53 protein-coding genes and 3 tRNA genes are annotated in these 56,853 nt (G+C 44.5%); 26 read left to right on the plus strand and 30 right to left on the minus strand.

What is annotated here, in order from left to right; genetic code table 11:
* The first annotated feature begins 6 nt into the window (after positions 1-6).
* From AAEU32_RS14920 to AAEU32_RS14930, 3 genes are read left to right on the plus strand one after another with little or no spacing between them, the layout of a single operon-like run.
* Positions 7-177 (plus strand): hypothetical protein, encoded by a 171-nt coding sequence (locus AAEU32_RS14920; protein ID WP_421971381.1) that lies wholly within the window; start codon positions 7-9, stop codon positions 175-177.
* Between the two features lie 21 nt (positions 178-198).
* A complete protein-coding gene (locus AAEU32_RS14925; RefSeq protein WP_421971331.1) occupies positions 199-585 on the plus strand; it encodes a VOC family protein in 387 nt (128 codons plus the stop codon).
* A gap of 1 nt (position 586) precedes the next feature.
* A complete protein-coding gene (locus AAEU32_RS14930) occupies positions 587-1,111 on the plus strand; it encodes a GNAT family N-acetyltransferase (protein WP_421971332.1) in 525 nt (174 codons plus the stop codon).
* Between the two features lie 149 nt (positions 1,112-1,260).
* Here the strand turns inward: AAEU32_RS14930 and AAEU32_RS14935 are convergent, their stop codons facing one another.
* A complete protein-coding gene (locus AAEU32_RS14935; protein WP_421971333.1) occupies positions 1,261-2,100 on the minus strand; it encodes an EamA family transporter in 840 nt (279 codons plus the stop codon).
* A 274-nt stretch (positions 2,101-2,374) separates the two neighbouring features.
* Between AAEU32_RS14935 and AAEU32_RS14940 the strand changes: the two genes are divergently transcribed.
* Positions 2,375-3,751, plus strand: coding sequence for an SLC13 family permease (locus AAEU32_RS14940; RefSeq protein ID WP_421971334.1), 1,377 nt, complete (start codon positions 2,375-2,377; stop codon positions 3,749-3,751).
* Here the strand turns inward: AAEU32_RS14940 and AAEU32_RS14945 are convergent.
* The 7 genes from AAEU32_RS14945 to AAEU32_RS14975 all read right to left on the minus strand — a co-directional run bounded on the left by AAEU32_RS14945 (position 3,748) and on the right by AAEU32_RS14975 (position 9,834).
* A complete protein-coding gene (locus AAEU32_RS14945; protein ID WP_421971335.1) occupies positions 3,748-4,314 on the minus strand; it encodes a DUF2799 domain-containing protein in 567 nt (188 codons plus the stop codon). The genes AAEU32_RS14940 and AAEU32_RS14945 overlap by 4 nt on opposite strands.
* A 108-nt stretch (positions 4,315-4,422) precedes the next feature.
* Positions 4,423-5,907: an FG-GAP repeat domain-containing protein gene (locus AAEU32_RS14950; RefSeq protein ID WP_421971336.1), complete on the minus strand. Its 1,485-nt coding sequence runs from the start codon at positions 5,905-5,907 to the stop codon at positions 4,423-4,425.
* A gap of 158 nt (positions 5,908-6,065) precedes the next feature.
* A complete protein-coding gene (locus tag AAEU32_RS14955) occupies positions 6,066-6,866 on the minus strand; it encodes a class I SAM-dependent methyltransferase (protein WP_421971337.1) in 801 nt (266 codons plus the stop codon).
* A 17-nt stretch (positions 6,867-6,883) separates the two neighbouring features.
* Positions 6,884-7,258, minus strand: coding sequence for an ABC transporter permease (locus AAEU32_RS14960; RefSeq protein WP_421971338.1), 375 nt, complete (start codon positions 7,256-7,258; stop codon positions 6,884-6,886).
* A 65-nt stretch (positions 7,259-7,323) separates the two neighbouring features.
* Positions 7,324-7,743: a DUF3429 domain-containing protein gene (locus AAEU32_RS14965; RefSeq protein WP_421971382.1), complete on the minus strand. Its 420-nt coding sequence runs from the start codon at positions 7,741-7,743 to the stop codon at positions 7,324-7,326.
* A 367-nt stretch (positions 7,744-8,110) separates the two neighbouring features.
* Positions 8,111-8,515, minus strand: coding sequence for a response regulator (locus AAEU32_RS14970; protein ID WP_421971339.1), 405 nt, complete (start codon positions 8,513-8,515; stop codon positions 8,111-8,113).
* Entirely contained in the window at positions 8,512-9,834 is a 1,323-nt protein-coding gene (locus tag AAEU32_RS14975) for a GAF domain-containing sensor histidine kinase (RefSeq protein WP_421971340.1), read from the minus strand. Before AAEU32_RS14975 ends, AAEU32_RS14970 begins: the two co-directional genes overlap by 4 nt.
* A gap of 395 nt (positions 9,835-10,229) precedes the next feature.
* On the opposite strand from AAEU32_RS14975, the gene ahpC reads away from it, so the two are divergent.
* The 3 genes from ahpC (at position 10,230) to AAEU32_RS14990 (ending at position 14,258) form a co-directional block, all read left to right on the plus strand.
* Positions 10,230-10,799, plus strand: a complete 570-nt coding sequence (gene ahpC, locus AAEU32_RS14980) for an alkyl hydroperoxide reductase subunit C (RefSeq protein ID WP_421971341.1) — start codon at positions 10,230-10,232, stop codon at positions 10,797-10,799.
* Between the two features lie 75 nt (positions 10,800-10,874).
* The gene (gene ahpF, locus AAEU32_RS14985; RefSeq protein WP_421971342.1) at positions 10,875-12,425 is read left to right on the plus strand and encodes an alkyl hydroperoxide reductase subunit F; all 1,551 of its coding nucleotides are present in this window, start codon (positions 10,875-10,877) and stop codon (positions 12,423-12,425) included.
* Positions 12,426-12,659: 234 nt separating this feature from the next.
* On the plus strand, positions 12,660-14,258 hold the full coding sequence (locus AAEU32_RS14990; protein ID WP_421971343.1) for a GAF domain-containing hybrid sensor histidine kinase/response regulator: 1,599 nt from the start codon (positions 12,660-12,662) through the stop codon (positions 14,256-14,258).
* Between the two features lie 33 nt (positions 14,259-14,291).
* Here AAEU32_RS14990 and AAEU32_RS14995 read toward each other — a convergent pair whose 3' ends face one another.
* Positions 14,292-15,137 carry a patatin-like phospholipase family protein gene (locus AAEU32_RS14995; RefSeq protein ID WP_421971344.1) on the minus strand — a complete coding sequence of 282 codons (846 nt, stop codon included), beginning with the start codon at positions 15,135-15,137 and terminating at the stop codon, positions 14,292-14,294.
* Between the two features lie 357 nt (positions 15,138-15,494).
* Here AAEU32_RS14995 and AAEU32_RS15000 point away from each other — a divergent pair, with 357 nt between their 5' ends.
* On the plus strand, positions 15,495-16,409 hold the full coding sequence (locus AAEU32_RS15000; RefSeq protein ID WP_421971345.1) for a cation diffusion facilitator family transporter: 915 nt from the start codon (positions 15,495-15,497) through the stop codon (positions 16,407-16,409).
* Positions 16,410-16,424: 15 nt separating this feature from the next.
* Here the strand turns inward: AAEU32_RS15000 and AAEU32_RS15005 are convergent, their stop codons facing one another.
* Complete coding sequence (locus AAEU32_RS15005; protein WP_421971346.1) at positions 16,425-20,978, minus strand: EAL domain-containing protein; 4,554 nt, start codon at positions 20,976-20,978, stop codon at positions 16,425-16,427.
* A 208-nt stretch (positions 20,979-21,186) separates the two neighbouring features.
* Between AAEU32_RS15005 and AAEU32_RS15010 the strand changes: the two genes are divergently transcribed.
* Complete coding sequence (locus AAEU32_RS15010; RefSeq protein ID WP_421971347.1) at positions 21,187-21,717, plus strand: isochorismatase family protein; 531 nt, start codon at positions 21,187-21,189, stop codon at positions 21,715-21,717.
* An 18-nt stretch (positions 21,718-21,735) separates the two neighbouring features.
* On the opposite strand, the gene AAEU32_RS15015 is transcribed toward AAEU32_RS15010, so the two are convergent.
* A complete protein-coding gene (locus AAEU32_RS15015) occupies positions 21,736-22,437 on the minus strand; it encodes a TorF family putative porin (protein WP_421971348.1) in 702 nt (233 codons plus the stop codon).
* Between the two features lie 525 nt (positions 22,438-22,962).
* On the opposite strand from AAEU32_RS15015, the gene AAEU32_RS15020 reads away from it, so the two are divergent.
* Positions 22,963-23,157 carry a (2Fe-2S)-binding protein gene (locus AAEU32_RS15020; RefSeq protein ID WP_421971349.1) on the plus strand — a complete coding sequence of 65 codons (195 nt, stop codon included), beginning with the start codon at positions 22,963-22,965 and terminating at the stop codon, positions 23,155-23,157.
* A gap of 201 nt (positions 23,158-23,358) precedes the next feature.
* Positions 23,359-24,807 carry a phospholipase D family protein gene (locus AAEU32_RS15025; RefSeq protein ID WP_421971350.1) on the plus strand — a complete coding sequence of 483 codons (1,449 nt, stop codon included), beginning with the start codon at positions 23,359-23,361 and terminating at the stop codon, positions 24,805-24,807.
* Between the two features lie 43 nt (positions 24,808-24,850).
* Here the strand turns inward: AAEU32_RS15025 and bfr (AAEU32_RS15030) are convergent, their stop codons facing one another.
* The 6 genes from bfr (AAEU32_RS15030) to AAEU32_RS15055 all read right to left on the minus strand — a co-directional run bounded on the left by bfr (AAEU32_RS15030) (position 24,851) and on the right by AAEU32_RS15055 (position 28,693).
* Positions 24,851-25,315 (minus strand): bacterioferritin, encoded by a 465-nt coding sequence (bfr, locus tag AAEU32_RS15030; protein WP_421971351.1) that lies wholly within the window; start codon positions 25,313-25,315, stop codon positions 24,851-24,853.
* Positions 25,315-25,800: a bacterioferritin gene (gene bfr / locus AAEU32_RS15035; RefSeq protein ID WP_421971383.1), complete on the minus strand. Its 486-nt coding sequence runs from the start codon at positions 25,798-25,800 to the stop codon at positions 25,315-25,317. Before bfr (AAEU32_RS15035) ends, bfr (AAEU32_RS15030) begins: the two co-directional genes overlap by 1 nt.
* 307 nt (positions 25,801-26,107) lie before the next feature.
* On the minus strand, positions 26,108-28,069 hold the full coding sequence (locus tag AAEU32_RS15040; protein ID WP_421971352.1) for an EAL domain-containing protein: 1,962 nt from the start codon (positions 28,067-28,069) through the stop codon (positions 26,108-26,110).
* Positions 28,070-28,417: 348 nt separating this feature from the next.
* Positions 28,418-28,494: transfer RNA gene (locus AAEU32_RS15045), tRNA-Asn, on the minus strand.
* A gap of 20 nt (positions 28,495-28,514) precedes the next feature.
* A tRNA-Asn gene (locus AAEU32_RS15050) sits at positions 28,515-28,591 on the minus strand.
* Positions 28,592-28,616: 25 nt separating this feature from the next.
* Positions 28,617-28,693 (minus strand) — tRNA-Asn (locus AAEU32_RS15055).
* A 705-nt stretch (positions 28,694-29,398) separates the two neighbouring features.
* Between AAEU32_RS15055 and AAEU32_RS15060 the strand changes: the two genes are divergently transcribed.
* Together AAEU32_RS15060 and uvrB are read left to right on the plus strand one after the other, a co-directional pair.
* Positions 29,399-30,763, plus strand: coding sequence for an MATE family efflux transporter (locus AAEU32_RS15060; protein ID WP_421971353.1), 1,365 nt, complete (start codon positions 29,399-29,401; stop codon positions 30,761-30,763).
* The gene (gene uvrB, locus AAEU32_RS15065) at positions 30,760-32,769 is read left to right on the plus strand and encodes an excinuclease ABC subunit UvrB (RefSeq protein WP_421971354.1); all 2,010 of its coding nucleotides are present in this window, start codon (positions 30,760-30,762) and stop codon (positions 32,767-32,769) included. Before AAEU32_RS15060 ends, uvrB begins: the two co-directional genes overlap by 4 nt.
* Positions 32,770-32,789: 20 nt before the next feature.
* On the opposite strand, the gene AAEU32_RS15070 is transcribed toward uvrB, so the two are convergent.
* Positions 32,790-34,157, minus strand: coding sequence for a diguanylate cyclase domain-containing protein (locus tag AAEU32_RS15070; RefSeq protein ID WP_421971355.1), 1,368 nt, complete (start codon positions 34,155-34,157; stop codon positions 32,790-32,792).
* Between the two features lie 225 nt (positions 34,158-34,382).
* Entirely contained in the window at positions 34,383-35,054 is a 672-nt protein-coding gene (gene queC / locus AAEU32_RS15075) for a 7-cyano-7-deazaguanine synthase QueC (protein WP_421971356.1), read from the minus strand.
* 161 nt (positions 35,055-35,215) lie between these two features.
* Here queC and queE point away from each other — a divergent pair, with 161 nt between their 5' ends.
* Positions 35,216-35,881 (plus strand): 7-carboxy-7-deazaguanine synthase QueE, encoded by a 666-nt coding sequence (queE, locus tag AAEU32_RS15080; protein WP_421971357.1) that lies wholly within the window; start codon positions 35,216-35,218, stop codon positions 35,879-35,881.
* A gap of 26 nt (positions 35,882-35,907) precedes the next feature.
* Here queE and bcp read toward each other — a convergent pair whose 3' ends face one another.
* Both bcp and AAEU32_RS15090 read right to left on the minus strand, forming a co-directional pair.
* On the minus strand, positions 35,908-36,381 hold the full coding sequence (gene bcp / locus AAEU32_RS15085) for a thioredoxin-dependent thiol peroxidase (protein WP_421971358.1): 474 nt from the start codon (positions 36,379-36,381) through the stop codon (positions 35,908-35,910).
* A 9-nt stretch (positions 36,382-36,390) separates the two neighbouring features.
* Positions 36,391-36,924, minus strand: coding sequence for a glycine cleavage system transcriptional repressor (locus AAEU32_RS15090; protein ID WP_421971359.1), 534 nt, complete (start codon positions 36,922-36,924; stop codon positions 36,391-36,393).
* 333 nt (positions 36,925-37,257) lie between these two features.
* Between AAEU32_RS15090 and bamC the strand changes: the two genes are divergently transcribed.
* Positions 37,258-38,316: an NlpB/DapX family lipoprotein gene (gene bamC / locus AAEU32_RS15095; protein WP_421971360.1), complete on the plus strand. Its 1,059-nt coding sequence runs from the start codon at positions 37,258-37,260 to the stop codon at positions 38,314-38,316.
* Between the two features lie 124 nt (positions 38,317-38,440).
* Positions 38,441-39,805 carry a YjiH family protein gene (locus AAEU32_RS15100; RefSeq protein WP_421971361.1) on the plus strand — a complete coding sequence of 455 codons (1,365 nt, stop codon included), beginning with the start codon at positions 38,441-38,443 and terminating at the stop codon, positions 39,803-39,805.
* Here the strand turns inward: AAEU32_RS15100 and AAEU32_RS15105 are convergent.
* A complete protein-coding gene (locus AAEU32_RS15105) occupies positions 39,802-39,990 on the minus strand; it encodes a DUF2897 family protein (protein WP_421971362.1) in 189 nt (62 codons plus the stop codon). The genes AAEU32_RS15100 and AAEU32_RS15105 overlap by 4 nt on opposite strands.
* A 105-nt stretch (positions 39,991-40,095) precedes the next feature.
* Between AAEU32_RS15105 and AAEU32_RS15110 the strand changes: the two genes are divergently transcribed.
* The gene (locus tag AAEU32_RS15110) at positions 40,096-41,433 is read left to right on the plus strand and encodes an ankyrin repeat domain-containing protein (RefSeq protein ID WP_421971363.1); all 1,338 of its coding nucleotides are present in this window, start codon (positions 40,096-40,098) and stop codon (positions 41,431-41,433) included.
* Positions 41,434-41,518: 85 nt separating this feature from the next.
* Here the strand turns inward: AAEU32_RS15110 and AAEU32_RS15115 are convergent, their stop codons facing one another.
* The 6 genes from AAEU32_RS15115 to AAEU32_RS15140 all read right to left on the minus strand — a co-directional run bounded on the left by AAEU32_RS15115 (position 41,519) and on the right by AAEU32_RS15140 (position 45,607).
* Positions 41,519-41,743 (minus strand): hypothetical protein, encoded by a 225-nt coding sequence (locus AAEU32_RS15115; RefSeq protein ID WP_421971364.1) that lies wholly within the window; start codon positions 41,741-41,743, stop codon positions 41,519-41,521.
* Between the two features lie 275 nt (positions 41,744-42,018).
* Positions 42,019-42,468 (minus strand): DUF2069 domain-containing protein, encoded by a 450-nt coding sequence (locus AAEU32_RS15120; RefSeq protein ID WP_421971365.1) that lies wholly within the window; start codon positions 42,466-42,468, stop codon positions 42,019-42,021.
* Complete coding sequence (gene wrbA, locus AAEU32_RS15125) at positions 42,461-43,012, minus strand: NAD(P)H:quinone oxidoreductase (RefSeq protein ID WP_421971366.1); 552 nt, start codon at positions 43,010-43,012, stop codon at positions 42,461-42,463. The genes AAEU32_RS15120 and wrbA overlap by 8 nt, the downstream gene beginning before the upstream one ends.
* Positions 43,012-43,359, minus strand: a complete 348-nt coding sequence (gene arsC / locus AAEU32_RS15130; protein ID WP_421971367.1) for an arsenate reductase (glutaredoxin) — start codon at positions 43,357-43,359, stop codon at positions 43,012-43,014. Before arsC ends, wrbA begins: the two co-directional genes overlap by 1 nt.
* Before the next feature lie 132 nt (positions 43,360-43,491).
* The gene (bepA, locus tag AAEU32_RS15135; protein ID WP_421971368.1) at positions 43,492-44,937 is read right to left on the minus strand and encodes a beta-barrel assembly-enhancing protease; all 1,446 of its coding nucleotides are present in this window, start codon (positions 44,935-44,937) and stop codon (positions 43,492-43,494) included.
* A 1-nt stretch (position 44,938) separates the two neighbouring features.
* Entirely contained in the window at positions 44,939-45,607 is a 669-nt protein-coding gene (locus AAEU32_RS15140; protein WP_421971369.1) for a hypothetical protein, read from the minus strand.
* Positions 45,608-45,774: 167 nt separating this feature from the next.
* On the opposite strand from AAEU32_RS15140, the gene AAEU32_RS15145 reads away from it, so the two are divergent.
* From AAEU32_RS15145 to AAEU32_RS15180, 8 genes are all read left to right on the plus strand, one after another.
* Positions 45,775-46,008: a hypothetical protein gene (locus tag AAEU32_RS15145; RefSeq protein ID WP_421971370.1), complete on the plus strand. Its 234-nt coding sequence runs from the start codon at positions 45,775-45,777 to the stop codon at positions 46,006-46,008.
* Complete coding sequence (locus tag AAEU32_RS15150) at positions 46,001-47,083, plus strand: AI-2E family transporter (RefSeq protein WP_421971371.1); 1,083 nt, start codon at positions 46,001-46,003, stop codon at positions 47,081-47,083. The genes AAEU32_RS15145 and AAEU32_RS15150 overlap by 8 nt, the downstream gene beginning before the upstream one ends.
* Positions 47,084-47,199: 116 nt before the next feature.
* Positions 47,200-49,440, plus strand: a complete 2,241-nt coding sequence (locus tag AAEU32_RS15155) for an aminotransferase class V-fold PLP-dependent enzyme (protein WP_421971372.1) — start codon at positions 47,200-47,202, stop codon at positions 49,438-49,440.
* Positions 49,441-49,471: 31 nt separating this feature from the next.
* Positions 49,472-49,969 (plus strand): GNAT family N-acetyltransferase, encoded by a 498-nt coding sequence (locus AAEU32_RS15160; protein ID WP_421971373.1) that lies wholly within the window; start codon positions 49,472-49,474, stop codon positions 49,967-49,969.
* A 123-nt stretch (positions 49,970-50,092) separates the two neighbouring features.
* The gene (locus tag AAEU32_RS15165; protein WP_421971374.1) at positions 50,093-51,442 is read left to right on the plus strand and encodes a DNA-3-methyladenine glycosylase 2 family protein; all 1,350 of its coding nucleotides are present in this window, start codon (positions 50,093-50,095) and stop codon (positions 51,440-51,442) included.
* Entirely contained in the window at positions 51,439-51,900 is a 462-nt protein-coding gene (locus AAEU32_RS15170) for a methylated-DNA--[protein]-cysteine S-methyltransferase (protein WP_421971375.1), read from the plus strand. Before AAEU32_RS15165 ends, AAEU32_RS15170 begins: the two co-directional genes overlap by 4 nt.
* Before the next feature lie 43 nt (positions 51,901-51,943).
* On the plus strand, positions 51,944-52,747 hold the full coding sequence (locus tag AAEU32_RS15175; protein ID WP_421971376.1) for a transporter substrate-binding domain-containing protein: 804 nt from the start codon (positions 51,944-51,946) through the stop codon (positions 52,745-52,747).
* A 165-nt stretch (positions 52,748-52,912) separates the two neighbouring features.
* Positions 52,913-53,503, plus strand: coding sequence for a thymidine kinase (locus AAEU32_RS15180; protein WP_421971377.1), 591 nt, complete (start codon positions 52,913-52,915; stop codon positions 53,501-53,503).
* Here the strand turns inward: AAEU32_RS15180 and rlmF are convergent.
* Positions 53,492-54,397: a 23S rRNA (adenine(1618)-N(6))-methyltransferase RlmF gene (gene rlmF, locus AAEU32_RS15185; protein ID WP_421971378.1), complete on the minus strand. Its 906-nt coding sequence runs from the start codon at positions 54,395-54,397 to the stop codon at positions 53,492-53,494. The genes AAEU32_RS15180 and rlmF overlap by 12 nt on opposite strands.
* 588 nt (positions 54,398-54,985) lie before the next feature.
* Positions 54,986-55,324: a hypothetical protein gene (locus tag AAEU32_RS15190; RefSeq protein ID WP_421971379.1), complete on the minus strand. Its 339-nt coding sequence runs from the start codon at positions 55,322-55,324 to the stop codon at positions 54,986-54,988.
* Positions 55,325-55,710: 386 nt separating this feature from the next.
* On the opposite strand from AAEU32_RS15190, the gene AAEU32_RS15195 reads away from it, so the two are divergent.
* Positions 55,711-56,658, plus strand: a complete 948-nt coding sequence (locus AAEU32_RS15195; protein ID WP_421971380.1) for a GGDEF domain-containing response regulator — start codon at positions 55,711-55,713, stop codon at positions 56,656-56,658.
* Positions 56,659-56,853 lie beyond the last annotated feature (195 nt).

A 56,853-nucleotide genomic window follows, 5' to 3' on the forward strand; every position in this document is an offset into this window, starting at 1 on the left:
CTGGCAATCGGATGGCTGTTGCATCCAGTGTGGGACGTCGGTCTGCACCTGATTGTTCAAGACGGTCAATTCGCACCGCTTTGGTATGTATACCTGTGTATCTCATTTGATGTTGTGGTGGCATTGGGGATTGTTAACAACCAGAAAAACCTGATAAGTTGGTTGAAGGGAGCATAAAAAATCAAATAGAGACACCACATGAACCTAAATCAAGTCACCTTACCCGTTAATAACATGGCGCAAGCGGTGGAGTTTTATCTCACGCTTGGCTTTATACAAATTGTTGATACCCCTCATTACGCACGTTTTGCCTGTCCTGACGGTGATGCCACTTTTTCGTTGTCACTTACGGAAAATGCAGATTCAGGTGGTGCGGTCATCTATTTTGAGCATGAGCACCTCGATGAGTTAGTCGCTGAGCTCATCGACCGTGGTATTGAGTTTGCACAAATGCCTACCGAGCAGCGTTATTTGTGGAAGGAGGCAATTGTGTATGACCCCTCGGGGAATAAAATTAAGCTCTTCTGGGCGGGGGAAAATCGCCATAACCCACCTTGGAAAGTGCACACAACAAGGGCACAATGACATGGAGCTGGCTTTTAGTACCGAGCGTTTACAGGTTTTTGAGCTGCTGCCGGTCGCTAACAATAAGCAAATGAGCCGCCTTATTAGCGTATTACCCTCTATGTTATGTGCCGATGTCGTAGCTCATTTACCTGCCTCCTTTTCGGGCGTGACCAACCCAGAGCAGGCAGCCCAGTGGCTTGATGATATGTGTGCATGTAGCCGTGTTTATGTACTGAAGCCAACAGAAAACGGGCAACCTGTCGGATTACTCATTGTAGGCAACAATCAAGCGGATGATGTTCACATTGGTTACTTGTTAGCTAAAGCGCACTGGGGCAAAGGGCTCGCGTTTGAGTTACTTAGCGCATTTATATCTGATTATGCCCCTACGCAAGACTGGCACACATTGGTCGCGGGTGTTGAGCGCAGTAATGTGAGTTCTATAAGACTGCTAGAAAAGTTAGGATTCGCACAAGTTACAGGGGCGAGCCAGGAACAATTACAGTATGTGTTACCTTTAACTCCGAACACTAAAGCGCAATAAAAAAGCCAACGTCGCGTTGGCTTTTTGAACCCATTATATACTCACAATACTGTTAACCTCAGCGTTATCCGCTCATACTCCTGCCCGTCTCATGCTGAATAAAACTGAGATTAATAGTCAATACGAAGGCTTATGCTAAGCAGATCAATTTATTTATCAGCTGAATCAAGGTCGCTATTTGGCTGCATGGAGCTGCCCACAGAGGCGATGATCACAAGCGCAATAGCTAACCACTGCAAAGGGGTGAGTAATTCGTGCAAAATAAGGAATCCAGCCAATGCCGCTACGGCAGGCTCTAAACTCATCATCACGCTAAAACCTTGTGCAGGCATATTACGCAGTGCAACCATCTCTAAGGTGTAAGGTAATGCACTAGACATGATGCCAACCAAAAAGCCCAGCGGGATGACTTCCCAACTCAGTAATGCGCTGCCTTGTGATACAGCCCCAAAGGGCACCAGGAAAAATGCCGCCACGGCCATACCAAGCGCAACGGTGCGCCCCCCTGAACTTTGAGTGCCAGTGCGTTTACCAAAAAGAATATAGCCAGCCCAAAATGCGCCAGCGATTAACGCTAAGACGACACCAACAGGGTCTAGTCCTGTTTCCATATCAATTTCAGGTAACAGTAAAATGATCCCCGCTAGTGCGAATGCGACCCATACTAGGTCTCTTTTGCGTTTTGAGCTTAACAGAGCAACAGCGAGTGGCCCGGTAAATTCTAGGGCAACACCAATACCTAAAGGAATGCGCTCAATTGCATAATAAAAGGTGATGTTCATGCCGCCCAGACACAAGCCATAAACAATGATGCTGCGCCATTGCGAGCCTTGAGGAAGGGCCTTCCAAGGACGAAATATTAAACATAAAACCACAGCCGAGAAGCCAAGGCGCAATGTTGTTGTGCCTTCTGGGCCAACCAAAGGAAACAGTTGTTTTGCGATGGAGGCACCCGATTGAATGGTGACCATGGCTAACAGTAAACACATTACTGCTGTAAATAACGTACGTTGGTGTGTCGAAAACATCGGCTTAAAAGGCCCAAGAAAAACAAGGCGCTAGTTTAACTGCGCAAATGAACAGGGTAAATATTTACGCGACCAGAAACTCACTTTTTACGGGCAGTGTCGTGCTAATTGGCGAGGTTAGTTGCTCCTAGTGTGCCGTTAAAGGTATAAATGCATTGAGATATAAAGCAAAAAGGGCAGGCATGCTCGTTTTGCAATCGTCTGTGCTAACCAAAATAAGAATAAGAGTATTTGCATGACCCTTAACCGTGAACAGTTCATTTGGCTTGGCCCACTATTGAGTGTGGCATTTTATTGGCTTCTCCTCGCCCTTGGTATACACCAGCAAGGTGCTATAGCGGGAGCGATTACGTGTTTAACGGTGATTTGGTGGGTGACAGAGGCGTTGCCCATTCCCGCGACCTCCTTAGTCCCCTTTGCGTTACTCCCTCTGTTTGGGGTGCTTGATCACAAAGAAGCGGCATCGTCGTTGGGTAGCCATGTTATTTTGCTGCTCATGGGCGCGTTTATGTTGTCTAAATCATTAGAGAAAAGTGGTGCCCATGAACGTCTCGCTATGTATATGGTGCGCATGGTGGGTGTGTCGAGTGCCCGTAAACTGGTATTTGGCTTTATGTTGGCCGCGGGTTTTTTAAGCATGTGGATCTCCAATACGGCCACTACGCTCATAATGTTACCGATGGCGCTGGCAATTTTAAGTCATGTTGATAATCAAAAGCTCAAAGTTGCACTTATTCTTGGTATTGCTTATGCAGCCAGTGTGGGTGGCTTAGGCACGTTAATTGGCACACCGCCTAACGTTATATTTGCAGGTATTTACGAGGAGCATACTGGCAAGGAGTTTGGTTTTTTAGCATGGATGAAAATCGGCGTGCCAGTGGTCATTTTGGCTTTGCCAGTTATCGCGTTGTGGTTAACCCGCAATGTGACCCTTGAGCATGACATTGAACTGCCAGAGCTTGGGCCTTGGCGCAGTGAAGAGAAACGTACCTTGATCGTATTTGGCTTAACGGCGTTGGCCTGGATCACGCGCAGTGAACCTTTTGGTGGTTGGAGCGCACTGTTAGGGCTCAGCGGTATAGGCGATAGCACGGTAGCCTTGTTTGCGGTGGTGGTGATGTTTGTGGTGCCCAACGGCAAAGGAGGGCGATTGCTTGATTGGGATACTGCCAAATCAATCCCTTGGGGTATGCTATTACTGTTTGCTGGTGGTATTGCCATCGCCAAAGGCTTTAGTGCATCGGGGTTAAGTGCGATGCTGGGGCAGTGGCTGTCCTCGCTTTCTTATTTGCCGCCTTTATTGATGATTTTGGTGCTGTGTTTGGTGGTTACTTACCTTACGGAAATTACCAGTAATACTGCAACGGCGACTTTGTTAATGCCTATCTTGGCGGTGGCGGCACTCTCTGCTGGGATTGATCCCACCGCCTTTATGATCCCAGCCGCAATGGCTGCGAGTTGTGCTTTTATGTTACCTGTGGCCACCGCACCTAACGCGATTGTTTATGGTACGGGTGAGATTGAAATACAAGATATGGTTAAACAAGGTGCCATTCTTAGTTTTCTCATTTCCAGTATTGTGGCCATGGTATGTTATGTGGCGCTTGTTTAAGCGCCTTTGGGTAATACGGGGTCTGGCAGTATTGGCAAAAGAGCACGTTCTCGTCGCAAGTCGTCTTGTTCGTGCTCTAGGCGGTGACGCATGTGTTTTAACTCTCGACGTTGTTCTTGGGTTAATTCGGTATTTTGTAATTGGCGGTATATGTCGCGTATTTGTGCTTCAATTTGCGATAAGCGCGCAGACAGCTCATACCTTTGCTTATTTACAACATAGCGGTCATGCCCTTGTTGCCAGGCTATGCGGAAGTCTTCTGAATAACAAATGGGATTATAATTGGCGCCATTAAGTCCCTGTTTGAATGCGTTTTCAGGCTGGCAATAATCTTTTAATCCCTCTGCATGCCCGCGCTGATAGTCCTGTAATGTGGGGCGTACGCCATAATCTAAGCATTCGTAAAGTATGCTTTTACCTTGCTGTATGCTCTTGCCTTCAAGGCCATGATCAAAGCCAATATCAAACCAATCACCACGACGACACTGTTGCTCGGACAATTGCGCACAGCCACTTAAAAGTGCCATGAAACCCAGTGTGAATACGTATTTTGATGCTGTCATGCTTGTTACCAAGTGATTGTATCTGATTATTATTAAACGCTTTTTAATATGAACCAAGCCTGTCTTACATACAACAGGCTTGATAAGGGAGGTAATCAGTTCAAAAACTTAGGGAGCGATCATCACACTGAGGCGTTTTTGTTGTGCTAGTGAATCAAGTTTTGAGTAGTAGATGATTAAGTCATCTTTTTTGTCTTCATTGATATCTGCGCTACTCACTTGCACACCTGATTGTGGCAAGGGAGCTTTGTGTCTTTTACTTCGTGCGAACGATTGTGCACCTTCATTCAAGCGATAAATTAATTCATCACTGTCTTTGGAGAACAACAGGTCTTTGCGTCCATCGCCATTGATATCGCTTAGCAATACCAAAGGCTCACTGGCCCTGCCTTTGCTGATGCTAAAGCTCATTTGTGTTTCATAATCGAGCGTAGGTTCTTTGGGGAACTTGCCTTGTTTGTCTTGCCAGTACAGCAAGATATCTTGATCAATACTGCTGGCCAGTAGCGCAGAGACTATTTGCCCAACACCCAACTCAAAACTAGCAACCATAACTTCTTTGATGCCGTCACCATCTATGTCTTGGAGTTGTAAATCGGTTAATGTGCCCTCGGCGCTGATCACCGTGTTTGCGTCCTTGGCATAACTGAGTTGGCCATCACTTGATTGTTGCGCATAGTAGATTTCGTAGTCGTTTACGCGGTCAAACACGCCTGAACTTTTGGTAAAACGTACGACTAAGTCAGGGAGTTTGTCGCCATTTACATCTTCAAAACGCTCCAACTTGCGGTATTGCAAGTCACTTTGATCGAGTGGTTGACCATCTTCACCAAGTTGATCCCACCAATCTATGGCATAAATATCATCGCGCACCGCGAGGGTGACTTCCTCAAAATGACGTTTGTGGGCTAGGTGCACATGTAATTTGCCGTCTTTGAGGTAACTGACATCGATAAGCTGGTCGTTATTTACATCCTCAGCAAATACTTGCGCAGGTGACGCGCTGAACTCATCTCTATCAAGAACAGTATGGCTTTGAATGGGCAGGGATACTTTTTTATGTTCTTTATCTGGCACCGATAACCACACATGGGTTTCGTTAAAGTCGGTGAGCATGACGTCGCTTTGTCCATCGTTATTAAAGTCATAAATAAAGTCCATGCGACGCATGTAATTGCTGCTGGCAATGCGATAAATTGAGTGCACATCGACAAATGAAATCAATCGCGCATCGCCCTTATTTTGTGGGTATTGATATTGGGCAATGTGATCTTGGGCTAAAAAATACAAGGTATCGGTTTGCTCTGAGGATTCACTCACATCATAACCAAAATATTGCTCACCAATAGCAAAACGATCTACTTGCTCAAGTTTCCCGTCAATAAGCGCAACCACAGCAATTTGTTGAGCCTGTGATGTGTTTCGCCCAAAAACGACTATTTCTTTGCCGGGGTGGGGTGTGAGATCAACGGCTAGCGGTGGACGGCTAATGGTAAAGTCAAAGTCTAATGATGCTGTGTTAAATGGTGCACTGTGTGCAAAATTACTGATGAGCAAACCGCCCATTAATGCTAAACAATGAAGTCCTTTCACATCCGCCCCCAAGTATTTTTATTGTCTTAATGATGATTATACTCATGCATGATTGATAGTGATCAACTGTATGAGCCTTACGCTTGGGTTAGCTTGCCATATTGCCACATGGCTGCAAGCAAGATTCTGTAAGTAATTGTGAGTATGGGCGTTGTGCGTTAGATGCCGTGGTATTGAGTGAGCCAGCGCTGCCACAATTGCGCATAGTGTTGCATGTGTTTGTGGGTTTTACTTTCTAGGTGATTAGTTTTGTCGCGCTCACTTTTAAATGGGCCCGCACGGCATAGTTCACAGCAATTCGGGTGATCAAGGTAGTATGGACGTGTGCAATGCTCACTTAACGCGTTTGCTGATAGCGCATAGCTATAGGTAATCCCCAAGGTGTCTTTAACGTGTTTGTCTCTGTCAACATTACGCACTTTGTATCGGGAAAATGATTTTAAATCAAATGGTTGTTCGCCAACGTAGTGCATTGGCGTGTGGTGCGTTAATGCGTGGTCTAGCCCCCAGTGACTGTAGGGTTTTACGTCTTTTGATGTGATGTAGCACAGGCCCGCGCCTTTGGGGTCGAGCGCATAACGAGCACTATTGCGTAAAAACTGGTGCAACAAAGCGCGGTTAAGGATGTTTAAGCCACCTGCTGCTTTGGCGCTCTCAAATGCATCGCGTGAACCGAGTTGACTTAGCAGTGGAAACTGAAATATCACCACATCAAAACGCTGATCGCCCAATCTCTGCCAACACGCTTCATCGGTTACATCAAATGAAAAGAGCAGGGTAATATGCTGTTTCCTAAGATCATCAATGCCGTTGTGGCGGTATTTGTCTCGCAGCACATTTTCGCTGTCGTACACAGTGCCTGTAAGATTTGACGAATTTACGCGAGTCGTAAGGGCTCTGGTGAAACTAAAGTCACCGTCACCAACCGTTAAAATACGCCAATCTGGATCAAGGTACATAGCAGTGAGGCCCTTATTTACTCAGGGCTGCTATCAGATGGCGTTTTAGGGCTAAGTGCTCCAGCGTGATACAAGCGCGCTTTGAGTGACTCGATGGCTATTTGACGAATTAATACGTGCATGGCGATTAGTGCCGCAATGGCAAAGTGCACTGGTCCATGAGTTAAACCAAGTTCTGGGTTGTAGATACCTGCGCCAAAGAGAATGAATAGAAGAACTAAGGCAATTTCCATGAGCTGGTTGGTGTAAAAGCGTAACTTACCTTCATTTTTATGATCTTTTTTGATGCTCACCGAGCAAAAAAATGGGATCACTTTGACTTTGAATACCGCATTTTTTTCTACATAAATTTCGCCAATATCGTCTAATGCTTGGCGTAGTGCGTCGATCATCTTCAGCTCGCTTCAATCAATCTCAGGGGTCGGCGCGAAAGTGTAAAGCATTGCGCTAAGGCTGTCTAAGAGTTATCGAGTAAAAAGGCAATCATGAGTAGGTGGGTAACAAACACCACTGAGCTCAAGATGAAACGCATTTTTCGATAGTCCTTATGGTGTTCTTGCCAAGCAGGAGATTTGACTTCGAATAACAACACTAACCAGTAACTTGCACCGAGCCAAGCGAGTGTGAATATGGGTGTTGATAACGCTAACAATGGGATGGGGAGTGTGGGCACAATAGCTGCAATAGCGCGGCCTTGAGTTTGGTTTCCAGGGAGCCACAGTTGACCGCACAAGAAGCTTAATATGGCAATGCTGTAATAGATAAACATTGGCGCGACGCTCTCGCCTTGCCCGGTTAATAATGCCCAGCCTTGCAGTGCTAAGAAGGGAAGTAGGCCAAGGTAACCCAGCTGCATGTGGTTGACGTAGCGTTCGATAGACACAATGTGCTCCTTTGAGTGAAATCTTTTCTATTGTACGTGGGCTGATGAGTTAAGTTCAATCAAACAACGTATTTGTTGTTGAAATCATTGTTATATGTTTCGCGCCTGTGTGTTTGGCATCTATGGCTAGGTTGCTTTGTGAGCATAGCAAAGGCGGATCGGGAAACCGTATATGGAGACATTTTTTTTTAGCGAATGACGAGTATAACGAAGGCGTCGTTGCTGCTATGTTGCAACTAAGACCACATTACACACCGCAACTATTGCAGCAACAACAAACAGCAAAATTCAACATGCACCAATATAGCGAGTCACCATTTTAGTATGGCGACTCTTTGATAATGATGAGTGTGCGCGACGTTTAGCTTTGTTCTTTGATGGCCTGATTTACTAGCTTTTCTAAATCAATACGGGTGAAATCAAGCTTGTTTATGTAGCCATTAATGCCTTTGGCAAGATGCAGGTATTGCTCTGGTATGGTGCCCGTTTTACCTGAGCGAATAACGATGTGAACGCTTGTGTCTAGTAATTTATTGCGAATAAAATCAACAACTTTGAATCCGGCATCGTCGCTTTCCATAACAATATCTAAAATTACCAAGCCTATCTCTTGATGCTCAGACAAAAAATTACAGGCATCTTTAGCGCAATTAACATAATGTAATTTGAGATCTTCAACATCAACATTAATCGTGCTTGCAATGAGTTTTGTGACTAAGAAAACGTCTTGCTCATCATCAACAACTAAGATAGAGAACTCTTTCATTCACGCGTTTCCAAAGGCAAAGAGATAATAAAGTATGCGCCGCGAGGATTGGGTACGCAGCGAATATCGCCCTGCAGTGAGTTTTCGACAATATCCCGAGCTATACCAAGCCCCATTCCACTGTTGTCTGGGTTGTCACTGAGCGTAAAAAAGGGGTCAAAAATTGAATCAACATGTTCATCGTCTATGCCAACACCAGAGTCTCGGTATTCGATGATAGCCACTTGCTCCTCTGGAAATGTGTTGTCTACACGCGCAACTAACGTGATTTTACCGCCTTGGTGAGGTTTGAATGCATGTTGAAGCGTGTTGTTGAATAATAAGATTAACAATTGCGACAACAACCCACTGTAGGAGGTTAATTCTAAGTCGCTGGGGCATACAATTTCACAGGAAGTATGATGTTGCTCAAAATCGCTGTCCATGATGGTGCTCAAACTGTGAAGGTGTTCGAGTAAATTAAAGCGCGCTTTTTGACCTTTTCCTTGTTCTGCAGCCACTTGTTTATAGGACTCAATCAACCCTTTGGCTTTGCCTAAGCTGTTATTCAAAAGCGCGTTAAACTCTTTAAACTCGGCTTTGACGTTACTTGCGCCAAGTGAGCCTTCATTATTATCCGGTAAACGTTCGATAAGGTGGTCAAGTGCAGATGCAGTTGTTAATGCGATACCCAAGGGGGTATTAATTTCATGAGTGATATTAGAGACCAATGACGACGTAAGTTTACTGCGCTCCATATCAATGACTCTTTGCTGAGTGCGTTGTAGTAACTCTAAGGAGTCTCTGAGCTCGTTGTTACGCACTATCATTTCCAAGTCTTTTTCTAAGGTATTGCGACACTCTTCGAGTAATTGCTTGTTGAGCTCATGGAATTTACGTGTTTTAGAGTCAAGGACACAAATAGTGCCAAAAACTTCACCACTAGGCCATTTTAACGGCACGCCTAGATAACTGATCATATTTAATGGCACATCAGGGTTATCTTTCCACATGTCATCTTCTAAGGCGTTTTCGACCTCTAAAGAGGAATCTGAGCCTATAACGGTTTCGCAATATAACCCGGCACCTAGTGCTGCCGTCTCATTTTGTTCGTAGGGGTTACCTTCAGAATTGCTTTTGGCGAACACTTCGATGTCATTTTCATGCAAACGCATAACCAGTGCTGCGGGAATGTCGTAGATTTTGGCTATCAGGTCTAACACACGTTGCCATTGCTCAAACACCTTGTTTTGGAATTCGTCGTCATCGAAATCCATGATTGACACTTGGACAGGGTTTTCCTTTCCCCTTACGGTGACGTTTGCGAATTTTTCTTTCATTTTTGGCCTATATCAAAAGCAATATATGTGTACCTGTAATCAGTGCGCTATGTTGCTGAAAAATGTACGTTCTTTAATAGATTAGCTGTCAACCTAACTTTGTACAAACGCAAAAATCCTGTTGCTTTGGCCCTTTTCGCGTGCCAAGGGATCTTCAATATTGTTGCGCCATGAAATTCAATTCTTTGGATGTCTTTTGGGTCCGCATGTTTACTGGGCTAATGCCATTTTTTGTCTGAAAAACATATTCTTACGAGTGTTCGTTAAAACTGATTGAAACAATCTAAACAATCAATTTTATTTATCGATGTGGCGTCATTATTCTAAATATCAAGCCAGCGAGCAAACGACTCGCGCTAGTTTAATCACTCACAACAGACAAAAGAGAGGTCACAATGAGTAACTCTTTAATTAACACCAAAATCAAACCGTTTAGCGCGACAGCGTTTCACAACGGCGAATTCACAGCAGTTTCAGAGCAAGATTTACTAGGCAAATGGTCCATCGTCTTTTTCTACCCAGCGGATTTCACTTTTGTATGTCCAACTGAGCTGGGCGATTTAGCGGATCACTATGCGAAGTTGCAAGAAATGGGTGTAGAAGTGTTCTCTGTATCAACGGACACACACTTTACTCACAAAGCTTGGCACGATGCGTCAGAGACCATCAAGAAGATTCAGTTCCCGATGATAGGCGACCCTACCGGTCAAATCACTCGTAACTTCGGTGTGATGATTGAAGAAGAGGGTTTGGCTTTGCGTGGCACCTTCGTCATTAACCCTGAAGGTGAAATCAAAGTTGTTGAAACCCATGACTTAGGCATCGGTCGCAGTGCGTCTGAGCTATTGCGTAAAGTACAGGCAGCACAGTACATCGCGACCCATGACGGCGAGGTTTGCCCAGCGTCTTGGCAGCCAGGTGAAGAAACACTCGCACCTTCACTTGACCTTGTAGGCAAAATTTAATTTTCGCTACTGGTTAATTACCTATTTGGCGGTGGCAACACCGCCTTTTTCCAACCAATTTTATTGAGGCGAACCATGTTAGACAACAACATTAAGAATCAATTATCCAGCCACTTTAGTGCATTGACCGGCGACGTAGAACTGGTTCTCGCCGTCAATGAAACAGGTAAAAGTAAAGAATTAGAAGCGCTTGCGAACGATTTAAGTGCTTTGAGTGAGCGCATTAAGATACGTTACTCTGATGACGCGACATTACGCCGTCCATCACTGATGTTAAACGGTGCACAAGGGTCATCAATTAGCTTTGCTGGTGTGCCGATGGGGCACGAGTTCACATCGCTTGTTTTGGCTATTTTGCACAGTGGAGGTGTTGCGACTAAAGCAGATGAAGAGCAAGTTGCGCAAATAAAGACTCTTGATAAGGCGCTCAATTTTGAGATTTATATTTCTTTGAGCTGCCAAACATGTCCGGGTGTGGTGCAAGCACTCAACACCATGGCGGCGCTAAACCCACTCATCAAGACCACGATGATTGATGGGGCATTGTTTCAAGATGAAGTGCAGCAGCGCAATATTATGGCTGTCCCAACAGTGTACCTTAATGGTGAGCAATTTAGCCAAGGTGCTATCAGCCTCAATGACATCCTCAATAAAGTGGATGAAGGAGCGAGTGAGCGCCAAGCCAAGCAGATTGACAGCAAAGACCCATTTGATGTGTTGGTTGTAGGTGGTGGGCCTGCGGGAGCCTCAGCCGCTATATACGCAGCGCGTAAGGGGTTACGCACAGGTGTGGTCGCTGAGCGCTTTGGGGGTCAGGTTGCAGATACCTTGGGTATTGAAAACTTTATTTCTGTGAAAGCGACAGAAGGCCCCAAGCTGGTGGCACAGCTCGAAGAGCATGTAAAAGAATACGACGTTGATGTGATTGATAATCAACGTGCTGAGCGACTCTATGCAGACAATGGTAATCACGTAGCGCTTGAAAGTGGAGCAACCTTGAGCGCTAAGGCCGTTATTCTCGCAACAGGTGCACGCTGGCGTGAAATGAATGTGCCAGGAGAACGTGAATATCGAGGCCGCGGTGTAGCGTATTGCCCACATTGTGACGGGCCGCTGTTCAAAGGCAAAGAGGTGGCCGTTATTGGTGGTGGTAACTCGGGTATTGAGGCTGCAATCGATTTGGCTAATATCGTCTCACATGTGACTGTGCTGGAATTTGCCGACACCTTACGAGCAGATGAGGTGCTGGTGCGCAAGGCAAAAAGCCTCAACAACGTCACTATTATCACCAACGCACAAACCACCGAGGTGTTAGGCGATGAACATCGTGTTACGGGCATTACTTATACCGACAGACAGAGCAACGAGCAACGAAACATCAGTTTATCTGGCGTGTTTGTGCAAATTGGTCTGGTCCCTAATACCGAATGGTTGAAAGACAGTGGTGTCGCATTGTCGCAATTCGGTGAAATTGAAGTGGATAACCGTGGTGCCACAAACATCGATGGTATTTACGCAGCGGGCGACGCAACTAACAGTGCGTATAAGCAAATCATCATTGCGATGGGCGCTGGTGCAACAGCGAGTTTAGGGGCATTTGACTACCTCATCCGTCACGGCCAGTGATATACACACTTGGAAAAACTGCACACACACCCTGAAATCTCCAGTGGTGCAGTGTTCTTAGCCGCTCACCCGAGCGGCTTTTTTTTATCTACAGTTTAATTTTTTAAAGCCAGTGAGTGAGATACATCAAAAGACATACAAAAAATTGGTTCACATGGCATTTGCCCTTAGCTCTTTACATCAACTTATTCTATTCTTTAGACATATTTCCTTAGATTTTAACCAGCGCAGACTGTGATAAAGCCACCAAAGCCCCAAAATGAACAAGCAAGGATTGACGCACTTAACAGTTATGAAGTGCTAGATACGGAAAGTGAAAGGTTATTCGATGATTTTACTCAACTTGCGTCAGAGGTATGTGAAACTCCCATTTCGTTGATCAGTTTGATTGACCCTAACCGGCAATGGTTCAAGTCGAAAGTGGGTTTAGATGTCAATGAAACCGCACGTGACATAGCGCTGTGTTCCTATGCGATTTTGCAAGACGATATTCTAGAAGTGCCTGATGCACTCAAAGATGAACGGTTTGTCGATAACCCATTAGTGACAGGCGCTCCGTTTTTACGCTTTTACGCAGGCATGCCACTCAAAACCCCAGATGGTTACAATATTGGCACCTTGTGTGTGATAGACCAAAAGCCAAAGACACTCAATAAACACCAGAGGAATGCACTCAAAATTCTGGCTCGTGAAGTTATCGCACAGTTTGAATTAAGACAAAAAAACAAAAAATTGGAGTTAGCAAATAAATATAAAACCGAGTTTTTATCGACCGTTTCTCACGAAATCAGAACCCCACTTAATGCCATTGTTGGTTTATCTGAACTCGCCTTGGAGCACACGAAAATCGACTCCGTCGATGCGCAAATACTTGAGTTTATTAAGCAAATAAACGGCAGTGGCGCACAGCTATTACGTATCGTTAACTCAGTGTTGGATTTTGGCAAAATAGAAGCTGGAAAAATGGAGCTCGATGAGAGCGTTGTCGATTTGCGCGCTGTCATTTTAAAAACGTTAGACATCGCCAAGTACACTGCAAAAGAAAAGCTTGTAGATATGATTGTTGATGTAACTATTGGGCCACAAACATATTGCCGAATAGATGATATCAAGTTGTCACAAGTGCTCACTAATATCATCAATAACGCCATCAAGTTTACACCCAGTGGCAAGCGTATTAGGGTTCATGCCTCTGTAGAGCAACAGAATATTCAGTTAGAAATACAAGACCAAGGTGTGGGTATCAGCGAGCAAGACTTGAGAAAGCTGTTTGATAAATACGCGCAGTTTGGAAGTAAGCGCAATGCTCAAGAAGGCACGGGGTTAGGGTTATCTATTACCCGAGGTCTAGTGGCGCTGATGCAAGGCAGCATTGAGGTTGATAGCGCTCTAAATTCAGGCACATGTGTACATATTACCTTGCCTTTTAACCCGGCTTCCAAACCCAGTAAAGCGCCCAATCCACACCTTGGGGTCCCAGAGGGTAAAAGGGCGATTGTTGTCGAAGATAATCCGGTCAACCAAGTGGTTATCGGTGCCATGCTTAATAAACTGGGAGTCGAATATTTTGTTCTCGCAAGCGGTGAAGCTGCCCTTGCGAAGGTGGCACAAAACAACTGTGACTTTATTTTGATGGATATCAACTTACCCGGTATTGATGGCATACAGACAACCAAGGAAATCAAAGAGCTAGGGATCACTACACCCGTGATTGCACTAACCGCTGATGTGTATGTGTCGTCCATTGAAAAAGCACTATTCGATAGCTTTTTAACGAAACCGATTCAAACCAATGAGCTGCAACAGGCAATATTGGCCGTGCTGCAGCACTAACCACCGTGACAATTTAACCACCTTTATGTGGATTTACCGCGTGCTATTGCAAACGAGCCGGCCTGCATCAATGCCCATTTTGTAGCCAGCATCAAGCTTTGCCAAGTCGCGTGTTGTACGAGAAATGGCAAAATCACTGCCAGGCGCAATGACATCAATCTGACAGTCTTTGGGTGGACTCATAATAAAGTCTAAACTGGCGTTATAGTCAGCCCAACGTTTGGTCATGGTGGTAGCGAGTGCGCCATGTTGTTTTAGCGCAAACTTTAATAGCCAACCAAGTCTACTTGGCTTTTTTCGATATCCTAGAGGTTGTGATAACACTACAGTGATGCGCTTGGCTCCCATTTGGTATGCTTTTCGTACTGGGATTGAGTCCGCAATACCGCCATCGGTGTAATATGCACCATCAAAAGGCACAAAATCGCGATAGGCGATGGGCAGTGCACAGGATGCTTTAAGAATATCTTCAAGATTATCAGCAGTGGCTTGCAGGTATTCTGCCTGACCCGTGTGTGCATTTGTAGCGGTGACAAAAAAGGGGGCACTGTTTTTGGCAAAGGTCGCCAAGTCCAGACGAATTTCACTGATGGTTTTGCGCCATAACCAATCTAGATCAAAGAGGTGCCCGCCGCGCGCAAAGCGACCATAGCTAATAAAATCTGCTCGGCACGAATAATCAGTGATCACGGTATAGTTACGCTTGTGCTGATGACATAAAAAAGCGGCGATATTTGTCGCTCCTGCTGAAACACCAAAATGCATATCAAAAGGGTTATAATTGTGTTCCAGCCATGCATCGAGAACACCGGTGGCGAATATGCCTCGCATTGCGCCGCCTTCAACAACCAGGGCGTGGTGGGGAAAAGTAGATTGCACCTAATGTGTCCTTTTATTCTTTAATCTGGCGAAGCTTTTTCTAAAGTGCAAAAGTAAATCCAGAGCACACATCGCCTCACTGACCTGTAATGATGTTATGCAGCTGCACTTTATAGACGTGTACCAATCAACTTAAATAGCGACTCTTTCTAGCAGGCAAAAAATCGTCCTCACGGCGTTAAGTTGTTCAATGTACAATACCCTACATAAGAAAAATTGTTAGGTGTTAGCACATCATTTATCCAGCGTTGTATCTGCTCACAGATTTATGCTGATTGGTATAAAACCAGTGTAATATTGTTACAAAAATAGTAGAATTGCTACTATATATCATTTCTATTTCCGTAATCTGCTTCTATGACCGATATCACCACGCACCAAGCATCACGTAAACGCCTACTTATTGCGTTGGCGATCACGTGTAGTTTTATGGTGATTCAATTGGTTGGAGCATATTTTGCAAATTCGTTGGCTGTATTTGCAGACGCTGGGCATTTGTTCGTGCACAACAGCTCCCTGTTTATCGCTATTTTGGCGTCATCTATTGCCATTCATTTAGCGCAAAACTTCAATGAAGGATACAACAAGGCAGAATTGCTAGGCGGTCTTATTAATGGTGCCTTGTATATTGCCATTAGCTTGACCATTTTGTCTGTCGGTTCCGACAGGTATATGCAAATTCATCATGGTCATGAACAATCTAATGTGAACACACATATCATGGCCGCAGTGTCTGTATTGGGTTTTGCGTTTCATGGTGCTGCTGCTTGGGTGTTATACAAAGGACGCAAAGACAGCATTAATGTGTACGCGGTGTTCCTACACACCTTTTTTGACCTGCTGTCTACTGTATCGACGTTGGTCGCCAGTGTTGTGATTGCGATGACTGGATGGCAACAAGTGGATGTTGTTTTTAGTATGCTCATCTCTGTGTTTGTATTATTCACTGGATTTCAGCTTATCTTTCAATGTGTCCAAAGGCTTAGGTTGGGCCAAGGAGCATTGCCAAAAGCACAAAAAGTGGAAGCGGCATTGGCAAAATTGGATCATGTTGCCAGTGTGCATAATGTGACCGTGTCGGTGCTTGATAACAACATTGCGGTAGGGGCGCACCTCGTGCTTAAACACCACTGCACCATCGCAGCACATGATGCTGAGTGTCGTGAGAGTGCTGAAAAGATGCTCAAACAGAGGTTTAATATTTCCCACAGTGTATTGCAGATTGAAGCTAATGAGCATCTTGAAGCGCATGAACACTGCAGTTCTATTTAAACGCCACAAAGCATATTAAATATTCTTCATTCTATCCAATACTTGTTCAATATACGCTTTCGAAGCCAATGTCTGCGCATCCGTTGGCTTGGCAAAGTAGTAGCCTTGCAGGTGATGACAACCGAGCTTATTTAAGAAAAATATTTGCTCTCTGGTCTCTACACCCTCGGCAATGCAATACAGACCCAAGCTCCGTGACAGGTTATGTATGGTACGAATTATCGCTTCATTGGTTTTATTGATGCCTATTTGGCGCACAAAGCTTTGATCTATCTTGATGACATCAATCGGGAATTGATTGAGGTAGGTTAGTGACGAATAGCCGGTACCGAAATCGTCTAAAAATAGCTTTAACCCCGCAGCGCGCAATTTATTAAGCTGATCAGCAGCTTTGGTTTTATCGTCCAGCAAGGTGCTTTCGGTGATCTCTAAACGTAATTGGTGTGGTTGCACATTGTGCATTGCTAAGATATCAACAAAGCGTTCTGTAAGGTTTGCTTTGAGAATATGCAAAGGTGACAAATTCACCGATAGGTAAAAGTCATCATACTTCTCAAACCAAGGTTGGAGCTCGCGCAGGGCACGATGAAGTGCTTGCTCAGTGATCGCATCTATCAAGCCAATCTCTTCAGCTACAGGGATAAACTCTGCGGGTGAAATAAACTTACCATCGCTTTCCCAGCGCAGTAATAGCTCTACACCTACTATGCGCTTTTCATATGCTTGCACGATTGGTTGATAATGATTCATCAACACCTCGTCTCGGTAGGCATCCTGCAACGCGTTCTCGAGCATGAGTTTATGTGTGATGCGGTTATTCATTTGCTCAGTGAAGAATTTGTAGCCATTGCGCCCAGCGTTTTTGGCATAAATCATCGCCATATCAGCGTTGCGAATAAGGTCTTCGGCGTTGTCAGCGTCAAAAGGAGACAGCGCGATACCAATACTCACGGAGATATTAATGGTGATATTGCCAATGTTAATGGGTTTTTCAAGGGTGCGCGCGAGATGCTCTGATAGTTCACTTAATGCACTTGGCGAATCTACATGCTCGATTAATAATAAAAACTCGTCGCCGCTTTGACGCGCTAATAAAGAGTGCTCATCGAGTTCTTGCGAGATACGCTCGCAGATACAACACAGTACTTGGTCACCTACAGCATGACCAAAGGAGTCATTGACGGGCTTAAATTTGTCTAAATCGATAAATAACAACGCTAGTAGTGAAGCATTTTCTTTCGCATAATCAATTGCTTGAGCAATCTTAGCGCGCATCATTGAGCGATTAGGCAAACCTGTTAACGGGTCATAGTTTGCAAGGTATCTCAGCTCATCTTCAGCGCGTTTTTGTTCAGTTAGATCCGTAATAACAATAACGTAATAGCTAATTTCATCCCTGTTATCTAACTGATCGCGACTTACAGCCGTGACGCTGATTTGTACGGGGTGTTGCAGGTGATGCTTGGTTTTTATGCGCTCTTCAATACGCCAGTTTTCACCCGCACTCAGGCGGCTCATGCGTTTCATATACTGGGTAAATTTACGTTTGCCTAGTGCTCTGACAAAAGGCTGTAACTGTAAGACTTCTTTGCCTTGTTGTGAGAACGCATGTTTAAAACTTTCATTAGCGGAGAAGGGTTTTAAGTTGTCATCCAGTATCAACAACCAATCACTGATTTGGCCGATTGCCTCACCCAACACCGCTGCTTGTTGAGCGGATGCTTTCGACTCGGTGATGTTGGTGTATATACCTGACACTTCTTGCGCATGCCCAAGATTATCAATTTGTGTAATTTGGCCCACTTCGTGATACCAGTGCCAAGTACCCAAGTTGTGGCGTAAGCGGTAACTAAAATCCCACGCCGCATTTTGCCCTTGATTGATAAAACGTTTCCAGCTGATGCGGTAGCGGTCAATATCATGGGGGTGAATGAGTTCAATGAATTGTTCAAACGAACAAACGTTATAGTCTTTGGCGTAGCCAAGCTCAGCCGCCAGCCTGCGCTGACTGAACTTGCGGTCGTTAACATTATAATGCCACACACCACTGTTGCTGCTTTGCAATGCCAATTCAGTTTGTTGTTGTGATGCTAAAAGCTTGTCATGAGCGACACCTAGGCGGCTCTGTTGACGGCGGATATAGAAAATCCAACCACCGATGAGCAGTATAATCGCAATAATGTAGGCGCTTAGCGCTTGCGGGGAGCGCCATAAGGCATATTTTACTTCAATCCCTAAATGCAAGGTGCGCGACCAGCTTCCCGAGACTGGGTCATAGGCACTGATACTCAACTGATGGTTACCTGGGCTTAACTTTGCGAACTGCAGTGAGTTATCTGCATATTCATCATATTTGAGTTGACTGGCACCGCTGAGTGCAATTTTGTAACGCACCTGGTCTTTGTGAATGAAGTCAAAGCTTGAAAACGAAATAGTCAAACCAACATCATCATGCTCCAAAACGAGTGGTTTATTAGCATAAAGTGCAGGGGTGTAATTGAGCTTGCGAGATAACAGCGCAATATTCGTAATTTGCGGTGGCGGTGTAATGTATGGGTTTGACGATGTAATAAAATCAGCGGGGTCGATAACAATTAACCCTTTCACTGAGCCAAATGCAAGTTCGCCTGTAGAGAGGTTAGCAACAGAGAAACTATTGAACTCAGCGGCGGCGAGCCCATCTTTTACAGTGAAGTGGCGAAGGTGTGAGGTGTTGACGTTGTAGCGATATAGTCCATTGTTCGAGCCAAACCATAAAAAACCATAGTTATCGACGATAGGTGCATAGACACTGGTGCTTTTTAGCCCGTCTGTCATATCAATGCGGTCGCGTACTTCAAGTGTCTCTAAATCGAGCGCCACGAGACCTTCGCCATCAACACTCAGCCAAAGACTGTTGTTTTGATCAATGATCCAGGAATCTACGAGGTAGAATGACTGGGGACTGGCGCTATTGAACTCGTAGATTAGATGGAGCATGTCGTTGCGAGCATCATATCTGTACAACGCACCACTGTAACTTATGAGTGGGTCATCTTTATGATTCGGCAGCGCCGGTAAGAAATGAGAGGCATACTCAGGGGGCAAGGTTTGTGCAATGCTCTTAAGTTCTTCAACGGTGTTTTGCCGAGGGTCGTATCTGAAAAAGCCCTTGTTAGACACATAATAAGTAAGCCCATTATCTACTTGTTGTAGCCCCCATGCCATCACAGGTGGGCTAATGTGAGGAGGTAAGGCTGCTTGGTCAAGAGGGTTAATGTACTCGTCTGTTTCGGTGTTTAATAACAGTACCCCCATGGCCGTTTGAACCCATAATAAATTGTCGGCATGGGTGGCGGGTTGAATTTGGTACACCGCATTTTGATCGAAGGCGATTTTATTGTCATTGACAGTAAAGTAGGTCGCAGTGCTGCCATCTGGGGAAATTTTATTTAAACCGTTGTTGCTCCCTACCCACAAAGTACCGTCTTGTTGCTCATGAATTTCCCATGTTGACTCGCCATATTGATATTGCGCGGTAGGTAATTCTTTTTGTTTGAATCGCATCGCCAATGGAGACCAAGAATACACGCCTTGGGAGCGGGAACCGAGCCACAGCATCCCGCTTTTATCTCGGTACATACTCGCCACTGTGTTATCGTTTATTGGGTAGCGAGAGTCGCTGAATCGTAACAATTTCTTAGTGGTTTTTGTGCGCCTGTCAAATAGTAACAAGCCCACTTCCGTAGCAACAAAATCGGTTAAACCGTAGCGCTGCACAGACCATATATTATGCTGGGCAACAAGCGTTTCAACTTTGGGTTCTTGATTATTGAGATTGTGACTGTATAAACCTGCAACAGTGCCTATGAGTAGGCCGTATTCGCTATCGAGTTGTAGAAATTTTACATTGTTTTGATCCGCGTCAGTGACTTCACCGGGTAAGTGTTGGATGAGGTTTGATTCTTTATTCTCGTAGTAATACAAACCATTAGAGGTACCAATGTATAGGCCATCTTCATACGGCAACAGGGCACGGATCATCACCGAGGAGTTACCAACGGAGGTGACCTGTTCTATGGCCCCGCTGCTGAGGCTGTAGCGGTAAACAAAGTTATTAATTGCCAGCCAAATGATATCGGCATTACGAGGGTCTTGGACTAAATCCCATACAGCTGCGTATGTTAGGTTGATTTCTGCATCAGTGCTTTTTAACAGCAATTGCGATGTGAGCGTTGCAGGGTCAACAAGGAACAAGCCTGCGAGCTCAGTTGAGACCACTAATTGACCGTTTTTTAAACGTAAAATTTGGACAATGTTGTTGGTACTTAAAGCATCTTCAGGGTTTTCGAACACACTCACGCTGTAACCGTCATAGCGGTTCAATCCACGTGCTGTTCCAAACCACATGTATCCAAACTCATCTTGGACTATGGTGTTAATCGTACCCTGACTTAAACCTTCCTCAGTTGAAAGGCGTTGCAATTGATAGCCGTAATTAGTTGCGCTAGTTGCAGCTTCAAGCGTATATGTAGGTAGAAGTAATAAGAACAGCAATGCGTTGAGCAACATACTTTTGAATCGACGCAATTCTTGACTCCATGAGAACGCTGTAACCCTTTCAGCGTGCACTATTTTGTTTCCAATTTGAGCTAACAACATTGGGTTAAATCATAAACTATAAATCTAGCATATAAGACTCGATATTCACCATATCTTTATAATTTCTCTTCAAAAAAATAAGAAAATACAACTAAATTTAACAGTTCAAGAAGGTGAATTAAGGTAATGAATGAAAATGACAGCGCGAAACGAAACATTGGTTGTGATAGATATGCAGTCGCGATTAGCTGCTGCTATGCAAGAATATGAATGTGTATTGAGCCATGTACAGAAGTTGATGAGCGTAGCCAACTTGTTGGGGATTAACGTGATAATTACCGAGCAAAATCTACATGGACTAGGCTGCACGGACCCACGTTTGGACACAACGCACGCCACGGTATTGGAAAAACATACCTTTAGTGCAACTGGCAACGCTCAGCTTTTAGAGAATATTGGACCAGCAGACAAAGGTATGGTCTATGTGTGTGGCATGGAAAGTCATGTTTGCGTATTTCACACAGTGAATGCGCTAGTTAGTAAAGGGTACAATGTGACAGTTTTAGGGGATGCTGTGTGCTCTCGTAATGCACAGAATAAAGCATTGGCGTTAGCGCAGATGCGCCACAATTCAGTGCAAGTTTGGCCCAGTGAAAGCGCCATATTTTTCTGGTTAAACAGCTGTGAACACCCCATGTTCAAAGAGGTGTTGGCATTTATAAAATAAATGCCAACATTTTGCTGATTACAAAGAGAAGGTGCGACTAATTGCCAGAACGAGACGCTCGTCTGCGTATTCACTGTCTATGTCTGTATCCTCAGCGGCTAACTCAAAATCGAAACCGGCAAAAGAGGTTTGATATGCAAGGCGGTAATGAAGGTAGGATTTACCATTGTCTTGCCAAGCAAACTTGTCTCCATCAAGAGAATTTGACGTATCTATACTTGCTCGCAAAGTATGCCCCGGTGACACCTCAACACTGTGGGCCAGCATTGAAATAACATGGCCCGCATCGGTACCAAAATAATCCCACGCATACCAAAAATTCAGTTCGCTGGTTCCCAGCTCAGATTGATACGCAAAGTTAGCATACGCTTCAAAATAATTCCCTTCACTAGAGTAGGATGCGCCGTGATAGGAGTAATAAGCCAAGCCATAATCAATAGATAAGCTATCGGTAAGTTCCACGTAGTGGCCGATGTAGGCGTCCCACTCTAGGTTTGTATCATCGCCAAAGTCAACGTTAGACGCCCATGTGCCAACATAAAACCCATTGTCAGCAGCGTAATCGATACTTCCTTGAAGTGCAGGGTCGTTAAGCGTTTGGCTGACACCATTAAAGGTGTAGTCACTCACGCCCGTTATGGTTGTTGACCATTCGGCATGTGCCGCAGGGGCCAAAAACAAAAAGGACAGAGCTGCGAAAGTATGAGGGATTGTTTTCATTAGTTCTCCTAGTGCGCAGGCGTGTTGTTAACACCCACAGTATCTGCATTTACACTGCCAGTATTGTGATGTGTTGTGGTGTTGGCTCGTTAATTGTAGATTAAATAATAGACTAAATATCAACAGTGTAAGACGTAATCGCACAATAAAAGTCTACTTAGAAGGGGGGGGATTACGCTTCAAATTGAAGCTCAAGATGAAAAAACAGCGAATGTGTATTCTGACACTGAAAAATCGCTAACTTTCAGGGGCTAAAATTATACCAATCAACTTAAATAGCTAATCATTCTAGCGGGCTAAATATCATGCTCACGTTATTAAAATTTTTCTATGTAAAATAACTACATATAAAAAATTTTGCCTAGTTAGCACATCATTTATCCAGCGCTATATATGATCACATATTTTTGTTGATTGGTATTAGAGAAAAGATTAATCAAATAACGTAGATAAAATTCTTATTGATAATCGTTATTGTTTAGATTAAACTTCATCTTATCTTCTAACTGAGAGTGGTTCTTATTCGTGTATATCTGTCTTTGTCATGGCGTTTCTGATAAAAAGATTGAACAAGCGATCGATCAAGGTGCGCGTTCGATGCGTGATCTTAGCCAAGAACTTAAAGTTGGCTCTCAGTGTGGCAAGTGTTGTAATTGTGCCAAAAAAATCCTCAACCAAAAGCTTATTGAGATTGTTGACGTAACTGACGACGTTGCATAACTGTCTTGTTGTTCCCGTAAAAATACTAATTTCTATCATCTTTATGTGTGTTTGTTATAGTTAATTACATCGCTTACAGCATGTGAATAACACACCATGGACAGACTTTTCTCTGCGCGCCTGCTTTTTATTACTCTGCTAGTAGGGTATCTTCTTGGTTGTAGCTCCGTACCTAATTTTGATGCTTATGGTCAGCGAACAATGAGCTATACACTGCCAGTGGAGGGACAGCAATTGGTCGATAACTTGTTTGATAATCATGAAGATAATAGTTTATCTGGCTTTTACCCTCTTGCTGATGGCTTGGATGCCTTCGCCGCACGTATAGCGCTTGTTGAAACGGCGCAGTCATCCATCGATATTCAGTATTATCTTTTTCATCGTCAGCAAAGCACACTGTTGCTCAGCGCTTACTTGTTAAAGGCCGCGGATCGGGGTGTGCGTGTGCGTATACTGCTTGATGATATGTCTCAAGCTGAGTCAGAAAAAGACTTAAGTGCCTTGGCACTACATGACAATATTGACGTTCGTTTATTTAATCCTTTGAATCATAGAAATCTGCGGTTTTTGAGTTTTATTACCGATTACTCTCGCGTGTCCAGACGGATGCACAACAAGAGTTTTATTGTTGATAGTAAGGTTTTTATCACAGGCGGGCGCAATATCGGCAATGCGTACTTCTCCGGAGAAGATCACGCACAGTTTGTGGACCTTGATATATTGAGTGTCGGTCCAATAGTAGAAAAAGCCTCTCACGCCTTTGACTTATATTGGAATCACCCGCTCGCAGTGAACGTAAAGGAATTATACGTCCGAGCAGATCCTCAACATTTTGCAACTATCAGAGAATCTTTTGCCAAGGTTGTGAGCGAGCAATATGGTAGCGACAGCCCATATGTGCAACGACTCAAAAGCTCAAATATCGTCAAAAACCTGCAAAAAGGGCGGTTAAATTTAGATTGGGCAAAAGGCTATTTGTATGTTGATGATCCAAATAAATTGCTTACCTCAAGCGAAGATACATCAACCCATATGGCTCCTAAGATGCTTGCCGCTATGGGCGCGCCAAAGCAGCGAGCAGTCATTGTGTCACCTTATTTTATCCCCAGAGAGCCCGGTGTAGCGCTGATCCGAAGCTGGATAAACAGTGGTGTTGACGTAACCGTACTCACCAATTCACTTGCGGCTACGGACGTGCCGGTGGTGCATGCCGGTTATGCCAACTATCGACAAGAATTAGTGGCAATGGGGGTGAAACTTTGGGAATTGAAACCTGACTTTGCCCAACAAGGCAACAAATCTAAAATTACCGATCTTACCGGTTCATCTAACGCTAGTTTGCACGCTAAGACGATGGCTTTTGATGATGATCGTATTTTTATTGGCTCGCTAAATTTAGACCCACGTTCGTTCAATCTCAATACTGAGTTAGGGGTTGTGCTCATGTCTTGTGACATAAATGCTATGCTCAGAAGCTGGGTCGATTCCGATATGCCCCATTTTGCGTGGCGTGTAACGTTAAGCGAGCAGGGCGAGCTTATGTGGACTGACAGTGATGGCAGCATATACAATCACGAACCACAAACAAGTACGTTGGCACGATTTAGTACATGGTTAATGTCTTGGTTGCCGATTGAGTCTGTTTTATAACGTAAAAAAGCCGCAAATAGCGGCTTTTATCTAACTGTCGGCTTTACATCTGTGATTGCAGATAGTTCTCAATGCCCGTTACTTTAATGAGATGCTGCTGAGTTTCGAGCCAATCAATCTGCTCCTCTTGCTCATTTTGGATTGCATCAAGGGCCTCACGACTAATATAGTCCATACGCTCTTCAGCGAGTTTGATGGCATTTTGAAGGTCTTTTAGAGATTCAATCTCAAAGTCCATATTGGCGCCAATCATCTCTTGTGGGTCTTCGCCGATACGTAAACGACCTAAATGTTGCAGGTTCGGTAGTCCCTCTAGAAACAAAATACGCTCAATAAGGCGATCCGCATTTTTCATTTTCACAATAGAAACCTTGTAGTCTGCTTTGTCTAGTTTACTAAAGCCAAAATCCTTGAACATGCGCGCATGAAGGAAATATTGGTTAATGCCTACAAGTTCATTGGCAAGCACTGTGTTCAGTGCAGCAATTACGTCTTTATCACCTTTCATTATGCTACCTCTGAGTCACCCATTTGTGATTGTTGGTAGTTTTGAATACCGATTTTATCAATAAGGCCAAGCTGCTGCTCTAGCCAATACACATGATCTTCTTCGGTATCAAATAACAGCTTCTCGAGCACTTCACGAGATTGATAATCTTGCTCTTCTTCGCAGATTTTAATGGTCTCTTTTACGCATTGAACAACTTCGAGCTCGAGTTTGAGGTCGTTGGCCATCATTTCCTTTACATCACTTCCTACTAGGAGGTCGCGACGCTTGGTCATGTTTGGCACGCCTTCAAGAAATAAGATACGTTTAATTAACCAATCGGCATGTTGTGTTTCTTCTTCACGTTCATGCTCTAAACGTTCATACAATTTATTCAAACCCCAATCTTCGTACATACGAGAATGGATAAAATATTGGTCGATTGCAGCTAGCTCGTTGGCGAGTAATTTATTAAAGCTGTCTATAACTCGTTGTTTACCTTGCATTTGCTTCGGCCTCGTCATTATTTAGTGCATTAAGTTTAGTTTATCCATTAATTAAATCAATATTTTTCTTATAAATCAGTTATTTACAATTGCTATTCATTCGCATTCGAATTTAGGTTTAGGCTCGTATTTAGCTTTTTAAGTCGGGCTTTGAAATTGATAATAAAAAGAGTAGCTTGGCAAAATGCAGTGAGATAAACCAATCTTATCGAACTATCGGGAGGGCATAAGTGTCAGGATTCAACACACTATTTTTGGGGTGTAGATAATTGGCGGGCATAAAAAAGAGGGGAAACCCCTCTTTATATTATTTTGTGATGGCCAGCTCTCGTGGTTTTTCTATGTAGTAGCCCTGAGCGCCATCGAGGCACAGTACCTCAATAACATGTTTCTCTTCTTGGCTTTCTACACCTTCAGCGAATACCCTCACGCCGATACGATGCGCTAAATCAACCATGAGACGCATAAAGTATTGGTTGTTCTTGTCGTCTTCCAGGCCGCGCGTATAGCTTGCATCCATCTTGATAAAGTCAGGTTTTAGCTCACGGAAGAACTTGAATGAAGTGAGTCCCACACCAAAACGCTCAACGGTAATACGTGCGCCAGAGCGGTGAAGCATTGAAATAAAGCGCTTACTGGCGTTGATATTTTGTTGTAAGCCCAATTCAGAAATCTCAAACACTAAGCGTGAAGATAATTCACCTTCTTTAAGCAGACGGCGCTCCAGCCAAATGAGGAATTTATCGTCATGTGCACTGGCTGCTGACACATTTACACCAAAGTACTGAGCGTTAAGGTTTTGTGTCTTAATCGCTTTGAGGGTGTGCTCAATGATCATTTGATCCAGCTCTATCGACTTGCCTAGCTGATCTGCCATTGCCATGAATGACGACGTTGGCAAAATGTGGTCTTCGGCATCGCGAAAACGAGCCTGAATTTCCGAATAGGCAGCGTTGCTTTTACCAAGCGGCATAATAGCTTGAATCACCAGTTCGACCGACTGCTTTTCAATCAAGTCACTGATCATCTTACGCCAATTTTGTGCACCCTTTACAGAGCTCTCACTGATATCTTCAGGGCGTTGAATATGCCATGCATTAACTTGTTTACTTTGGGCTATGTTCATTGCCACGTCCACATTGGCGAGCAATTCGCCCAGCGGTTTATTTTGGTCGTAAGGGACGATACCGGTGTACGCCACTGACGGTAGGTTATGCACCTTTTGGTACTGATTCAGTTTAGCTTGAACGTTAGTCGCAAAGCGCTCAGCCTCTTTAGGAGGGATGTTTGGCAGTACCACCGCAAAATCTGAACTGTTGAGGCGATACACATTACTATTAGCATAGTTAGTGATTGATGCAGATAGCATGTCAGCAATGCTACGAATGTACTCATCGCCTTCTTGATAACCGCTGCTTTGGTTTATTTGCTGCAGCTCAGTACCACGCACCAATGCGATACACCCAAAACATTCATTTTGCGCGTGCTCGATGTGTCTTTCGTAATATTCCACGAACATATTGCGGTTGCCAAGAGACGTAACTACGTCTTTATACGCTTCTTTTTTAATTTCCACTGCTGAGCTGGCTATATTGTCTAGCTGCACGCCTAGGTGAGAATTCAAACGCTTTAAAGCCGGAGCAATTTGGTTGGCTATTTTCAATTTTTCTTTGTCATCACCAAATGCGCGCGTATATGAATCAGGCACATCATTGGCGCTGACAAAGTGATCAATAACGGTCGCAACAATGTCAGCAATACGGCGGCGATAGCCTCTAAATGCTGTTTTTAAACTGGCAATTGGCACAAAGCAAATAAAGGTAATAACGAGCGTGAAGTAGAGTAGGCCTTGCTCAAATGAGCTTGCCAAAGCACTTAAATCGGCAACAAATTCAACACGCAACTCACTGTCTTCAGACACGGCATATTGGCTGTGAATTGATTGAAATTGTGACTGAGCAATTTGCAGGATAAGTGCATCATTGGGGGTTTTGCTAGTAGAGCCGAGGATTTCTCCATCGCTATTTCGAACCCATAGTTTTTGCACAGGCATAAGCGCTGAGATTTGTTCAGCGAACAGGGCACCTTTTTCAGGATCGGCTAATTCAATAGATGCTACAGGCTGAATATTCAAATAGTGTTGCAGTTGCTTTTGCATGGTATCTTGCTGTTGTGTGCTCAACGTGTGAAACACCATCACATTAGCAACAACACCAGCGCACAATGCTAATAGCCATAAAGTGAATTGTAGGAGAGTGAACCGTTTCAAAGTTGCTTATCCTTTACTCTTAAGTACAGTCTGCGAAGTTCAAAGCCGCACAAGGACAGTCAAAGCCCTAATATAATTCCTCAGGTCTTTAAAAGGCCTTAAATAATCCGTTATCTATCCAAAAATCTTATCCTCGCAATCAGTTAGGTGACGAGCAGTGGTAACAGAGTATTACCGCTCCCAAGACACACGACAACTTGTTGATACGATTTGTAATAATTTCGGAAGACTAATTAACAGTTTAGTAGCGTATTGAATATAAACAAAAATATAGTTGAAGATTAGTTTACTAACAGACAGATGTCTAGGTACAGAATAAGGAATTTATGTAACGAGGAGTGACGTTGTTGGCTCCCCCTCCCCGACTCGAACGGGGGACCTGCGGATTAACAGTCCGTCGCTCTAACCAACTGAGCTAAGGGGGAACAAAACGTAATGTAGGAAGTGGCTCCCCCTCCCCGACTCGAACGGGGGACCTGCGGATTAACAGTCCGTCGCTCTAACCAACTGAGCTAAGGGGGAACAAAACCTGATGTTGAAAGAAAATTGGCTCCCCCTCCCCGACTCGAACGGGGGACCTGCGGATTAACAGTCCGTCGCTCTAACCAACTGAGCTAAGGGGGAAGCGCCTGTCTCTCAACGGGGCGAAATATTAATGACCCCACTTGCCAGTGTCAACTAATAAAACTCGAAAAATAAAAAAAACAGCTCGTTCGTCGCTTTTTCGCTCAATTTGCTTGCTAAGCAACCAAATTAAGGGCATCCACAGCGTTTATATTTGTATTTACCAAGGCAATGTCGCGGTCTTAAAGGCGACAAAGGAAGCCTGATTTTAGTGCTACCGGCAATGCACTAATGAAGTGCATATATTAATAGGTAATATGTGTTCTTTTTTGTTCATATTGGCTAATCCCTTATATTTAAAGGGCTGGGTTAACTTATCCACGAAATCTGTGGATAAGTCTGTTTATTAATGCACGCAAGGCAGGGTTAATCGGCTTCGGAGGGGACTTATTGAGAATGCAATAGGGATGAGGTAAAAATTTTTTCATATATAAAACAATGGTTTGAGATGATATTCTTTAAAGTTACAAAAAAATATATTTTTATACTTTGATGACGCTTTTTTGTCCTTGTCTTGTGCAAAAATAACGCATAAATACGTATCATTGTTTCAACAGTGTAAATTAATTGTTTTTTACGCCCTTTAGCGCCGAAATTAATTGAAATTCGAAAAAATGAACATTCTTTATGCATCAATTAACCATGGAAGGGGATGCTGGGATGTTTTAGAATAGGGCTTCCCTAATAGCAGCAATAAGCGTCGTTATGGCTACAGCCGATTCTTCAGTGATCCTCAGTGCTCCAATTGTGCCAACTTTGCGCAAGATGACTATTCCCATGATCTTCGGCATGATTTTTTTAATGCTGTTTAATCTAGTTGATACTTTTTTCATTAGTATGCTCGGTACTGAGCCTCTGGCTGCAATTAGTTTTACGTTTCCAGTCACATTTACCGTGATAAGCCTCGCAATTGGGTTAGGTATAGGTACTTCGGCAGTCATTGCCACAGCACTTGGCGCGCAAAGCACCAACCAAGCGCGTTTTGACGGCGGCGTGGCGCTGGTTATATCTGCCGTGATGGTTTTAGCGCTGTCGGCAGTTGGTTACCTATTCACTGAGGAAATATTTCTATTGTTAGGTGCAAAGGCGCATCTAATTGAAATTATTGAGCAGTATATGCATATCTGGTTTCTAGCCAGTGTATTACTGGTGACGCCAATGATAGGTAACGCCGTGTTAAGAGCCAATGGTGATACCAAAACGCCGAGTATAGTTATGGGGTGCTCGGGCCTTGTGAATGCTATTTTAGATCCGATTTTGATTTTCGGCTTTGGGCCTATCGACGCCATGGGGGTTCAAGGAGCTGCGATTGCTAGCGCAATATCCTGGATTCTGGGCGTTGCAGCAATTCTATATATACTGACTCGTCAGCGTAACTTAGTAACACTGCGATGTCCCTCGCAATCATTTGCTGTAGCGACGCGTAAAATCTTAAAAATTGGTTTACCTGCGGCGGGGGCAAATATGCTTACGCCGATTGCAATGGCGGTCATGACGGCTATCGTCGCCAACTTTGGTGCACCTGCTGTTGCCGCATTTGGGGTGGGCAGTCGCATTGAGTCTATTGCTTCGTTGGTGGTATTGGCATTGTCGATGACGTTGCCACCATTTATTAGCCAAAATTTTGGTGCGGGAAAACACGAGCGTGTGCGCAGTGCATATCAGCAAACCCTCAAGTTCGTCATGGTGTGGCAGTTTGCGATTTACCTGCTGTTGCTGATGGTGGCTCCGTTTATCGCAGCGGCTTTTGCTGACGAACAGCAAGTGAGTGACTTGATACAGTTATTTATTTACGTTTTACCACTGTCTTACGGGCTGCAAGGCGTGATCATCTTAACAAACTCATCCTTTAACGCGATTCACAAACCAATGAATGCGCTAATTTTGAGTATTGTACGTTTATTTGTCTTTTATGTGCCTATTGCTTACCTAGGTAGCTTGCTTGCTGATTTGACAGGGTTGTTTGTAGGGGCTGCTTTGGGCAATTTATTTACCGCTGTCATTGCTTACTACTGGTTTTCTAGAGGTTTGCAATGTACCGAGGTTAAGACGCAGGAGTTAACACCGTGAGTGATGCATTTGATTTACAATCCAGTTATTCACCTAGTGGCGACCAACCGACTGCGATAAAGCAATTAGTTGAGGGGCTAGAGGCGGGTCTTGCGCACCAAACCTTGTTGGGGGCTACGGGGACGGGTAAAACATTTACCATGGCGAACATTATCTCAACGCTGCATCGCCCAACCATCATTATGGCGCACAATAAGACTCTCGCGGCGCAGCTATACGGGGAGATGAAGGAGTTCTTTCCCAATAACGCGGTCGAGTATTTTGTTTCATATTACGATTACTACCAACCTGAAGCGTACGTTGTTGCCAGTGACACCTTTATTGAAAAAGATGCCTCAATCAATGAGCACATCGAACAAATGCGCTTATCTGCAACCAAAGCTTTGCTTGAGAGGCGCGACGTAATTATTGTTGCGTCGGTGTCGGCCATTTATGGTTTGGGCGACCCAGACTCTTATATGAAGATGATGTTGTTGCTCAAAGTGGGTGATACGGTTGACCAACGCGACATGCTAAGGCGCTTAGCTGAGTTGCAGTACACGCGTAATGATATGGACTTTAGCCGTGGCACTTACCGGGTACGTGGTGAGGTGATTGATATCTTTCCCGCCGAATCCGACGATATCGCTGTGCGTGTGGAAATGTTCGATGATGAAATTGAGCGCTTGAGCTTATTTGATCCACTTACAGGGCATGTAGAGAAAAACCTCATTCGCGCTACTATTTACCCGAAGACGCACTATGTAACGCCTCGGGAGAAAATCCTCGGTGCGATTGATAACATTAAAGTGGAATTAAAAGAGCGTCGTCAACAGCTACTCGATGCAAATCGCTTAATCGAAGAGCAAAGGGTGGCACAGCGTACCCAGTATGACATCGAAATGATGCAAGAATTGGGTTACTGCTCAGGCATCGAGAATTACAGTCGTTATCTGTCAGGCCGAGCTCCAGGCGAGCCGCCACCTACCTTGTTAGATTATTTGCCCGATGATGCCTTGATGATCATTGATGAGTCACATGTCACGGTGTCACAAATAGGAGCCATGTATAAAGGCGACCGTTCGCGCAAAGAGAATCTTGTCGAATACGGTTTTCGTTTACCGTCGGCGATGGATAACCGACCGCTAAAGTTTGAAGAATTTGAGTCTATCATGCCGCAAACGATCTATGTATCGGCAACACCGGGCGATTATGAGCTAACTAAATCGTGTGGTGAAGTTGCAGAGCAGGTGATAAGGCCTACTGGGTTGGTTGACCCAGAAATTGAAGTGCGCCCAGTAAGCACTCAGGTTGATGATTTACTCTCTGAAATATACAAGCGTGTTGACATTGACGAGCGTGTGTTAGTGACCACGTTAACTAAGCGCATGGCTGAAGACCTTACCGATTATTTGGGCGATCATGATGTTAAAGTGCGTTACCTGCATAGCGATATCGATACGGTAGAGCGTATGGAAATCATCCGAGACCTGCGCGCTGGCGTGTTCGATGTGTTGGTTGGCATTAACTTATTACGTGAAGGCCTTGATATGCCAGAGGTGTCGTTAGTGGCGATTCTTGACGCCGACAAAGAGGGCTTCTTACGTTCTGCGCGTTCGCTTATTCAGACCATAGGTCGTGCGGCCCGTCATATTAATGGTAAAGCGATTCTTTATGGCGATGTGATCACGCGCTCTATGCGCCAAGCCATTGATGAAACTAACCGCCGTCGCGAAAAGCAAATTGCACATAATGAAGCTCATGGCATCACGCCACAAGCGCTTAAAAAGCGTATCACTGATGTGATGGATACTGGACAAGACACCAGTCAAGGTATTACCTCACGCAAAGACCCCAAAGCAAGTAAAAACAAAGCTACAACGCATTTGTCTGCAGCAGACTTGGCGAAAGAAATTAGCCGCTTAGAAGCACAAATGCATGAGTTTGCGCGAGAGCTTGAGTTTGAAAAAGCCGCTAAAGTGCGTGACCAAGTGCATGAGCTACAGCAACAGTTAATTATTAGCTAAGCGCGTGTAGGGCAAAAAACTTAGGTTTGTTGCTCTGCCTGTTTTTTTGCCAGCGCCGCTTTTTGGCGGCGTTTGTCAGCGTACATACGAGCATCAGCTTCGCTTAGCAAGTTTTCGATATCCAAGGTCACCTGAGTGTAGCAGCTATAGCCGAAACTCAACGATGCATATAGCTCGTTACCTTTGTAATACAAAGGTGCGCTACTCATATGCCTGCGTAGTTTATCAACCACCGCAATGACTTGTTCTTCATTGTTGATTCGGTGCAATAAAATTAAGAATTCATCGCCGCCGAGGCGGGCAATGATGTCTGTATCTCGCAGTTGTTTTTTGAGGTTTCGAGCAACATGAATGAGCAGTGCGTCTCCAGCATCGTGACCATAGGTGTCGTTAACCGATTTAAAACCATTGAGATCTATATTGATGATAGCGAATTGTTTATTTTCGCCCATATCTTGTGTTAAATAGTGCAGGCGTTGCATGATAGAGCGTCTGTTGGCAAGATGCGTTAAGTCATCTTGCAGAGACGTTTCTTTGACGATTAAATAGGCTCGCACTAAGAAGAGTATTGAAAAGTACAGGATCAAAGAGACAGATATTCCAACCACCACAATAAGTGTGTGCTGATAACTTGTGTGTTCGCTGATTCGGTATTTTGCACCGAGAACCCATGTGCCGTTGGGTATTTGCACTGTCTCCACAAGATCTGCATTGGCAAAGGTTTGCGCTTCACCAAAGAATAAACGACCTTTTTCTCCAGCACTGTCCGCCCCTTTGAGTGCATAGGTGATGTGCTCTGAGCCTGACAGTGACAACTGCTCGTAAATGGCATTATCATCAAGCACCACACTCAGGGTACCCCAGTATGAATCATCTTCGAGTACGTTTGCATACAAAGGAAAGCGCAAAATTAACCCTGTTCCACCTTGCACTAATGGCAGGGGCCCAGCGATAAAAATACCACGTTGCTGTCGTGCTTTTTCTATCGTCGCTAATTGTTTAGGTGCAGTACTGTAATCAAGTCCAAGTGCGCGTTCATTGCCATCAAAGGGGTAGACATATTTGACGATATTATCAGGAGCTAGAGCAATGTTTCTGATCAACTGTGAATTGCTCGCTAACCCTGATGCCAGTGTATTCCAGTTTTGTTCAATAAACTGCATATCCAAGTTGGCGATAATCACGATACTTTCTGCGGCAAAGACTTCTTGATAGACAAGGCTCTCTATTTTTGCTCGTGTGAAGGCAACTTGTTTGGCGAGCTGTTCTCGTTGCTCACTGATTTGTTGCTGGCGATATAAGTCTGAAAATGATTGAACAACAAAAACACTGCCACTTAGATAAAGCAGACTAAGGAGTATTAATAGCGTTTTAGGTTTGATTCTCATTTTCAAGCCGTTAATTCAAGTGCAACTATCTGATTTTTATTATTTACGCGTTGTTGTTTTTACAAAGATTTCTTTTGAAAAAGAGAACGCAAACACGCTGTGCGGCGCCAGTATAACAAGATATTGTTAAAGGTAGGTAATTTTAGGGGACAAAATATGAGCATGTCAGCGCCAAGCCACTTGCATGCAACAGGCTAAAGTGGCTGGCGAATAGGGATGACGGCCTTAGGCTTCGTAGTCGAGAGGATCTGTCGCGTTATTTAACGCGAATGCTTCAAGGCGCTCCTGACACGCACCGCACTTGCCGCACGCTTTTTCGCGGCCATTGTAGCAGGTCCATGTCTTAGAATAATCAAGGCCCATCTCTAAACCGTCTTTAAGAATGTCGATTTTACTATTGTCTAAATACGGACAGAAAATCTCTACTTCATCGTAGTTGGCGATACGACACACATCATCCATTTTCTTTACAAACTCAGGGCGGCAATCAGGGTAAATGGCATGATCACCAGAGTGAGCACCGTAAAAAACCTTGGTTGCTTTGAGTGACACTGCGTAACCTACAGCCAGTGATAGCAAAATCATATTTCGATTGGGTACCACGGTGCTTTTCATGCTTTCCTCTTCGTAGTGACCTTCAGGCACATCAATGTCATCGGTCAACGAAGAGCCACCAATAAGCTGGTTGATGGCAGAAATATCGACGATTTTGTGATCCACACCAAGCTCTTCGCACACAGCTTTGGCTACTTCAAGCTCTTTCACATGACGTTGGCCATAGTTAAATGACAGTGCATAGACTTCATGGCCTTGGCGTAGCGCTTTGTTGAGCACGGTAAAAGAATCCATGCCACCTGAATATATAACAACGACTTTTTCTGCCATTTGGGTGGTCACCTTATAATCATCATAGAGGTTTACGTTCGGGCGCGGTATAATACAGGGTTTGTGGGCGGATCACAATTTTTAACCACCTTTTCGGTGTATGTGTGACTCGCTGTGGGTAGATTTTATACCAATTCGTACTTCATGGTTGGTAACAGCAGTAGGTAATATTTTTGTACCAAATTAACGAGATTTTTGAAACGATTCAAGGTGAAGCAAGTTATACCGGAACGCCGTCTGTATTCGTGCGTTTGCAAGGATGCCCTGTGGGGTGTTCGTGGTGTGACACTAAACAAACATGGGATGCGAATGACACCTATGTTGTGTCCTTAGAGCAAACTCTTGAAAAGAAGTCTGATTCAGAGCTGTGGGCACACGCACAAGCTGAAGATATTTTGGCTGCATTCAACGCTCGTGGTTACAAGGCAAAACATGTTGTTATTACTGGCGGTGAACCGTGTCTGTTTGACCTTAATCCCTTGTGTGAATTACTGCATGCCCACGGTTACAGCACGCAAATTGAAACCAGTGGTACGTTTGAAATTCAAGCTCCTAAAGAGACCTGGGTGACGGTGTCACCTAAAATAAATATGCGTGGCGGCTACGAGGTGCTTACGTCGGCGATGCAACGTGCTGACGAAATTAAACATCCTATTGCCATGCAAAAGCATGTTGAAGAATTAGAAGCGTTATTCGCGCGTACAGGGGTGGCCCCGAAACTTGTTTATTTACAGCCAATAAGTCAAAAAGCAAAAGCAACTAAGTTGGCGATTGACACCTGTATCCAGAAGAACTGGCGTTTATCAGTACAAGTACATAAATACTTGGGGATTAACTAAAAAAAGCGGCATAAGCCGCTTTCTTATTACTGATTCTCGCTCAGATAATCAATGACTACTTGGTGATGGTCTTTGGTTTTAAACTTGTTGAACACATGTTTAATTTTACCGTCTTGACCCACCAAGAAGCTCAGGCGGTGAATACCATCGTATTCCTTACCCATAAATTTCTTTAGGCCCCACACGCCAAAGTCATCGGCAACTTTGTGGTCTTCATCGCTAAGAAGCTGGAAGTTGAGCTCTTTTTTGGTCTCAAAATTTTTCAACTTTTTCACAGGATCAGGGCTGATCCCCACAGCCACGGTGTTAAGCGCAGCAAGTTGCTCTTTGTGATCACGTAATTGTTCAGCTTGAACAGTACACCCAGGTGTGAGCGCTTTTGGATAAAAATATACCAGTACTTGGTTATTGTTTAACAATGCTTCAAGGCTTACTGGCGTACCGTTTTGATCGTCGAGCGTAAATAAAGGCGCGTTATCGCCTGCTTGTAAGGTGTTCATACTGATTCCTTATCTTATTCGTCTAAAAATATAATCAATTTCAAGTCGTTGAGAGAGCGCTTCAAAAGATACTTTGAACGCATCAATATCGATCTCTTGCGGTACATTAAATTCTAATTCACAGCGCATTTGCATAATACCATCTTGCTCATAAGTGTCAGATTTTAAAGAACAGATACCAATATTGTGCTGCGCAAAATAGCCCGTGATCTGGCTTAACGTACCCGGAGTGTCTATGCCTGTGTATTCGAGGTTGTAGCCACCACCAAATTGTTCTTGGGTATGACAGGCAGTACGTTTCATCATGGTTAACAGACCAAGTTCCATGCCTTTTGTAGGTAATAAATGCTCAACACGGCTAATGGACGCCATGTCTCCGTTGAGCAACATGATAAACGTTAATTCGTTTCCTAATATGGCAATGCGGCTGTCGGTAATGTTGCAATGACAGTCACTGACCAACTGGGTTAAAGCACTGACAACGCCCGCTTTATCCTCACCAATTGCAGTTATTACTAATTGTTGTTTGGCCAACTCAACCATGGATTTGCCCTTTCTATACAAAACAATTTTTCGGCGACGAAGTGTATCACAAATACGCTTTTATAGCGCAGCTTTTACCTATGTGGGTGATTTATGTCATTTCACTTGAGAGCTTCTTGTTTTTGCCCTCGTGTAAAAGTACCATAGTGAAAATTTTTCTTCCCTATCGCTGTGCTCAGGCGTCAGCGAAGCGGGTGTTGATTCATCTTTTTAGTCTTTGTGGGCTGGATAAAAGCCAATATAACAATTAACTTGCAATCGACACTGAACCAATTACCACTCACCGACTCAAAGTCCGTAGAATAATAAAGGTGAGTATAGGAGAACTACAACGTGCAGTATTGGATCCCTAAAGCATTGATGTTAGGTGCCTTAGTAACTTTAAGTGGGTGTAGCATTTTTACCAATGACGCGCATCACCAACGCAACTATCAAGCAAACAAAGCAGTAGTCACTCCACAAGGCCTTGATGCTCCACGCCAAGACCCAACGTACAAAATGGATGTTGCTGTTTATGACAACAGCGAAGATGACAAAGCAGTTAAGCCGCCAATGCAGGTTATGCCTGTGGCTCAGGGTAGCTGGATTGAAGAAAACGAAAAGCTAGCGAAAGTCTATTTCGACAAAAACGACGGCATCGACAACCTCAAAGACTTTGTTTGGTCAGCAGTTGAAAGCGTATTTAAGAGCTACAATGTTGGTGTTGCCAAGGCTGATAAAGCGCAAGGGACATTAGAAAGCGATTGGCTGTCTATTGTGCGTGTTGAAGAAGGTTGGCTATGGGATGATGAGACCGTCGCAGAGCAACGCTACGAGTTTATCATTGAGGAAAAAGAGCATCAGCGTACTGCATCACTGCAAGCTAAATTAGTGGATTACCGTTCAGAAACGGTGCCGTTGACGCCTTTATTGCAACAGCGTTTAGAAGCACGAGCTTTAAATGCAGCAGTAACCGAATTTGACTACCTATACCGTCAGTTACAAGTTGATTTACGCCAGCGCCAAGGCATTATCTCGCTTGAGCTAGGTTTTGATAACAAAGGCAACTCTGCGCTAATCACTGAGCAAAGCACCAATGTTGTATTTGAGCGCTTTAGCGGTTTCCTAGAGCGATTGCAGTTTACAATCATCGAAGTAGATGCCGATAAAGGCCTAATTCTTGCCGATTATACTCAGCCAGAAAGTAGCGTATGGGATTCTATTTGGGGTGACGAAGCTATGCAGTTGCCGCTTGAAGATGGGCAGTATCAAATTCTGGTAAGCCCTGCGCAAGCTGGCGGTACTAGCATCACCTGGATGGACGCCAATGGTGAAGTACTTGAACCTGGCGTGATGAATGACCTGCAGCAAGCGCTCGTAGCAGCTTTGCGTAGCCGAGGCATTCAAATTTAATCTAGTAATCGATTAGAAAAGGGAAAAGGGTGCAGGCTCTTTTCCTTTTTTGTCTGTATCACAGGGGCTGTGTGCACCCGTTTTCGCCTCTTGGTACACCAACAGTGACAATAAGTAGAATATTATGACAACAAGCCAGCCTCGCTCGATGAGCAGTACCTTACTGACGTTCCTTATTCCGTCTCTGATCGGCGTGTTTTTATTTATGATCCCAATTCCTTGGGATGGGCAAATCAAAATTACCGTGGCGATTTTGGCGGATATGTTACGTCAATCGGTGGCTCCTATTTCCAACACCTTGTTGTTATTGATCATCAGCATCACTGGGTTGATGTCTTTACTGATGACTCTTATCCAGCCTAAAGCATTGTTCGACAAGCCTTTGCTTCGCCATTTGTTTGTTGTGACACCAACCTGGTTAGTCGTGCGTCTCATAGGTATGGTGTTTGTGGTGATGACCTACTTCCACATCGGTCCACAAGCGATCTATTCAGAAGCCACTGGCGCATTTGTGCTGGTTGAATTGCTGCCACTGCTGTTGAGCGTATTCATCCTTGCTGGTTTTTTGTTACCTTTGTTATTGAACTTTGGTCTGTTGGAGCTTGTAGGCACGTTATTTACCAAAATCATGCACCCATTATTTGGCGTTCCGGGGCGAAGTGCGGTGAACTGTGCAGCATCGTGGTTGGGCGATGGCAGTGTCGGTATATTGATGACCGCTCGCCAATATGAAGAAAAACATTATACCCAAAAAGAAGCGGCGATTATTGGCACCACGTTCTCCGCTGTGTCGATTACCTTTTGTTTTGTTGTTATTGGTCAGGTGCGTTTAGAGCACTTATTTGCACCGTTTTACCTTACCGTGTGTCTAGCAGGGGTTGTGTGTGCATTGATTTTACCGCGCATACCACCGTTGAGCTTGAAAAAGCACGTGTACATAGATGGCGACACCAAGTGTGATGACAATGAATCTGTTCCTGCGAATAAAGGATTATGGCGTCAATCTTTAGATATGGCGCTTGATAAAGCGCGTCATGCAAAAGGGGTTAAGGGCACGGTTGAAGAAGGGCTGCATAATGCCTTAGATATGGTGTTCGCCGTATTACCTGTAGTGATGGCCGTAGGTACCTTTGCTCTGATTATCTCTGAGCATACCAGTGTGTTTCAATATCTCGGCAAACCTTTTATCCCGTACTTAGAGCTGTTAGGTATTCCTGAGGCGGTTAAAGCGTCAGAAACCATCGTGGTGGGTTTTGCAGATATGTTCATCCCATCCATTCTTGCCGCATCAAATATTGAGAGCGAAGTAACGCGATTTGTTATTGCTGCTATGAGTGTCACGCAATTGATTTACATGTCAGAAGTGGGCGCTTTATTACTGGGCAGTAAAATACCGGTCAACATCTTTGAGCTATTTGTGATTTTCATTCTGCGCACATTGATAAGTCTACCGGTGATTACGTTAATGGCTAATTTGCTACTCGTTTAATCATCTTCTTTTGAGTCTTGGGCCTCTTTGCGTGCTTTTTCTTCGAGGCTGCGCTTGGCCTTCTCAATAGGATCTTGATTAAACTTTTTAAAGTCCATTTTGGCTGAATATTTTAACAGTGCGATGTTGCTCCAAATAACCGCCAACACTAGGGCGATAATGAGGATAATGTGCCAAGTCTGCATTGCAGCGTCCACCATATTAAGTGAAGGGTAAGGGAGCGCCCTTTATAACTGACATCATAGTTGCAAAGCAACTTATTGAACATATTAGTGGAGTCTTCACAGTTAATGGAAAAGGTACTCATCTGGCCGGAACAATATCCGTTACTACTCAAAGGTTTAATTGAGCAAAACGGCGCCTTTATTCTCGATGCACTCGAGTCATGGCCAACCTGCAGTACGCGCATCGAAGAGGGCGTCAGCAGTACCACTTTATCGCCAGCCTACTACCTTGTCTGGTTAATGCCGCGTGAGCCTTTTGAAGAGTGCACCTTTCAGCATATCACCGACTTTGACGAGCAAGCTCTAGGCTATATTCAAGCTGCGAAAGATTACTTTTTAAGCAATGACTATAGCGCAGAGCAAGTATGTGAATTATTACTTGAGCGCTTGTCTCAGTACGCAGATATTCAGGCTCAAGCAACAATAGATTCACCTCTGTCACTGCCTAAACTGGTGTTTGAGCAGCGTTATTTTGCCGTGCTTGAACAGTTGCTGTCCAAGGGTATTACCGTGACAGCGCCCGATGTCATGATGCTATGGCAAGAAGTGGACTTTCGCGCCAAATTTGCTGCGTTTTTACCCCAATGCGCCGCTGACTTAGATGCAGTGCTCGACGAGGCAAAATCGGCCCTAGTCCAAGGGCAGGATTACTTTACCTTATTGCAATGTCTGTCTGATGAGAGCAACTTAACACAACTTCTAGAGCAAGCCCTGTTAGCTCACTTGCAAAGCGAGCAAGCGAAGCAAAGCATGGCACTGCGTTTTATTGAGCAAGGTGCTAAAGGATCCCTTGCCTGCGAGCAAGGACAAACTGCGCTGATGCTGGCTGCAAAAAAAGGCTTTGTGAGTGTGATTGAGGCGCTAGGTGACGAGGTGGCGCTTGATGCTAAGGACGAGCAAGGAAACACCGCAATGCACTATGCCATTGATGGCAACAGTTCAGCGAGCTTGTCACTATTACTGCGCATGGGCGCTAATTTTCATGCCAAAAATAACAACGGGTTAACGCCTTATCGTTATGCAGTTCATTCACATAAAAAGGCCATGGTGCGCTTAATGGAGCGCGAGTTCGGCATCAAGGAACTATCACCTGATGATCAATACATGCGCATTGCCAAGGTACACGTTTTGCATGCCTTGGTGGTGATGTTGCTGCCGTTGCAATTGTTTTTCTTTTTTGATGACGGCATCGACTTTAAGAGTGAATTGACCATGGTGTTGACGCTGGTATCAATTTTGGCCGTGTTTTTTGCTGTAAGTCTTAAACGGTGTGCGCTTTATCCGCGATTACGTCACCCATTTGGTTTAGGGTTACTGCGTGTAGGCTCAATGATGTCCTTGATGGCACAAATCGGCCTACTCAGCATTGTTGCATTGGCATTTTTAAGTCAGATGGGGAGCTAAAGGCTGCTCATTAACTAGGGCGCGTTGTTCATTGCTTTGAGCAAGGTTTATACCTCAAAGATCAACACGCTCTAGGCGAATGTGCTTAAAAATTGTCTCTTGCCCAATCACTGAGCTCGCCAATTGGCTTAATAAAGCCTAAAGAGTAAACAAATCGGTTGCCATCATCTTCGTAGATGTTTTTGGCCACCGCAAGTAAAACGAATCCTTCATTGAGTAATTGACTCGCATCTTTAGCACACTCAGTCTCAACAATTTTAGTGACATTCAAAAGTGTCTCTTGCAAGTCGGTGTCTTTTAAATCAAGCATAATCATCCTAATCGCGCATTAAATGGTATCTGATGTTATCAAGAACTATAGCCCATGGCGTCGTTATATGACGCCAAAGCCGCAGTTATGAGCAACTTTGTAGGCATTTTTTGTAAAATACGTGATAGCAAAATACTGGGGTTATCCAAAGTGGCGCTACCAAAGAGTGGATAAAAGCGGCGCAAATAAAAAGTCGGGAGCTGCGCCGTTTGCTTCTGTGAATGCCTCCTTGCATTCATCGATTGTTACCCGCGGCATGAAGCGTGCTCTTCGCGTTACTGATCTTTGTTCTGACTATGATACTCTTGTGCTGCTTTTTCCTCGGCTAAATCATCTTTGAGTTTGCCGACTTTTAGCCCCAACTCTTGACCACGATGACGCGCGTAGTAGGTACAGCCAATAAACATAGCCGATGCAAACAACAGCTCCAGTATCGCATAGACAAGTTCTTCAGGACTTATCCAAAGCAGCGTTAAACTGTGGATGAAATAGATCATCACAATAAAGTTGGCCCACGCATAGGTGTATGGCTTGTCTTGAATAATGCCCTTGAGGGGTAACAGCAGCGGTAAAATGTACAAACAGAAAGTAAATGCTGCACTGTAATCATCTCTCGCAGAGAGCACAAACAACCACAACGGCATTAATATGAGTAATCCTACATAGCCAATGATGGCTAAGAGTTGGAAGCGTTTGGTAATTGGCTTTTTAGCTGTATCAGTCATGTAGTTTTCTCGCGATATCTGCCAGTCTGCGGCCAAGCGCCTGACAAATTTGTTTCTCGTCATTACTCAGTTGGGATGAGTTATCAAGCCCAGCAACGTGGCTCGCACCATAAGGAGCACCACCAGAGGTTGTCGCATTTAAAGCCGGCACGTCATATGGCACACCAAGTAACATCATGCCGTGGTGCAACAATGGCAAACTTAAGTTTAATAACGTTGCTTCATTACCGCCGTGCATACTGCTGGTTGAGGTGAACACACAAGCTGGCTTATCGATGAGTTGCCCTTTGAGCCACACATCACTGGTTTGCTCCCAAAAAATCTTCGCTTGAGCGGCCATTGAACCAAAGCGAGTGGGGGTGCCAAAAGCGAGCGCTGAGCATTGTGCCAACTCATCTTTAGTTGCCTTTGGGTGCTCCCCATCGTCGCTGACGCAGCGCAGTAACACGTCGCTGCCGTGCGCTTCAATGCTGTCTGCAATTTCTTCGGCTAGTGCTTTAACACTGCCGCTGCGGCTATGGTAAAGCACTAAAATGGCATTCATTAAATGAGTTCCAAGGCGTTTTCAGGTGGGCGACCCAATACCGCTTTGTCGCCTTTGACGACAATAGGGCGCTCGATCAGTTTTGGGTTTTGATGCATTGCGTTAAGCAAGGCTTGCTCGTCAGTTTCGTTTTTTAAATCAAGTTCTTTGTAGATGTCTTCTTTGGTGCGCATAAGCTCACGTGCTGAGTTAAAGCCTAATTTTTTAACCAAGGTAGCAAGTTCAGACGCGCTTGGTGTGTCATCTAAATATTTGATGGTTTCTACCTGAACGCCTTTTTCCTCAATCAGAGCAAGCGTTTGGCGCGACTTAGAACAACGTGGGTTGTGATAGATAACTAAAGACATAACAATTCCTTAATACGAATAATGGCAATAGTGTAAAAGATAGTGGCACTGATGCCTAGGGCATGTTGCCCTTTGCAGTTTGTTTTTGCCGCAGCCATTGGGGTATTAGTGACAATCCATAGCTGCAATGACTTACAGGTTCGCCAATTCTTTTTGCATTGCGCGGTATTGAGCAAGCAGTGCTTTTAGTCGCTTTTGCTTGATTTCTTCTTGTGGTTCTATGTGATTTAGTGCTTTTTGCACTTCATCCGCGGCTTTCATGTAAGCCCCCACTTGTGCCAGCAAATCAGCGTTGGCTTCGTGGTAGGCTGCTTTGTCATTTTGATGCTTGTAGGTATCTGTGAGTAATTGCTTGGCGAGGAAATGCTCCGGTTTATCCAGCATAAATCCACGCAGTAGCTCTTCGGCTAATTCATACTCTTTTGCTTCGATGGCTGCGTGTGCGTAATTGAGCGTAATAACCTGATTATTTGGGCGCAGCTGATGAAACGCTTGTAAGTGCTCAAGCGCCTTCTGTGGCTCGCCAGAGCCAACATAAAAATCGGTGAGGGTATCAAGGTAAAATAAGTTACCAGGGTCTTGGGCGAGCAACTCATCAAGCAAAGGCTTGGCTTGCGTGAACTTCTTTTGGTCGATAAGTGTGAGTGCAAGGCCATAGCGCAGCGCGGATGTATCACCAAATGCGCTATTTTTTAGGTTCTTACGAAATATCGCTTCGCTAATGTCACTGTCACTTCCGTAACGGGCAATGACTCGGCTTTTTGCAAGGTGGAACTGCAAACTACTTTTATATTGACGTGTTTCATATTGCTGCGCGCGCAGACGCACATCACTCACTCGGCTTTGTGGTAGCGGGTGTGTCAGTAAAAATACTGGCGGCTTTTGCTTGTAGCGCATCTGCGCTGAGAGTTTAGTGAGAAATTCACCGGACTCTTTGGGATCAAAACCCGCATCGTAAAGCGTGCGCATACCGATGCGGTCGGCCTCTTGCTCTGCGCCGCGACTATGAGTGAGTTGGCTAAGGGCACTCTGGGTTTGTGTTCCAGAGATAATGGCTAAACCTGCATCAGGTGACACTAATGTTGCTAATAAGCCCGCAATCATTCCCGCAATCGTCATGCCTGAGTTGTCTTGCTGTTGTTGCAACCGCCGTGCTAGGTGGCGTTGGGTGACGTGAGCAATCTCGTGCCCGAGTACCGAGGCCAGTTGGCTTTCGTTATCTGCTTGGGCTATCAGGCCTGTATGAATACCCACGTGGCCGCCATAGAACGCGAACGCATTGATATCTTGATTATTGATAATGAAGAAAGAAAACGGAAAGCGAACATCATTGGCATGTGATACCAGTTGATTACCCAATGTGCTTATGTATTCATCCAGTACAGGGTCGTTTATAACGGGTGATGTGCCGCGTACTTGCATCATCATTACTTCACCAATGGCACGCTCTTTTTCAAATGGCAGCGCTTGTAATGCTGAGGTGCCTAGATCTGGAAGTTCGAAATTTGATTTTGCTTTTGCTGGTATAAACGCTGAGCTGAAAACCGCACAGCACAACAACATACGTTTAATGAGCATACTAGTCCTTGGGTTGTGTATCATCCGCTTGAATCATGCGCGAAAGTGCCACATCAAAATCTTGATTATCATGGCTTTTTGCACACATATGATAAAACTCTTTGATTGAGACACCAGTAAAGGACCGAACGTTCAATTCTTGTCTTAATAATTCAACAGTATTGTAAACTACCTTGTGCGCATGGAGGATCAGTGCTTTATCCGCATCATCGCCGTTACTGAAATAAAAAGCGATAAATTTATGTAGCTGGCCTATGCGAATAATGTTCTCCATAGTCGCCGGCTCCCACACTTCAAATTCCATTTTGGGGTTGTCGCGCTCATAATGGCGTATTTTCTTATCACCGTCATACGCATAGGCTTTGAGTTCATAGCCGCGCTCTGTAAATACTTGCTGTAGGCCAATGCTGGGTTTGTTGTCGCAGCGGATAATACCGTTCTCATCGGCTTCGCCACCAAGCGCTTTAAGATTCCAGTTGCGTTGGTTCAAGATGCGTTTAATGGGCGTATCGAAGCCATGTTCAAGTAAGTTCTCAGATTCACTCAAACTTTGTGAAACCATATGGTAAAAAGGCGGAAGCTCGCCCCAGTTTAATTGCTTCTTGTACCAGTTAATTTCCTTGAGTGTTGGATTTGCTGGGAGCTTCGCGCGTGTATGCGATGGCGCCATGTATATCATCCTTTAAGTCGCTACTGTTTTTAAGGATAAACTAATGTCTTAATCCTTTTAAGTTATTTTAAGGTATTATGTAATGCTTCGCGATTAACGATACAATAAATGTAACTCAGTGATTTTATTCACGCTCGTTATTTACGGCAAAGCACCAACGGGTAAGTATGCAAAAATCAGATCTAACCCAATATCAATGCCCTGAACTGTTTGTCCGTTTTAAACTGCAATTGGTTGCAGCGCTTGGGCGCGATAAGGCGGTGCAATTTATTATTCGTGATGAAGATAAAGCCAGCATCAGTGATATTCAGCGCTATTTAAACAACAAACATATACCCTTCAGTGTCACGAAGGTAAAAGAACAACTCATCATAAGTGTGGAGACAAAAGCCAGTGTTTGAATTCCTGCGGTCTTGGTATCAACGAAAATTTTCCGATCCTCACTCAGTCACTTTGCTGTTGCTGTTGGTCAGTGCGTTTGCGCTACTGTACTTTTTCGGCGCTTTGTTAATGCCGGTGTTAGTTGCCGTTGTCATTGCCTATTTATTAGATTGGCCGGTTGTCAAAATGCAACGCATGGGCATTACTCGTACCATAGCTAGCATCATTGTGATGGGACTTTTTTGCTCAGTAATGGTCGGTATTGTATTTGGCTTTGGTCCTGTGTTGTGGCAACAAACAAGTAACTTGTTGCAAGAGTCACCAGCGATGTTAGAGAAGGGCAAATATTACTTGTTGCACCTACCTGACAGCTACCCCACGCTCATTACCCAAGAGCAAGTGCGTACAATTGTCGCAAGTGTAGAAAGTAAGGCCGTGGAATTTGGCCAAGTGCTTGTGTCTGCGTCATTGACTTCACTAAAAGACGTGGTGGCATGGCTCATTTACCTGGTGCTAGTGCCGTTGATGGTGTTTTTCATGCTCAAGGATAAAAGCCAACTCATTGCCAGCGTCAGTGCGATTTTACCTAATCAGCGTCGTCTTATTCAGCAAGTGTGGTCTGAGATGAACCAGCAGATTATGAACTACATTCGCGGTAAAGTATTAGAAATCCTTATCGTCGGCAGTGTGTCATTCGTGGTCTTCACTGTGTTTGATTTACGCTACGCCGCCTTACTTGGCGTATTGGTTGGCCTTTCAGTGCTCATCCCCTTTATTGGTGCGGCCTTGGTTACAATCCCAGTAGCCGCAGTGGCATTGTTTCAGTTTGGTCTTGGTAGCGAATTTTGGTACGTATTGATAGCGTACGGCATAATCCAAGCGCTAGATGGTAATGTGCTTGTGCCTTTGCTGTTCTCTGAAGCGGTTGACTTAAACCCTGTGTTTATCATTACTGCGGTGCTGTTTTTCGGGGGACTGTGGGGGTTTTGGGGCGTATTCTTCGCCATTCCACTTGCTTCGTTAGTACGAGCGCTCGCTAATGCGTGGTCTTCGACATTGGAAGACAGTGGGCAAAGCTCAGTGGCTGCTGAGTAACTGATAGAAGAAAAAATGCTAAAACTCGTTTTAATACGAACAAATTGGTATTAATAGCGCTGGGTGCAATTGTGTACAATGGTTATAAGTTATAGCCATTTGTAATATAGACTTGTATGTCCCAGCGTTTTTTCACTCAAACTAGCCAAGATATTGTGTATCTTGACGCTAATGCAACGACCCCTGTGTTGCCTCGTATCGCCGATGTTGTATCTCACACCATGAAAGTGAGTTTCGGTAACCCATCAAGTTCTCATATCACGGGCGTTCAGGCTAAATATTTGCTTGAGCAGACTCGTAGCAAAGCACGACGTGTTATCGGTGCGCAAACTGGCGATATTTTATTTACCTCTGGCGCGACAGAAGGTATCCAGACAGCGATCGTATCAACGTTACTGGCAAACCGTCACAAAGCCACAGAGCACAGTGTATTACTTTACGGTGCTACCGAGCACAAAGCCGTACCAAACACATTAAAACATTGGAATGATGTGCTAGGTCTAGGTGCAAAAGTGGTGGCTATCCCTGTTGATGAAAACGGCCTGCTGGACCATGAGTTCATCGCCGAGCATGTTCCCAAGGCGCTTATGATTTGTACCATGGCGGTGAACAATGAAACCGGTGTATATCAAGACTTAAGTGCGCTTGAGCGTGTTATTCGCCAGCACAATGCGAGCGTTAGTTGGATGGTTGATTGTGTTCAAGCCCTTGGCAAGCAAGCGTTGGCATTAAGTGACACCAGTATTGACTATGCACCATTCTCTGGTCATAAGCTTTATGCGCCAAAAGGGATAGGTTTTTTATACATCCGTGAAAATAGCCCATACACGCCATTTATTGCTGGTGGTGGCCAAGAAAGTGGTATGCGCTCAGGTACCGAGAACCTTCCGGGTATTGCTGGTTTGTATGAGCTGTTTGATCTATTGCTTGATGAAGCATCGGATGTATTCAAACCGGTTGAGACTCTGCACCAGTACCGTAAACAACTTATCAATGCACTTGAACAAACGTTTGGCAGTATTACTTTCAATATGCCTTTGGTTGGCAGTGTGCCAACAACGCTTAACTTCTGTGTAGATAGTTTGACCTCAAAAGAGGTGATGGATTTATTTGATGCGGCGGGTATTCGCGTCAGTGGCGGCTCAGCCTGTAGTTCAGGTGCAAATCGTAGCTTCGTACTTGATGCTATGTCTGCAAGCGACTGGCAAAGCGAAAATGCCATTCGTATGTCGTTTGGCCCTGCTGCAACACAGGCAGAAATTGACTTAGCGTGTGAGCGCATTTGTGCCCTTAAACCTGTACTTGCAAACAACTGTCTGATCGTGTCGGACGCTGTACAACCTGAACATGAAGTATGTGCGTTAGGACTAACCCAATTGCGTCATCAAGGGAGTTGCTGTTGGTTGTATGTCGCACCAAACAACGATGCGGTGATCATTGACCCTGTTGTAGAGCTAGTGCCACGCATTGAGCGTTTAGTCGCTCAGCAACAGCTGCATGTGAAAGCGGTATTAGAAACGCATAAACACCAAGATAAAGATTCAGCGCGCGCGCTACTAGCAAATCGTTTATCCCTTAACACTGATAGCGATGAGCTAGGCTGGCCTGGAGCTGCTGTGCAGTTAGGCGAACAGGAACTTGTTCGTATTCCAACCCCAGGTCACAGTGCAGATAGCCACACTTACTTATTGCGTCAGGGTGATAACGTGTCGGCCTGTTTCTGTGGCGACCTGCTCATCTTTAGTGGCTTAGGCAGCACGCAATTTGCTGATGCGAATGTGTGTGACATGGCGGAGTCTATTCGCTCGTTGGCGCCGCAATTAAGTGATGACACAGTGATATGCCCAGCCCATGATTATGAGCAATGCTTTGCGCTGACTTGGGCTGCACAAGTACAGGCAACACCGTTACTTAAACAGCTTCTTGATGAACAAATCGATAAAGAACGTTTTGCTGAGCAAAAAGCGCAGCTAGATGAACAACTAAGCTCTGAGTGCGGCGCATTGTGTGGCTTTAGCAATGTGGTTAAAACCACCGCTGCCCAGCAGTTAAGCGTTGAGCAAGTGCAGCAGATGCTCGAAGAATGTGAGCAAGAAACCATTGTATTGGATGTGCGTGAACCCTATGAACATGGCGCTAAAGACATTCGTTCATTGTTTAATGTAGGGGATGCGCAACTTGTAAATGTGCCGTTGAGTCGTTTGGCCAATGCGTTTTTTGCGCACCAACTATCGCCACAAAAACGTTATGTGCTGATCTGTCGTACTGGCAACCGCTCAGGACAGGCTATTAATAACCTGAAGTCACTTGGCTTTGATAAGGTCTATAACTTGCAAGGTGGTTTGGCTCTTGTATGATGAGCCTTTACATTTTTGTTAGGGAATGACCATGAGCCAAGTTTATATCCGCGATGCAGTGATCAATGATGTGCCGTTGATTTACCATTTCATCAACGAGCTCGCTATTTATGAAAAAGAGCCAGATGCGGTGGTAGCGACCGAGCAAGATATTGAACGCACTTTGTTTTCTCAAGGTGCGACAGCGCATAGCCTTATTTGTTTTGACTCGGATGCACCAAATGCCACGCCAATTGGTTTTGCTGTGTATTTCTACAACTACTCAACGTGGTTGGGCCGCAATGGTTTATACCTCGAAGACTTGTTTGTCAGCGAAGACCAGCGCGGTAAAGGCGCAGGCAAGGCACTGATGCAGTTTTTGGCTCGCAGAGCACTAGAAAAAAACTGTGGTCGCTTTGAATGGGTGGTGTTGGATTGGAATAAGCCCGCCATCGATTTTTATGACAGTATCGGTGCAAAGCCACAAGATGAATGGATCATCTACCGCCTTGATGGTGACGCCCTCAAAGCATTTGCACAAAGCGAGTAACTGAGCATGAAATGCCGAGCAATGCCTCGGCATTTTATTTCGTTATTGAGTGCAAAATGTGGCTAGAGTTGTTCATAAGTTCCGCTAAGCTAGCAGCATTACAGATTACCTTAAGAGTCCCTTATGTTTGCAGATGACATATGCCAAAAAGCGCGTTTGAGCCGAGACAAACGGTTTGATGGTTTGTTTTATGTCGCGGTGCGCAGCACTGGCATATATTGTCGTCCCATTTGCCCCGCGCCCGCGGCGAAAGAACACAACGTGCAGTATTTTGAACACGCGCATCAAGCGATTCTAGCCGGTTTTCGCCCGTGTTTGCGCTGTCGCCCAGATGCAAGTCCGGGAAGTTACCCTTGGCTGGGTGCCCAAACAACGGCTTTGCGTGCAAAACAGCTTATTGATCAAGGTCAGTTTAGCCAAGGTGGCGCGCAATATTTAAGTGATCGTTTAGGGGTATCGGTAAGCTATTTAAATCAACTTTTTAAACGTCATTATGGTATTGCTCCAGGACAGTATGCACTGTTCACACAATGCCAATTTGCCAAGCAATTATTGCAGCAAACACAGCTTAAAATAGCGGATGTCGCGTTTGCCTCAGGGTTTAACAGTATTCGGCGTTTTAATGACGCGTTTAAAAAAGCGTTGCAGCTAACGCCCAGTGAGATCCGCGCGGGAGCCGACATACAGCACAATGAAATCAAACTCTTTTTAAGCTTTAGGCCTCCTTATAATTGGCCGGCGATGCAGCAGTTTTTGGCTAAGCGCATGATAAGCCCGATGGAGTGGGGCAGCGATTTGTCTTACGGCCGTCATTTTAGGTATGGAGAATCCAAAGGACTATTTGAAGCGCAATTTGATGAGCGCAAACAAGGTTTTTGGGTGACTATAAAGCTCGACAACTGGCAACACTTGCAGGGCGTGGTTGCCAATATTCGCCGCGTATTGGATTTAGATGCTGACTTAGCAGTGATCACAAGCCAACTGCAGCGTGCTGTGGATGCGCACTTATCACTTACACAAGGGTTGCGCTTACCGGGAATTTGGGATCCCTTTGAAGCTGGAACTCGCGCGATTCTAGGGCAGCAGGTTAGTGTAAAAGCCGCTCGTGATTTATGCACAACCTTGGTTGAAAAATTGGGTGAAGATGGCTTGTACTTTCCCCATGCCAGTGAGGTTGCCGACAACGAATTAGCATTTTTTAAAATGCCGCAAAGGCGCAAACAGGCAATCAAAGACCTTGCGCAACACGTTGTTGACCACGGCGCTAATAATCTTGATAGTTGGCTTGAGATAAAAGGCATCGGTCCTTGGACTGTCGATTATGCAAAAATGCGCGGTACCAGTGACCCAGATATCTATTTAGGGGGAGATTTGGGCGTAAAAAAGGCGCTAGCAGGCACTGAGCATTTTGACCCAAGTTTGGCCGCGCCGTTTCGCTCTTATTTAACGTTTCAACTGTGGCAACAATTATGAATCATTACCAAACAATATTAGCCACTCCTTTGGGGGAGTTACTTATTCAAGCGTCTGCTCAGGGGTTAACTTATGTGGGCTTTGATGTAGAGAAAAAACACGTCAACGCTGAAGGTGAAAACGACATTACCACGCGGGCCAAGCAAGAGCTTAGCGAATATTTTGCAGGTGAACGTACTCACTTTAGCGTGCCTTTAGACGTAAAAGGGACCGCATTTCAACAACAAGTGTGGTCATCTCTTTGCAAAGTGAACTTCGGCGCTACCGCGAGCTATGCCGATATAGCAAGAGACATCAATAACCCCAAAGCGGTTCGTGCAGTTGGCGCTGCGAATGGCCGTAACCCAATTAGCATTATTGTGCCTTGCCATCGTGTTATTGGCAGTAATGGCACCCTAACTGGGTACGCAGGAGGAGTTGAACGTAAGCAGTGGCTGTTGGCGTTTGAAAAGCCATAAGATTACGTCTAAACTGGCCTAGGTTTTAGAATTAGTTGTAACTATGAAGCACCTTTTTATCCTTCTGGCTTTTTTCTCATTACAGTCGCTTATTAGCGCAGTTCACGCCGCTGATGCTGCGCCTTTACCCATTCGCTTTTGCTATGAAGACAAAGAAGTATTGCCTTTTTACCGTGGTGAAGGACGTGCTGTGCCTGTCAACAACCCCGGTGCCAACATAGAAATATTGCGAGCGTTGGAGCACAGCGCGGGCGTTGAATTTGAACTAATACGTCGTCCGTGGTTGCGTTGTTGGGATATGCTCGAAAAAGGCAGTGTTGATGCCTTAGTGGCGTCGTTTCGAAGCTCACGTTTGGGAACCTTATCCTATCCGGTGAAAGACAATGAAGTTGATAGTCAGCGAGCGATGAGTAAAGCGGGTGTGTGCTTTGTCGGCACCCAAGAGTTCCACGAGTTTTGGCAATCGCGACACACATCAGATAAACGCATGGCTGTGGCCTTGCCAAAAGGCTATGGCGTAAGTGAGCGTTTAAAACACGAACCATTAACACTCATCAACGCGCTCTCGCAAGATGATGCATTTAAGCTAGTACATAATGGTCGCGTATCGGCGATGATGGACACTTGCACTGCTGATGGTAAGCGTACTTTTGTGCAGCGTTCTAACGCAAAAGAAATAGCTCCAATCTACCCGCCCTTTGAGGTCAACCATGGTTATTTGGTGTTTTCTCATGAATTTTACGACCAAAATAAAGCAAAAATTGAATCCCTGTGGGATGCGCTAGGCCAACAAAATAACTCCCAAGTGCTAGAGCGTTACTTGAATGAATACAGCTACCCTCGCTAGTCGATAACATGTCAATGGTGGTGTTGCCACTAAGAATAAGTTACGCGCTTTTACCGCGCATAAGTCACTCATTGATTGGATACATAGGATAAATTGGTGCGGCCTTTATGACATTATGCTGCCATTACGGTATGCTTGGCGCGCAAATTTTAAAATCGAATTATTATGGCGCAATTATATTTCTACTATTCGGCAATGAACGCCGGAAAATCAACGACTCTACTGCAATCGGCGTTCAATTACCGTGAACGCGGAATGAGACCGATGATCCTAACGGCTGCGATTGATGATCGTGCTGGTGTGGGCAAAGTAGCCTCACGTATTGGCCTGCAAGCGGATGCATTTGTGTTTGATGCACAATCAGATGTGTTTGCATTAATTGAGTCACAACACAATGAACAAGCATTACACTGTGTGCTGGTAGATGAAAGCCAATTCTTATCGAAGTCGCAAGTGCAGCAATTAACCGAAGTGGTTGATAAGTTGCATATTCCTGTATTGTGTTACGGATTGCGTACAGACTTCTTGGGTGAGTTATTTGTTGGTTCTCAATACTTATTAGCATGGGCCGACAAATTGGTTGAACTTAAAACCGTGTGTCACTGTGGGCGCAAAGCCAACCACGTTTTGCGTTATGACAGTGAAGGCCGTGCTGTTGCAAGCGGTGATCAGGTGCAAATTGGCGGCAACGAACGCTATGTGTCAGTATGCCGCAAACATTACAAAGAAGTGTTGGTTCCGCAGTTAGCTCAGTAGATGAGTCAGGGCGTGTGAGCGGGTTTCGCTATCCATAAAACTCCAAGCAATAAAGCGGCTCGTTTTTTGGCCTTGAGCCATAGGAACAACCACCACATCACTGGCCCCACATTTTTTGAGCGCAGCTTTTAGCGGGCGCTCATTTTCCTTTTTCGACACCAAACTTGTAAACCACACAACCTGTTCGCCAAAGTGCGTACTTTCAAATATCATATTGCGTATAAAAGTAAGTTCACCACCTTGACACCATAGCTCATTGCTGCGTCCACCAAAGTTTAAATGCCCACTGGCATTGCCTTTTAGGTTGCGCCATTTTCGCATCGAACCCGCTTGTGCGCTTTGTTCAGAGTCGTGAAAAGGAGGGTTACACATTGTTGCCACCAACAGATCTTGCGCTTTGATCACACCTTGAAAGTAACTGCTAGGTTGCTTTTGCTGCATCACTTTAATAGGTAAATTATTTAATTGTGCCAATTGCTTGGCCAATTTTACCGACTGATTGTCGATGTCACTTGCCAGAAATTGCCAGCCAAACAACGCATTTCCAAGGATTGGGTAGATGAGCGAACCCCCAGTGCCTACATCTAACACTCGGACTCTGCGCGTGTTTATATCATCATTGATATCGTTACGTATTAAGTCATGTAAATGATGTAGGTAATCCGCCCGACCAGGTACAGGTGGGCACAAAAAACCTTCGGGCAAATCCCATACCGCAACACCATAATGATGTTTTAGTAGTGCTTGATTGAGCACTTTCAACGCCTGTGGGTCGGCAAAATCAATGGTGGACTGTCCATCAGGGCGCGCTTTTATAAATGTGGTTAGTGGTTCATGCGACTGACACAGAGCAGCAAAGTCATAACCATTTTGGTGGCAGTTGTTCGGGTGCAAAAGGCATTCTCTTTGGGGGATGGTACCTTCATTATATTAAATTGCGTGCCTGCTGAGTAGGTGCACTGTGTTTGTTACTAAAAAGTTGCAATAAAGGTGCATGAACAATACCATTGGTTCTATTTTAGGTAATTAAAGGAAGTAGTTTAAACGGGATGATGACAGAGAATACATATCAAGAGCCAAGTCCTGCATCTTCAGTGGTGTTGACACTCGTATTGATGAGTACTGTGAGCATGGTATTTATTGTTTTGGGTTTACATGGGCTGTTTTTCGCTCAGGGGCACTCGCCTATTATTTTTCTTAATGAGGCAAACAATTGCTACGCCTTGATTGGGGTAGGCAGTGGGTTGACACTAGTCGAGTGTTACGCCTTATACCGCATTTACGTAAAAAACAAAGTGAATACAGCGTAATGCTGGGATGGACTGTTCTTTATTGTTGGATTTGAACAAAATTCATACTTCAAAGGTCAACAGACCCTAGGTAAATAAATAGCCCAACAAGCATACTTGTTGGGCTATAAGGGAGGGTATTAGTTGTTAGTGCTGCATGTGCACGCACTACTGCCAATGTAAAAGATACAAATTAGTCGATGGCTTTATCTTTTGCTTTTTCAGCCTTTTCTTTCATTTTGTCTTTCTTTTCTTTTTTCTCTTTTTTGGCTTTCTTTACTTCATCTTCAGCCATTTCTTTTTTGTCTTCAGCTGCTTCTTGTTTTGCTTCAGCCATTTCTTTCTTAGCTTCAGCCATTTCTTTTGCAGCTTCACGCTTTTCTTGAGCATGTTCTTGTGCATTTTCATGCTTTAGTACAGCGTGTTCATTTTTTTCTTTTGCTTCTTGCTTGTCTTGCGCACTGGCTTCAACACTAACACCTAACGCTACTGATAATGCTACTGCAAGGCTTAATGGACGTAATAGATTCATGTTGTCGTACTCTTATTTTGTTAAATTCGAGTTAAATATTAACAGCCGTCCCTAAACTTAAACTGAACGAAATAATAAATGTGATTTATTTTGAAATTTCAGACCTCGGCATTCATTACCAGTGACCAGAGGGTGCAAGCAAACAGAGAGTAAACCCTAAGGCGTTTATGGTGATATTTCTAAATTACTCATGAACTTACTTGGCAGGTAATTAAGTTTAATGGTGGATTTAGTGCTGGAAGATTGTGATCCAACTGTTACACTGGACTGTAAAGAGGTAATACTTTCGCAGAAATTTTTGAGCAGACGCTATAAAAAGAAGTCACTATTGTCACATTAAGGCTTCGCATTTACGATTAAGGTAGGACGTATAAGGTGGTTATTGGATGATTTTTGGCTTAAAACCTTTATCAGAAGCGCGAATACTTATTGTTGATGATGAAGAGATGATCACAGAAGTGCTCACGATAATTTTGGATCAATTCTTTGATGTTGAAATACTTAACAATAGCGCCGAAGCCATTGAATTATGTAAGTCAAATCCACCAGATCTAATCCTCATGGACGTCAATATGCCAGGCATAGGGGGGTTAGAGATTTGTAGAAAGCTACGTGAAGTTCCCTCACTGCAACACATCCCAATCGTATTTATGACCAGCACCGTAGATATAGATTCCCAAAATGCGTGTTGGGAGGCTGGTGGAAGTGATTTTATCGGAAAACCAGTTGCGCCTAGCACCTTGATCCACAGACTGCGCAACCATATCACCAACAAACTAAGATTTGAGCAACTACAGCGGCTTACTTATAAAGACAACCTGACTGGGCTTTTCAATCGCCACTACCTCAATGAAACGATTGATAAAGTACTTGGCGCGGCAAAACGTGACAGAACACCACTATCAATGCTGATGATTGATGCGGATTATTTTAAGCGTTTCAATGATATATATGGTCACTTAGCAGGGGACGAGTGTTTAAAACACATCGCTGATTCGATTAAAGAATCGATAAGGCGCCCCCAAGATATAGCGATTCGCTATGGAGGCGAAGAGTTTTTAATTATTCTGCCAAATACAGACGAGCAGGGAGCACAGTGCGTAGCAACGGATTTAGCACGCAATATTAGAGCCAAGCAAATTGAACATTCACAGAATCCAGCTAAGGTTGTTACGCTCAGCATTGGCGGGGCGACATGCGATGATGTAAGCGATGTAGGTGTAAATCAGTTCATTAAGCTGGCCGATGACAACCTGTATTCAGCGAAGCACAAAGGTAGAAACCAGCACGTTATTTCATCCATTAGTAAGCCAGCCGAAACACCTGTTCTGTAACGCCCACAACGTTGGGCGCATTTTGAAACAAGAAGAGCGAGTTTTCATTTTCATTCCTTTGAAAATACGCATACACTGTATATTAAAACAGTTGTAGCGTAATCGCTCACATAGTCAGGAAAACGACCCAATCGCGTGCTTTTGTCGCAAGATAAAAACGAGCAATAGCTATTTTTAATAATATTGGCAATAAGT

This window comes from Pseudoalteromonas maris (genome assembly GCF_049257235.1).
GTDB lineage: Bacteria > Pseudomonadota > Gammaproteobacteria > Enterobacterales > Alteromonadaceae > Pseudoalteromonas.

What these genes read in the sequence shown, in the direction of transcription:
- wrbA (WP_421971366.1), bottom strand. Translation starts at nt 43,012, where the DNA reads ATGAATGCCATTTTAGTGCTTTACCATAGCCGCAGCGGCAGTGTTAAA.
- ahpC (WP_421971341.1), top strand. Translation starts at nt 10,230, where the DNA reads ATGAGTAACTCTTTAATTAACACCAAAATCAAACCGTTTAGCGCGACA.
- AAEU32_RS15070 (WP_421971355.1), bottom strand. Translation starts at nt 34,157, where the DNA reads ATGAGAATCAAACCTAAAACGCTATTAATACTCCTTAGTCTGCTTTAT.
- AAEU32_RS15165 (WP_421971374.1), top strand. Translation starts at nt 50,093, where the DNA reads ATGTTTGCAGATGACATATGCCAAAAAGCGCGTTTGAGCCGAGACAAA.
- ahpF (WP_421971342.1), top strand. Translation starts at nt 10,875, where the DNA reads ATGTTAGACAACAACATTAAGAATCAATTATCCAGCCACTTTAGTGCA.
- AAEU32_RS15140 (WP_421971369.1), bottom strand. Translation starts at nt 45,607, where the DNA reads ATGGCGCCATCGCATACACGCGCGAAGCTCCCAGCAAATCCAACACTC.
- AAEU32_RS14945 (WP_421971335.1), bottom strand. Translation starts at nt 4,314, where the DNA reads ATGACAGCATCAAAATACGTATTCACACTGGGTTTCATGGCACTTTTA.
- AAEU32_RS15060 (WP_421971353.1), top strand. Translation starts at nt 29,399, where the DNA reads ATGGCTACAGCCGATTCTTCAGTGATCCTCAGTGCTCCAATTGTGCCA.
- arsC (WP_421971367.1), bottom strand. Translation starts at nt 43,359, where the DNA reads ATGTCTTTAGTTATCTATCACAACCCACGTTGTTCTAAGTCGCGCCAA.
- AAEU32_RS15145 (WP_421971370.1), top strand. Translation starts at nt 45,775, where the DNA reads ATGCAAAAATCAGATCTAACCCAATATCAATGCCCTGAACTGTTTGTC.
- bcp (WP_421971358.1), bottom strand. Translation starts at nt 36,381, where the DNA reads ATGAACACCTTACAAGCAGGCGATAACGCGCCTTTATTTACGCTCGAC.
- AAEU32_RS15025 (WP_421971350.1), top strand. Translation starts at nt 23,359, where the DNA reads ATGAGCTATACACTGCCAGTGGAGGGACAGCAATTGGTCGATAACTTG.
- AAEU32_RS14930 (WP_421971332.1), top strand. Translation starts at nt 587, where the DNA reads ATGGAGCTGGCTTTTAGTACCGAGCGTTTACAGGTTTTTGAGCTGCTG.
- AAEU32_RS15110 (WP_421971363.1), top strand. Translation starts at nt 40,096, where the DNA reads ATGGAAAAGGTACTCATCTGGCCGGAACAATATCCGTTACTACTCAAA.
- AAEU32_RS14925 (WP_421971331.1), top strand. Translation starts at nt 199, where the DNA reads ATGAACCTAAATCAAGTCACCTTACCCGTTAATAACATGGCGCAAGCG.
- AAEU32_RS15180 (WP_421971377.1), top strand. Translation starts at nt 52,913, where the DNA reads ATGGCGCAATTATATTTCTACTATTCGGCAATGAACGCCGGAAAATCA.
- AAEU32_RS14975 (WP_421971340.1), bottom strand. Translation starts at nt 9,834, where the DNA reads ATGAAAGAAAAATTCGCAAACGTCACCGTAAGGGGAAAGGAAAACCCT.
- AAEU32_RS15175 (WP_421971376.1), top strand. Translation starts at nt 51,944, where the DNA reads ATGAAGCACCTTTTTATCCTTCTGGCTTTTTTCTCATTACAGTCGCTT.
- AAEU32_RS15105 (WP_421971362.1), bottom strand. Translation starts at nt 39,990, where the DNA reads ATGCAGACTTGGCACATTATCCTCATTATCGCCCTAGTGTTGGCGGTT.
- AAEU32_RS15015 (WP_421971348.1), bottom strand. Translation starts at nt 22,437, where the DNA reads ATGAAAACAATCCCTCATACTTTCGCAGCTCTGTCCTTTTTGTTTTTG.
- AAEU32_RS15010 (WP_421971347.1), top strand. Translation starts at nt 21,187, where the DNA reads ATGACAGCGCGAAACGAAACATTGGTTGTGATAGATATGCAGTCGCGA.
- AAEU32_RS15090 (WP_421971359.1), bottom strand. Translation starts at nt 36,924, where the DNA reads ATGGTTGAGTTGGCCAAACAACAATTAGTAATAACTGCAATTGGTGAG.
- AAEU32_RS15100 (WP_421971361.1), top strand. Translation starts at nt 38,441, where the DNA reads ATGACAACAAGCCAGCCTCGCTCGATGAGCAGTACCTTACTGACGTTC.
- AAEU32_RS14940 (WP_421971334.1), top strand. Translation starts at nt 2,375, where the DNA reads ATGACCCTTAACCGTGAACAGTTCATTTGGCTTGGCCCACTATTGAGT.
- AAEU32_RS14955 (WP_421971337.1), bottom strand. Translation starts at nt 6,866, where the DNA reads ATGTACCTTGATCCAGATTGGCGTATTTTAACGGTTGGTGACGGTGAC.
- AAEU32_RS15120 (WP_421971365.1), bottom strand. Translation starts at nt 42,468, where the DNA reads ATGACTGATACAGCTAAAAAGCCAATTACCAAACGCTTCCAACTCTTA.
- AAEU32_RS15190 (WP_421971379.1), bottom strand. Translation starts at nt 55,324, where the DNA reads ATGAATCTATTACGTCCATTAAGCCTTGCAGTAGCATTATCAGTAGCG.
- AAEU32_RS15155 (WP_421971372.1), top strand. Translation starts at nt 47,200, where the DNA reads ATGTCCCAGCGTTTTTTCACTCAAACTAGCCAAGATATTGTGTATCTT.
- AAEU32_RS15115 (WP_421971364.1), bottom strand. Translation starts at nt 41,743, where the DNA reads ATGCTTGATTTAAAAGACACCGACTTGCAAGAGACACTTTTGAATGTC.
- bepA (WP_421971368.1), bottom strand. Translation starts at nt 44,937, where the DNA reads ATGCTCATTAAACGTATGTTGTTGTGCTGTGCGGTTTTCAGCTCAGCG.
- AAEU32_RS15160 (WP_421971373.1), top strand. Translation starts at nt 49,472, where the DNA reads ATGAGCCAAGTTTATATCCGCGATGCAGTGATCAATGATGTGCCGTTG.
- bfr (WP_421971383.1), bottom strand. Translation starts at nt 25,800, where the DNA reads ATGCAAGGTAAACAACGAGTTATAGACAGCTTTAATAAATTACTCGCC.
- AAEU32_RS14960 (WP_421971338.1), bottom strand. Translation starts at nt 7,258, where the DNA reads ATGATCGACGCACTACGCCAAGCATTAGACGATATTGGCGAAATTTAT.
- AAEU32_RS14970 (WP_421971339.1), bottom strand. Translation starts at nt 8,515, where the DNA reads ATGAAAGAGTTCTCTATCTTAGTTGTTGATGATGAGCAAGACGTTTTC.
- AAEU32_RS15170 (WP_421971375.1), top strand. Translation starts at nt 51,439, where the DNA reads ATGAATCATTACCAAACAATATTAGCCACTCCTTTGGGGGAGTTACTT.
- bfr (WP_421971351.1), bottom strand. Translation starts at nt 25,315, where the DNA reads ATGAAAGGTGATAAAGACGTAATTGCTGCACTGAACACAGTGCTTGCC.
- AAEU32_RS15195 (WP_421971380.1), top strand. Translation starts at nt 55,711, where the DNA reads ATGATTTTTGGCTTAAAACCTTTATCAGAAGCGCGAATACTTATTGTT.
- AAEU32_RS14935 (WP_421971333.1), bottom strand. Translation starts at nt 2,100, where the DNA reads ATGTGTTTACTGTTAGCCATGGTCACCATTCAATCGGGTGCCTCCATC.
- AAEU32_RS15000 (WP_421971345.1), top strand. Translation starts at nt 15,495, where the DNA reads ATGACCGATATCACCACGCACCAAGCATCACGTAAACGCCTACTTATT.